Genomic DNA, 57,671 nt, shown 5'->3' on the forward strand with positions numbered 1-57,671 from the left:
ACCTAAAAATATTTTAGTCGATGGAAAAGCATTGCATAGTAACAAAATTTATTATGTAGTGACTTCCGATTATTTGGTAAATGGTGGAGACAATATGCTTTTCTTTAAAAAAGGTGTTGAAAAATATGACTTAGATTATAAGCTTCGAAATATCATTATAGATTATTTCAAGGAAAACAAAGTTATTACAGCCAATAAAGACATCAGAATCAGTAAAGAACCTTAAGATGAAAAGAAGAGATTTTATACAAAAAACAGCGGTAAGTTCGGCTTTTTTAGGACTTGGCGGACTTTCATTGAGTAGTTTCAATACTTTAAACACAAAACATCTTACGGTTTTACATACGAATGATGTTCACAGCTATATCGATCCCTTTCCGGCGAATCATCCGAGAAATCCTAATATGGGCGGCGTTGCCCGAAGAGCAGCATTAATCGAAAGTATTCGCAAAGAAAACCCCAATGTCTTGTTGCTTGATGCCGGTGATATTTTTCAAGGAACGCCTTATTTTAATTACTACGGAGGTGAATTGGAATTCAAACTGATGAGCATGATGCAATACGATTTAGCCACCATTGGAAACCATGATTTCGACAACGGTATTGATGGATTATTTACGCAATTGCCTAATGCAGGCTTTGAATTTGTTTCTGCCAATTATGATTTTAAAAATACTATAATGAATGGTCATGTAAAACCTTATAAAATTATTGACAAAAACGGAATTAAAGTGGGTGTCTTCGGTCTTGGGATTGGATTGGACGGTTTGGTTGATAAGAAAAACTATAAAGAAACCGTTTACAATGATCCGTTAACCGTTGCTAAAGACATGTCGCGCATTTTAAAACACGAAAAGAAATGTGATTTGGTGATTTGCCTTTCCCACCTAGGTTATCAATATAAAAATGAACCTGACAAAATCTGTGACACCAAACTCGCTACTTTAACCCAAGACATTGACTTAATCATTGGTGGTCATACACATACTTTCTTAGACAAACCGACTGTTATAAAAAATGCACTAGGCAACGATGTTTTGGTCAATCAAGTGGGTTGTTATGGCATTAATTTGGGCCGAATAGATTTCTACTTTGAAGATACCAAATCGGTTACAAGTAAAGGAAAATCAATTGTTGTTTGATTTTTCAGCCAATAGTACATACTTGTAAAAGGAAAAGAAAGCCAAAGTATTAAAAGTCATGGCCAAAGGACGGAATAGCCTTTGAAACTCATTGACTAAAAAATACTTTTCAATAAAAACTGTAAACTGTAACATTACAAAAAGCAATACTGATATCAATAATACTGAGTTTTGTTTGTTATCATACATTACATAACTAGAGAGCGCAATACCGGCGAAAATTGAAATCAGGATATTTTGTAAAATCAATAAATAAAAACTGTTCTGCGGAATGTCGTTGGTCTCAATAAATAAGTAAAAGAAAATAAGCAGAAAAGGGATTGTTGCAATAATAATCGGAATAAAATCTTTTACCTTTTGCAAGGAAAAAATGAGATAAATTATTACTACTCGGTGTATGGTAAAAATAATCAAAGCATAGTAAAGACAAATTGGTGTATTGGGAATAAACAATATGTTAACGACCATTGAAAGCAATAAAACAATGACAAAAACCGGATTCTTTACAGTTGAATTTACAAGATAAATCACGACCAATAGTAGCGGAATAAGTGGTTTAAGAGAGCAAATAAATGGTGTATAGGCAAGGTATTCTGAAACTATTTCAAAAAAAGCTATAATGAAATAGCCAAAGGTCAATGACTTTAAAATGTTGTCTTTTGTAAACATGAAAATCATTTTTGGATTATTAAAATTAAGACAAAAAATAATACCAAATGATTAAATCGATAAAAAAATACGCTTTTCCTTACTAAGAAATCATTACTAAAAAGTCATCTTCAGTAATAATCGGGACTTTTAGTTGGTTGGCTTTTTCCAATTTGGCCGGACCCATATTGTCTCCCGCAACCACAAAATCAGTCTTGGCTGAAATGGAACTACCGACTTTTCCACCATTATCTTCAATGGCTTTTTTCAAATCGTCGCGCGAGAATTTTTCGAAGACGCCGGAAACAACAAAGGTTTTGCCAACTAATTTATCCGTTGCGTTTGGATTGTGTTTTTCGATAAGTTCTAATTGAACACCAAATTGTTTCAAACGCTCAATAATGTGTACATTCTCTTCATTTTCGAAAAATTCAATAACGCTTTGGGCAATCTTCTCTCCTATTTCATCCACCAAAATCAAATCCATTAAGGAAGCATTTTGAAGCGCATCGATAGTTTTATAATGTTTGGCTAATTTCTTAGCAACCGTTTCTCCAACATACCGAATTCCTATCGCGTACAAAACCCTTTCAAACGGCACTTCTTTCGATTTTTGAACGCCATTGATTAAATTTTCAGCCGATTTCTGCGCCATACGTTCTAAAGGCAAAATTTGCTCAACCGTGAGTTCGTATAAATCAGCGAAATCGTTTACTAAACCATTATTGAAAAGTAAAGCGACAGTTTCTCCTCCAAGCCCTTCAATATCCATCGCTTTGCGCGAAATGAAATGCTGAATTCTACCAATAATTTGTGGCGGACAACCATAAAAATTCGGGCAGTAATGATTGGCTTCACCTTCTGTTCTAACTAGTTCCGAATGGCATTCAGGGCAATGAGAAATGTATTGTGTTCTTTGAGCATCCGGATTTCTTTTCGATAAATCAACGGCAATAATCTTCGGAATGATTTCGCCTCCTTTTTCAACAAAAACGGTATCGCCTATTCTAATGTCGAGCTTTTCAATTTGGTCGGCATTGTGTAAAGAAGCTCTTTTTACAATCGTTCCGGCTAATTGTACCGGTTCCAAATTGGCTACAGGCGTAATCGAACCGGTTCGGCCTACTTGATAAGAAATCGAATTTAATTTAGTAGAAACTTGTTCAGCTTTGAATTTATAAGCCATAGCCCAACGCGGAGATTTAGCGGTATAACCCAATTCATCTTGATGTTGGAAACTATTGACCTTAATTACAACGCCATCAGTTTCATACGGCAATTTGTGCCGATGCTCGTCCCAATAATTAATGTATTCGAAAACTTCTTCTAAACTATTGGCCAATCTGGCTTCTTTCGGGACTTTGAAACCCCAATTTCTCGCGGCTTCTAATCCTTCAAATTGGGTTTTGATATTGAGATTGTTACCTACTATAAAGTATAATAAACACTCTAAAGGTCGTTTGGCGACTTCGCTACTGTCTTGCAACTTCAAACTTCCCGATGCGGTATTTCTTGGATTGGAATAAGGTGTTTCGCCGATTTCAATCAGTTCCTGATTCATTTTCTCGAAACCTTCAAACGGCAGAATAATTTCGCCGCGAATGTCAAATCGTTCCGGATAACTTCCTTTTAATTTAAGTGGAATCGATTTTATGGTTTTTATATTATTGGTGACATCATCTCCTTGAAAACCGTCACCTCGAGTTACGGCACGTTTTAATTTTCCATTTTCATAAGTAATGGAAATCGAAGCGCCATCGTATTTTAATTCGCAAGTGTATTGTAGCGGCACATTGCCTAAGACTTTCTGGATTCGGGTTTCCCAATCGGTTAAATCTTCTGTAGAATAGGAATTGTCCAACGAATACATGCGATAATCGTGAACAAGCGTTTGGAAATTTTTGGTAATCGTTCCGCCAACACGTTGCGTTGGAGAGTTTTCGTCAAACAATTCAGGATGTTGGTTTTCTAACTCTTGAAGTTGTTTTAACTTTTGGTCAAATTCAAAGTCGGAAATGGTTGGTTTGTCCAACACATAATAATTGTGGTTGTGTTGGTTGAGTTCGTCACGTAAATCCTGAATGATTTTGGGAATATCCATAAAAAGAAATTGGCTATACTAGTTGCAAATTGTGCGCACTAAAATAGCCAATATTTTTGAAAAAGGAATAAACTTTACGCCTGAATTATTCCGTTGATTTGCAGGTATAATTGTCCGTCACTTAAAATCGCGCCTTGCGTAATTAAATCGAAGATAGAAGTATTTCTTCCGTCTTCATAGTCTTTTTTGCCTAAATGGATTTCAACGGTATCGGTAAATAAGTTGTCGCTTAGCCATTGCAAGCCTTCTTTCTCCATGAAATTGACTTCCGGGTTTAATGCTTTCAACACTATAGACTGAATAAACTTTTCCTGACAATGAAAAAGAAAGATGTGATTTTTAGAAAAATGCTCTAAGTATTGTGCATTGGTTAAAACGCCTTCCCAAATTAGATCAGAGAAAACGTCTAATTCTTGTTCGGCTACTTCGGGTTTCTCGGATTTAATCTTGTCCCATTCGCCTTTGTCTATAGATTGTGTGGCTAAGAAGTTACTGAATTCTTGGTGTAGGGCTTCGAATTGTTCTTTGGTTAGTCTTTTGTACTTCATTTTAAAGTTACTAAGTAGCTGAGTCGCTGAGTTACTGAGTTTTTGGTTTTGCATTTATAGTCTAGCCCCGATTCCTTCGGCAGTCACTTCGTTCGTGTGCAACGTCATCCTTTTGTCTTGTTCTCAAACAAGGCAAAAGATATAGTGGAAAGCGGGAAAAAGCTTCAAAAAAAAATCCCGACGCTAATCGGGACTTTTACTTTGTATATCGAAATATTATTTCTCTGCTACAATTTCGTATGGTAATTCGATCACTACTTCTCTGTGTAATCTCACAGTTGCAGCATATTTACCTGTACGTTTAACTACACCGCTTGTGATGAATTTTCTATCGATTGGTTGACCAGCAGTTTCTAAAGCCGAAGCGATATCGATGTTGGTGATTGAACCGAATAATTTTTCTCCACCCGCTTTTGCAGTAATTTTAATTTCTAAAGCTTTTAATGCTTCAGCTAATTTTTTAGCGTCATCAACAATTTTAGCTTCTTTGAAAGCTCTTTGTTTTAAGTTTTCCGCTAAAACTTTTTTGGCAGAAGGTGTTGCCAATTGAGCAAACCCTTGCGGGATTAAATAATTACGACCGTAACCGTTTTTTACTGTTACTACGTCATCTTTAAATCCTAAATTTTGAACGTCTTGTTTTAAGATCAATTCCATGTTGTTGTCCTTTATTAGAGAAGTTAGGTTTCTGTTACGAAAACCAACAACTATTGTTTAAATATTATTTTAATAAATCGGCCACGTATGGCATTAAAGCTAAGTGACGCGCTCTTTTAACCGCTACAGACACTTTTCTTTGGTATTTTAATGAAGTTCCGGTTAAACGTCTTGGTAAAATTTTACCTTGCTCGTTTACGAATTTCAATAAGAAGTCAGGATCTTTGTAGTCTACATATTTGATTCCTGATTTTTTGAAACGACAATACTTTTTAGTTTTGTTGGTTTCGATGTTTAAAGGCGTTAAATATCTGATATCTCCGTCTTTTTTTCCTGAAGCTGATTGTTGCAAATTTGCCATAATGATTAAGCTTTAGAGGTTTCTTTTAATTTAGCTCTTCTTCTTTCCGCCCAAGAGATAGCGTGTTTGTCTAAACTTACCGTTAAGAAACGCATCACTCTTTCGTCACGTCTGAACTCAGTTTCAAAAGCGATTAACGCTTCTCCTGACACTTGGAATTCGAATAAATGGTAAAAACCACTTTTCTTGTTTTGGATTTCGTAAGCTAATTTTTTTAAGCCCCAATCCTCTTTGGATACCATCTTTGCTCCTTTTGACGTAAGAAAATCTTCAAATTTGCTTACTGTTTCCTTTACCTGAACTTCAGATAAAACGGGATTTAAGATGAAAACAGTTTCGTAATGATTCATAATAAATTTTGTTAAATTTTAAATTGGGCGCGAAGATATAAAATGTTTTTCGAAATACAATCACAACAGCCCTGAAATCGTCTAAAAGTAAAAAATATCGTTTAAAAGCAAAAATAATCGATAAAATGCTTGGTGGTTCGAAAAAAACTATATACTTTTACATCACCAAATCTATAATAAATAATATTATGAAACTAAATTGTGTTGTTGTTGATGATAGTTCTATCCAAAGGATGATCATTGCAAAGTTAGTAAATAATCACCCGAATCTACATTTAGTAGGTGATTTTTCTAATGCAATTGAAGCAAAAAATTGCATGTCGGTTCATACCGTTGATTTAATCTTTCTCGATATTGAGATGCCGGTTATCAGTGGTTTTGATTTCTTAGACGGATTAAAAGTAAAACCCCAAATTATTTTTATCACGTCGAAAGCAGAATACGCTATGAAAGCGTTTGATTATGATGCTACGGATTACCTACAAAAACCGATAGCTTTAGATCGTTTTAATGCTTCTGTTCGAAGAGCTATGGATTTCCATATGCTTAAGAAAGAAAATCAAGAAGAAGAAGGAGAACATATCTTTATTAAAAGTAACCTTAAGAAACTTAAAGTTTATACCAATAAAATTAAGTGGATTGAAGCTTACGGAGATTATGTAAAAGTAGTAACGGAAGAAGACAGTAATCTGGTGCTTTCTACTATGAAATCGTTCGAACAGGATTTATCGAAAGAAAAATTCATCAGAGTTCACAAATCTTATATCATTAATATTGATAAGGTAGAACGCTTCAACAGTAAATTTGCGGAAATTGGGCTGACTAAAATCCCATTAAGCCGTAACAAAAAAGAAGATTTGATTAAAGCTTTAGCTATTGCTTAAATTTACTCAATAAAAATCGACATTTACAGTAACTTTAATCGTTCTGTATTGCGGTACCACATCAAAACTATTCAGTACTTTCTGGATAGTTTTTTTTGTGCTTTGCAATGGCACTTCGCTCGGAATTTTAATCATAATTGTTCGAATGTATTCATTTCGAATACGACTAATCGCCGGTTCTTCCGGACCAAGCACAGGAATCGATAGGTTTTGTTGCAATACTTGGTATAACCACATCGAGCCTTCTTTTAATTTATCAAAATCCCGATGCTTCAAGGTTAGCTTTATTAAGCGATAAAAAGGCGGATAATAGTAAATCTTCCGTTCGTACAATTGCTCCTTGTACATGCCTTCATAATCGTTGTTAGTGACTTGCTGAATGACATTATGCAAAGGATTATAGGTTTGGATAATCACTTTACCTCTTTTCTCACTTCTTCCGGAACGACCGGAAACTTGGGTCATCATTTGGTAACTTCTCTCAAAAGCGCGAAAATCAGGATGATATAACATATTATCAGCGTTCATGATGCCAACTAAGGACACATTATCAAAATCTAAACCTTTCGCCAGCATTTGGGTTCCGACTAAAACATCAATTTCACGATTTTTAAATCCGTCTATGATTTTTTCGAAGCTGTATTTGCCGCGAGTCGTGTCTTGGTCCATTCGCTTGATATTCTTATTCGGAAATAATTCGGCTAATTCCAATTCGATTTGTTCAGTTCCAAAGCCTTTGGTTTCCAAATCTACACTCGAACAAACATGACAATTTGAGGGTTTCGCCATATTGTAACCACAATAATGACAGCGCAATTGGTTTTTGTATTTATGGTAAGTCAAACTCACATCGCATTGCGGGCATTGCGGCACGTGACCACAGGTCATGCATTCTAAAACCGGTGAAAACCCACGGCGATTTTGGAATAAAATGACTTGCTCGTTGTTAGTGAAAGCTTCAATGATTTGCTCAATTAATGTCAGGCTGAAATGCCCTTTCATTTTTTTACGGAAGTAACTGTCTTTTAAATCGACTAATTCAATTTCGGGCATTTGGACTTTACCGAAGCGTTCTTTCAAACTTACCAAACCAAATTTCCCCGAAGTAGCATTATAATACGTTTCAATACTTGGCGTCGCCGAACCCAATAAAACCTTTGACTGATGCGCATTCGCCAAAACTATAGCCGAATCACGAGCATGATATCTTGGCGCAGGATCTTGTTGTTTGAAGGTTGGCTCGTGTTCTTCATCAACGATGATCAAACCTAGATTGGAAAACGGCAAAAACAAAGCCGACCTTGCTCCGATTACCACTTGCGCTTTTTCGGAAGTATTTAAAACTTGGTTCCAAACTTCTACCCGTTCATTATTACTGTATTTCGAATGAAAAACAGCAACTTTGTTCCCAAAATGTTGTGTCAAACGACCCACTAATTGTGTGGTTAAAGCAATTTCGGGCAGCAAATACAAAACTTGTTTTCCTTCTGCTATGCAATTTTCTATGAGTTTGGTGTAGATTTCGGTTTTACCACTGGAAGTTACGCCGTGCAATAAACAAACGTCTTTTTCTATAAATATATTTTCAATTTCAGTAAAAGCTTTTTGTTGCGCTTCGCTTAAAGACAATTGGTTATCGAGTTTGTTTTTATCGAAATTGACTCTGTCTTCCTGAATATAATATTCTTCAAAAACACCTTTTTCGACCAAAACTTTTACGATGGCAGTTGAAGTTTGAGCAGTTTCCGTTAATTGTTTTACAGAAATTGGCTTTTGTTCTTGCGCCTGCAATTGGAAATACTGAAGTACTAAATTTTTCCTTTTATCAGATTTTAAACTGTCTAAAAGAGTAATTAAGTTTTCTTCTGCTGAATAATTTTCGTGCAAACGTATGTAACGAGTGAGTTTGGGCTTGTATTCTTCCTGAATTTCTTCTTCGAGCGAAATGATATTTTTATTAATTAACCTTTGAATGACAGGTAAAATCGTTTTCTTGTTTAGGATATCAATGATGTTTTGAACTTTCAACGAACTCTGATGCTGCAACGCTTCGTAAACCAAAAACTCATCGTCTGACAATTCGGTTTCGTTGACAAAAGTTTCTTTGCGTTGCGAAATAATGGTTTCGCTTTCGAGCAACAAAGCTGAAGGCAAAGCACCGCGATACACATCGCCAACATTACACATATAATAAGAAGCAATCCAAAACCAAAGGTTGATTTGGAATTCGTTTACGATGGGTTTTTCGTCAAGGATTTGGTGTATTTCTTTCGCTTCGTAAAGCGTTGGTGCGTTTTGATGTAAATCGACAACAAGTGCAGTGTAGATTTTGTTTTTGCCAAAGGGTACAGCAATACGCATTCCTTTTTTAATGAAATTATATTCAGTTTCTGAAACCCTATAAGTAAAGGTTTTAGGTAGTGAAAGCGGAATGATAACTTCAATGAAATAATTCATTATTAGAATAATTATTTTTGTCTAATCCAAACTTGTGATCTTCCAAAAAGAGAGATTCCTAAATAGCCTCGAACAATCAATTTGTCTTTACCATCTAAAGTAATTTTGCAACGATAAGTTTTCCCGTTTTTCGGATCGGTGATTTCACCACCATCATAAGTATCGCCTTTTTTTGTCAATCCTTTGATGATAGTTAATCCTAAAATCGGTTTGTCTTTATTAACTCCTTCACACTTGCTGCATTTTCGTTTTCGGTGTTCTGGCTCAAGAATTTCAATGATTTTACCGTATACTTTTCCGTTCTCTTCGAAAATTTCAACGATTCCTTTTTTATTTCCGGTTTCATCATCAATAGTAATCCATCTCCCAAAAATAGTTTGAGAGAGACTGAATTGACAAATCAGTAATAATCCAAGTAAAACATTTAATTTCATTGCGACTCTAATTCTTTTTGTTTTTCACGTTTGATGTGATTGATAGATGCATTTAAATCGAAGCCCAAGAGCAATACCATACAGTTAATCCAGAGGTAAAACATCACAACGAGCAATGTTCCGATAGAACCGTAAAGTTCGTTGTATTTAGAAAATTTCACTACCCAAATTCCAAAGAAATAGGACGAAATAATAATCAAAATCGTAGTAAAAACGGAACCTATTGAAATAAAAGAACGATTAGCTTCACGTTTAATTCCGAACTTAAACAACAAAGAAGTTGCTGTTAATATCATTAGAATAACAAAAGCGTAACGACCCATTTCTATAAGCGGTATATTGTCGGACAAGACATCTTGTATTTTGGTTTTTTGAATCAACACTTCAAATATTACAATGGCTGCAACCGTAATAATCAGCAGAAATGAGAGTAATAGCGATAAACCGAGAGATACAAAATACTGTCGGAAGAACTTTCTTTTCATTAGGTTGTTGATGTGGTGTGAACTTTCAAAACCACCTAAAATAGCATTCACGCCATTGGTCATCAACAAAATAGCCATGAAAAAACCGGTGGAAATTAGACCCGAGTTACTGTTGTGCAAAATATCATCAATGATTACAGCTATAGCATCATAAGTCGTTGGCGGTACACTTTGCTGCACAAAATCTAAAAAATCTTGTTGAAACCCTTGAATTGGGATATAAGGAATAAGGTTTAAAATAAATAGTGCAAAAGGAAACAAGGCCATGAAAAAACTAAAAGCAATGGCTCCGGCACGATAAGAAATAGCACCTTCGAAAATTCCAATGAAGTAAATTTCAATTAAATCATAGAGTGACAAACCGTGTAGCCAAGGTAATTTAATTTTTTGCAACAGTAAAACCAATTGCTTAACAACCGGGATTTTCTTTAGTTTGGCTTCTATTTCAATACTCATTTTAAATGGCTTTTAAACTTAAATCCATATTGTAAACCGAATGGGTCAAAGCGCCCGACGAAATATAATCCACACCACATTCCGCATATTGACGAATAGTGGTTTCATTAATGTTTCCTGAGGATTCGGTAAAGCATTTGTCACCAATAAGCACAATCGCTTTTTTAGTATCTTCAAAATTAAAATTGTCAATCAGTATGCGATAAACGCCTTCGTTCTGGAGGATTTCTTCAATTTCTGCCAAATTTCTGGCTTCGACTATGATTTTTAAATCAAGGTTATGGTGTTTTAAAAATGCTTTAGTTTTTGTAATGGCATGCGTAATGCTACCGGAAAAATCATTATGATTGTCCTTCAGCATTATCATATCATACAACGCAAAGCGATGGTTCTCTCCGCCTCCGATTTTCACGGCCCATTTTTCACATGCGCGAAATCCCGGAGTGGTTTTTCGAGTATCTAAAATTTTAGTTTTGGTGCCTTCTAAAAGTTGGACGTACTTATGGGTCTTGGTGGCAATAGCTGACATTCTTTGCATCGAATTCAGCACCAAACGTTCGGCTTTCAAAATCGACTGCGAGCTTCCGGAGACATGAAAAACAACATCACCCTGTTTTACTGCTGCACCATCTTCAATAAATACTTCGACTTCCAATGTTGGATCGACATTTTCAAAAACCATTTTAGCGAATTCCACTCCGGCGATAATTCCTGTGTCTTTAACTAAAAGTTTGGCTTTTCCTTTGGCCGTATCCGGTATACAAGCCAGCGAACTGTAATCGCCCGGACCAATATCCTCACGAATGCCGTTTTGAATAATTATATCAAGCTCTGCTTGAAACTGTTTTTCTGAAATCATAGAACAAGTATTGTTTGGCTAAAATAATATTTTTTTAGATACGGCTGCGCCTCTTGGATTATTAGATTGTTGGATTGTTAGATTGCCTTAATATTTGATTCTCCTAATTATCTAAAAATAAAGCGTTTCTAAAAGCCGAAGGCTTTCTAACAATCTGAAGCGAAGCGTTTCTAAAAATCTATTATCTTTGCACCACAACAACACAACCCATGTACAAACTACTCCTTCGCCCAATTCTTTTTTGGTTTGACCCGGAAGAAGTGCATTATTTCACTTTCTCTTTGGTTAAATTTATCTCCAAAATTCCTTTTGTTCCCGGTATTTTAAAATCGATTTATGAAGTCGAAGACAAACGATTAGAACGGGAGGTTTTTGGCCTAAAATTTAAAAACCCCGTTGGATTAGCGGCTGGTTTTGACAAAGATGCTAAGCTCTACAATGAATTGTCAAACTTTGGCTTCGGGTTTATAGAAATCGGAACCTTAACGCCAAAACCACAAGACGGCAATCCTAAAAAACGACTATTCCGTTTAAAAGAAGACAGCGCCATCATCAACCGAATGGGTTTTAATAATGGCGGCGTTGAAGCAGCCGTTTTGCGATTAAAAGAAAATAAAGGTGTTTTAATTGGCGGAAACATCGGTAAAAATAAAATTACGCCGAACGAAAATGCAACTTCCGATTATTTAATCTGCTTCGACGCGTTGTTCCAATACGTAGATTATTTTGTAGTCAATGTAAGTTCGCCGAATACGCCGAATTTAAGAGAATTACAAGAGAAAAAACCTTTGACGGAACTTTTGAACACTTTACAATCGCACAATTTATTGCACCAAAAACCAAAACCAATCTTACTAAAAATAGCACCCGATTTAACCAACGAACAGTTAATAGATATTATTGACATCGTAAACGATTCTAAAATCGCCGGTGTGATTGCAACGAATACCACCATTTCTAGAGAAGGTTTACAATCGGAAAACAAAGCAGAAACCGGTGGGTTATCGGGCAAACCATTAACCGAGCGCTCAACAGAAGTGATTCGTTTTCTTTCTGAAAAAAGCAACAATGCCTTTCCTATTATTGGTGTTGGTGGCATTCATTCGGCTGAAGATGCCATGGAAAAACTGGAAGCCGGTGCGAGTTTGGTGCAATTGTACACCGGATTTATTTATGAAGGTCCGAATTTGATCAAAGAAATCAATCAGGCGATTTTGAGAAAATCTTCCTAACTTAGCCTCAACAAACAAAGCCCATTGAAACCAATCAAAATAATAGAATGTCCACGCGATGCCATGCAAGGCATAAAAACTTTTATACCGACTGAGAAGAAAGTAGATTATATTCAGTCCTTACTTCGCGTAGGTTTTGACACGATTGATTTTGGCAGTTTTGTTTCACCCAAAGCAATTCCGCAAATGCAAGACACCGCAGAGGTTTTGGCGCAACTCGATTTATCGCAAACACAAAGCAAACTCTTAGCCATCATTGCCAATACACAAGGCGCTCAATTGGCATCGGTTCATAAAGAAATTCAATATTTAGGCTTTCCATTTTCGATTTCGGAGAACTTTCAAATGCGAAATACGCATAAGACTATAGCTGAAAGTTTAATCACTTTACAAGAAATTTTAGACATTGCCAATGCTTCCAATAAAGAAGTGGTAGCCTATCTTTCCATGGGTTTTGGCAATCCGTATGGCGATCCTTGGAATGTGGAAATTGTGGGCGAATGGACAGAACGATTGGCCAAAATGGGTGTGAAAATTTTATCCCTTTCCGATACGATTGGAAGTTCAACACCAGAGGTGATTGATTATTTATTTTCGAATTTAATTCCGAAATATCCCGATGTAGAATTTGGAGCACACTTGCATACTACTCCCGACAAATGGCATGAAAAAGTTGATGCAGCCTACAAAGCCGGTTGTCGTCGATTTGATGGTGCAATTCAAGGTTTAGGCGGTTGCCCGATGGCGAAAGATGATTTAACCGGAAATATGCCTACAGAGAAACTGCTCTCCTATTTCACTACTCAAAAGGAAAACACCCATACCAGTCCGATGAGTTTTGAAAGTGCTTATAATGAAGCTACGAAATTATTTAGCGCTTTTCATTAAGCCTTTCTTCTTTTGAAAAGTTTATAAATTTCAATCCACATCACCGAGATAAATCCGACCAAAATACTAAAACCTATTTGCACCGATTCAATCCTTTCAAATAAAAAGAATTTAGCAAAAACCGGCACAAACAACAATAGTGATGTCATTACTATAGTAACGCCAATAATTAGTAAAACCAAATTGTTTTTGTAACGAATAGTCGTAAAAATCGAATAATAAAATGAACGATTAGCCAAAGTTAAAAAGACATTAGAAGCAATCAAAGTGATAAATATTCTAGTTCTTGTTGCATTTTCTGTCAACCCATTGTAGAGGCAATATTGGTACACAAAAAGTAATCCCAGTGTAATAACTAATCCTTGAACAATACTTATCATTATTTCTTTAAAATTAAAAAAAGTGGAGGTCAAAGGTCTCGGTTTTTGTAACATTAAATTGCGCTCCATAGGTTCGTTTTCATAAATGATAGAACAAGTTGGCCCCATAATTATTTCCAAAAAGATAATGTGAACCGGTGTAAAAATATTGGGATAAATCCAGCCTAAAGCTAATGGAATAAAGACAATGAGAATAATCGGTATGTGAATCGAAATGATATACTGAATGGCTTTTTTGAGGTTGAGATAAATTTTTCTACCCATTGCAATGGCATCGGTCATTTTGCTAAAATCATCATCAATCAAAATTAAATTGGCGGCTTGTTTAGCAATCTCGGTGCCTTTTTTACCCATCGCAATTCCGATATGCGCCGATTTCAAGGCCGGACCATCGTTTACGCCATCGCCGGTCATCGCTACAATTTGGTTGTTGTCTTTTAGGGCTTGAATGATTTTAAGCTTGGCTTCGGGAAACATTCTGGTAAAAATGGCGGTTTCCATCACTTTTACTTTTAAAGTAGCTTCGTCCATTGCCATTAATTCATCGCCATTTAAAACTTTGTCCGCATCTTTAAAACCCACTTGTTTGGCAATAGTTGTAGTAGTGGCAGCATTATCACCGGTAACGATTTTTACTTGAATTCCGGCATTATTAAAAGTCTCGAAAACCTCTTGAATATTCGCTTTTGGCGGATCATAAAAAGCGACTAAACCTTTAAAACTAAACTTAAATTCTTGTTGGGTTTTAGGATAATCATTTCCGGAATAGTCAGCGACACCAACACCCAAAATGCGATACCCTTCTTTAGCTATAATTTCCATGGCAGTGATGACTTGCTTTTTTTCGGCTTCAGTTAAATTACTGACTTCAATTAAAGCTTCAGGCGCGCCTTTGGCAGCAATTATTCTTTTGCCTTTATGGTCTTCAAAAATATGAGTCATCATTGGTGGTTTTCCGCCCAATGGATATTCGTGAACCAATTTGAAATTGGTCCTTTCGTCAACCGATTCTAATTTGGCGTAAGCCTCATGCACTGCAATTTCCATAGCGTCAAACGGAATCGGTTCGCTTGACCACATGGCGTAACTTAAAAGTTCTTCGGCTTCCGGGTTTAACTTTTCATTCGTATTGATAATGGCATTGGAATGGAAAAGGTATAATTGCGCCAAACTCATTTTGTTTTCCGTAATCGTTCCGGTTTTATCGGTACAAATTACGGTTGCGCTGCCTAAAGTCTCCACTGTTTTAGTTTGTTTGGTAATAATGCCCATCTTCATCAAACGCCAAGCGCCAAGTGCCATAAAAGTGGTAAAAGCCACCGGAATTTCCTCCGGAATTACGCTCATAGCAATCGTCAATGCTTTCAACAAACTGTCTAAAACACTTTGGGAATAATAAAAATTAATGGCCCAAACTATGCCAAAAATGACCAATCCAATAAGGGACATCTTCTTAACAAAATTCGTAATTTGAACTTGCAATGGAGTTTTCTCTTCTACAATTTCTTCAAGACTTTTGCCGATTTTTCCCAGATTGGTCTGATTTCCAATAGCATTGACTACACAAATGGCCAATCCTGTTGCAACTGTTGTGCCTTGAAATACTTGCTTACTCTCCGAAGTTTCACTTTTAAAAACCGATAAGGATTCACCGGTCAAAATAGATTCATTAACCGAAAAATCATTTGATTGAATAATCACCGCATCGGCCGGAATAAAAGTACCTTCTTCCACTTGAATACAATCGCCTAAGACAATTTCTTCACTCAGAATTTCAACTATTTCACCCTTGCGAATGACTTTACTTTTGGGTTGCGACAACTTTTTTAAAGCGTCAATAGCATTCCTGCTCCGAGCTTCTTGAAATAAGGAAATAGCCGCAACAAAGAAAATGGCAACCGACATAAAAATTCCATCGCCATAATCTCCTGAAATAAAATAGATACTGGCTGCGGCCACTAAAAGTATAAACATCGGTTCCTTAACCATTTCTAATAATGAGGAGAGAAAATGATTTTTTTGTTGGTGTTCTAAAGTGTTGAAACCGTTCTTTTTTCTGGAAGCAATAACTTCATCATTGGAAAGACCATTAATTTTTTTATTTTCTGTCATGATGATGTAATAAGTTATATCATCTAAGATAGTTATTTAAGACGAATTTAACCACTTTATTTGTTTTAGATTACTATATTTGCACGCAATTTAACTACAACTACAAATTGCATGAAAGCACACACTTCTAAAATCGTTGGCGAAGGTTTAACCTATGACGATGTACTGCTGATTCCGAATTATTCTGAAATTTTACCGCGCGAAGTCAATATTCAATCCAAAATATCTAAAAATATTGCGCTCAATGTTCCTATCGTTTCTGCTGCCATGGACACCGTTACCGAAAGTTCAATGGCGATTGCCATGGCGCAAGAAGGCGGAATTGGGGTTTTGCATAAAAATATGACGATTGAACAACAAGCGGCCAAAGTTAGAAAGGTAAAACGTGCCGAAGCCGGAATGATTATCGATCCGGTAACTTTACCTTTAAATTCAACAGTTGGTGATGCTAAAATGTTGATGAAAGAACACGGAATCGGTGGCATTCCCGTGGTTGATGAAATCGGAATTTTAAAAGGGATTGTAACCAATCGTGATTTGAGATTCGAAAAAATCAACTCGCGTTCTATTTTAGAAGTAATGACTTCTGAAAATTTAGTTACGGCAGCCGAAGGAACTACACTACAAGAAGCAGAAGGCATTTTGCAACAAAATAAAATTGAAAAATTACCGGTAGTTGATGCCAATTACAAACTGGTTGGGTTGATTACTTTTAGAGACATCACCAAATTGGCTCAAAAACCGGTAGCCAACAAAGATAAGTTCGGACGATTGCGCGTTGCTGCTGCACTTGGCGTGACTGCCGATGCTTTAGAAAGAGCTACAGCCTTAGTAAATGCCGGAGTTGATGCAGTAATCATTGACACCGCTCACGGTCACACTAAAGGCGTGGTTGATGTGTTGAAATTGGTAAAATCAAAATTCCCTAATTTGGATGTCATTGTTGGAAACATTGCTACAGCAGAAGCCGCTTTGTACTTAGTAGAAAATGGTGCCGATGGTGTGAAAGTTGGTATTGGACCTGGTTCAATATGCACAACCAGAGTTGTAGCCGGCGTTGGATTCCCACAATTTTCAGCAGTTTTGGAAGTCGCAGCTGCGTTACGCGGAACGGGAATTCCGGTTATTGCCGATGGTGGAATTCGTTACACGGGAGATATTCCAAAAGCGATTGCCGCCGGTGCTGATTGCGTAATGTTGGGTTCCTTATTAGCCGGAACTAAAGAATCTCCGGGCGAAACTATCATTTTTGAAGGTAGAAAGTTCAAATCCTATCGCGGAATGGGTTCTGTGGAAGCCATGCAAGAAGGTTCTAAAGACCGTTATTTTCAGGATGTTGAAGATGATATAAAAAAGTTGGTTCCGGAAGGTATTGTTGGTCGAGTACCTTACAAAGGCGAATTAAACGAAAGCATGCAACAATTCGTTGGTGGCTTAAGAGCCGGAATGGGTTATTGTGGTGCCAAAGATATTGCCACGCTGAAAGAAACCGGGCGATTTGTTAGAATCACTACAAGCGGAATCGGAGAAAGTCATCCACACAATGTGACAATTACTAAAGAAGCACCTAATTATTCGAGATAATTTTAGACTGAAGAAAATAATCAAAAGGCATAAGTTAATTTCTTATGCCTTTTGATTTATATTTCTTTACACTTTCAAAAACTCTGCTATCTTTTTCTTTTCACCTGCAATCCATAAAATATCACTGTCTTCTAGTATTAGATGTGATTCCGGATTTAAAATACGCTTTCCGTTACGCTCAATACCAACGATAATTCCGTGTGTTTTTTCACGGATTTTTGATTCCCGTATACTTTTTCCGATGCAAACTCGGTTTTTGAGTTCCAATTTTTGGAGAATAATATCTGTTTGTACTACTTCATCAGGAACATCAATTTCATTTTTATCTAAATAACTCTTGAATTCTTTTACCTGTTCATCGGTTCCAATGACACTGATTTCATCTCCCGGAAATAATCTTTCAGTTCTGATGGGAATGTTGATTAAAACATCACCTCTACGAATGGAAGCAATATTGATCCCGAATTGTTCTCTGATTTTTAATTCTACCAATGTTTTTCCGGCTAAGTTTGACTCTCTTGCAATATTAAAATCTGCCATATGTCCGTCCCAAGGCGATAAAGTATTTTGTCTTTTATTTTCCCTTCGGGTTTCTCTGTCATTAAAATTGCTGATAAAATGACTTTCGATTTTATTGTACACAGCATGAAGTCTTTTTGGAAATAAAATGTAAGCTCCAATGGCAATCAAAAAAGCAAGCAAAGCTATTCCAGTAGAGAAAAAAGTATTTAAAACAAAACCTATGTAGAATAATGTCAATACAATTCTAAATAATACTAACATAATGATTGGACCATGATGTTTTCTTTCTTGCATTAAAATAGATACTTGACTTACTGCTACTCTTCGCAACGACAATGCCCATAAAAACGGGGAAAGAATAACCAAAGTAATAGAAGCGGCAATTACGTGACCAAATTTTGACCCTTGAACCAAAGGCAAAATAAAATTAGAGGAAAGTAAAATGATGGCTACAATAATTATGGAATGGATTACGACTTGGGTCAAATAACTTCGTAACACTATCTGCCAATTGCTGATTGACTTAATTTCTTCGGTATTGGCACTGTACAACTGGATTCTTTTCACCCATTTTCTAGGTAATTTTTTTTCTAAATAACCCGAAAATGGAACCGCAAATTTCACCATAAAAGGCGTGGTAAATGTGGTTATTGCAGAAACGGCAACCACAATTGGATATAAGAAATCGCTGGTTACTTTTAAGGTCATACCTAAGGTTGCAATGATAAAAGAAAATTCTCCAATTTGCGACAAACTCATTCCGGTTTGGATGGATTGTTTCAAAGGTTGACCCGATAACAAAGCACCAATTGTTGAACTGATTGACTGCCCAAAAATAACCACAAAAGTCAAAATGGCCACCGGTAATGCATACTCTATTAAAGTATCCGGATTGATAAGCATTCCTACGGAAACGAAGAAAACAGCGCCAAACAAATCTTTAACCGGTTTTACCAGGTGTTCTATATGTTCCGCTTGCGTAGTTTCGGCAATGATTGAACCCATAATAAATGCCCCTAAGGCTGGAGAAAATCCAACATTAGCGGCAAAAATCACCATTAACAAACAAAGCGCCAAAGAAATAATCAACATCATTTCATCCGTTAATAAATGTTTCGCTTTTTTGAGTAGTGTTGGAATGAAAAAGATACCAACCACAAACCAAATGGTTAAAAAGAAAATCAATTTTAATACTGAAAAAACCAACTCCATTCCCGAAAACTGCTGACTTACCGCAATGGTAGACAACAAAACCATCATCAAAATGGCAATGATGTCCTGAACGATTAGAGAACCAATAACATTTCCAGCAAACTTTTGCGACTTTACGCCAAGCTCATCAAAGGTTTTTAAAATGATGGTGGTGGAAGAAATGGATAGAATTACCCCCAAAAAAATACTGTTCATTTTATCCCAGCCCATCAATTGCCCTACAAAATAACCGATAGTGACCATAACGATAATTTGCGTTATGGCAGTTATAGAAGCCGTTCCGCCTACTTTCATGAGTTTTTTAAAACTGAATTCCAATCCTAAACTGAATAGTAAAAAGATTACACCAATTTCAGCCCAGACTTTTACACTATTCACATCTTTTACTGTGGGAAAAAAGTCGAATTCACTTCCTGCTAAGAAACCGGCCACTAAATACCCTAACACTAAGGGTTGCTTTAAAATTCTGAAAATTAAAACCGCAATAGCAGCCGTAATAAGGATTAATCCCAAGTCACTGATTAAATCAGGTAAATGAACAATTGTGGATTTGGAAGTTAAAAGCATAGAAGATTTTATTTTTTACAAATTAGTAAAAAAACTGCTTTTAAAAAATAAATTAAACAGATTTAAAGAAATTATAACAACTTTTACCCTGAAAATACTGCCTCAGAAATAAAAATTAAATCCCTAAATAATTGCTAGGCGTAATCTGCATCAATTCAGCCCTAACCGAATCTGAGACATTTAACGTACCTATAAAATTATGAATGGATTCTTTACTCATCACTTCATTGGTTCGCGTCAAGCCTTTCAAGGCTTCGTAGGGATTTGGATAACCTTCGCGGCGTAAAATAGTTTGAATGGCTTCGGCTACAACCGCCCAGTTTTTTTCCAGATCTTCTGCGAATTTTGGCTCATTGAGCAATAATTTATTTAAACCTTTTAAAGTCGCTTCGAAAGCAATAATAGTATGTCCGAAAGGCACACCAACATTTCTTAAAACTGTACTATCAGTCAAATCGCGTTGCAATCTTGAGATTGGTAATTTGGCAGAAAGATGTTCAAAAATAGCGTTTGCGATGCCTAAATTCCCTTCAGAATTTTCAAAATCAATTGGGTTTACTTTGTGTGGCATTGCTGAAGAACCTATTTCTCCCGCTTTGATTTTTTGTTTGAAATAATCCATCGAAACATACGTCCAAATATCTTTATCCAAATCGATGATTATGGTATTGATTCTTTTCAAAGCATCAAAAAAGGCTGCAAAATGGTCGTAATGTTCGATTTGTGTTGTTGGGAACGAATGCTGTAATCCCAAAGTTTCTTCTACGAAAGTGGTTCCGAATTGTTTCCAATCCACAGTAGGATAAGCCACATGGTGTGCGTTGTAATTTCCTGTCGCGCCTCCAAATTTAGCCGCAAACGGAATATTGAACAACAAACGCATTTGCTCTTCTAAACGTTCTACAAATACCAAAATCTCTTTTCCCAAACGCGTTGGTGAAGCGGGTTGTCCGTGCGTTCTCGCCAACATTGGAATATCCTTCCACTCCATTGCCAATTCTTTTAACTTGGCTATTAACCCAATTAAACTTGGCATATACACTTTTTCAAAAGCTTCTTTAGTCGAAAGCGGAATCGCAGTGTTATTGATATCTTGTGAAGTCAATCCGAAATGGATAAACTCTTTGTAATCACTCAACCCTAAAGTTTCGAATTTATCTTTGATAAAATACTCCACCGCTTTCACATCGTGATTGGTAGTTTTCTCGGTTTCTTTGATAACTAATGCGTCATCGATAGTGAAGTTTTTATAGATATTTCTGAGCGCTTCAAAACTGTTTCTGTTAACACCTTTTAATTGAGGTAAATCGCTTTCGCATAACGCAATAAAATATTCAACTTCAACCAGAACTCTATATTTTATTAAAGCTTCTTCGGAGAAAAAAGCCGCTAAAGGTTTGGTTGCTTTTCTATATCTTCCATCAATGGGTGAAATGGCATTTAAAGTAGTTAGTGACATGTGCTGTATGTTGTTTTGTTGTGGTGCAAAAGTAAGGAATAGTGTTCAGTGTTCAGTCTTTAGTGTTCAGTTTTTTATCTAAAACCGAGTAATTTTTGTTTTAAAAACGGAACGCCATCTGTAGCATTCATTGGAATAACTTCTAACGGATTTTGTAAATCATAAATCCTTGCCGGTTTGGGGTCAATATAAAACATCGGTACATTTCGATTGGCATAATGCATCAAACCTGCTGCCGGATAAACTTGAAGCGAAGTGCCAATAACCGCTAAATAATCGGCAGTTTCCACAATTTCAACAGCTTCATCCAACGCCGGAACCGCTTCGCCAAACCAAACGATATGTGGACGCAATTGATTTCCATCCGAATCAAAATCGCCCAAATTCAAATCGGAACTCCAATCCAGAATTTGCAATGGCGGATTTCTGTCACTTCTCACTTTTAATAATTCACCATGCAAGTGCAAAACCTTAGTGCTTACGGCTTGTTCGTGGAGATTGTCTACGTTTTGGGTGATGATATGAACGTCGAAATCATTCTCCAATTCGGCCAAAGTATAATGACCAAGATTCGGTTTTACTTCGTGCAATTGCCTTCTTCTTTGGTTGTAAAAATCTAAAACCAATGTTTTATTTCTGAGCCAACCATCATAGGAAGCAACTTCCATCACATCATGTCCTTCCCATAAACCATCGGCATCACGAAAGGTTTTGATACCACTTTCGGCTGAAATTCCGGCACCCGTTAAAACGACTAATTTTTTCATTATCATTATTTGGATTTAAAACTACGCATTTTAGTTATTTTTGGCAAAACGAATTTTATGATTGACCTTGATTACCTAAATTATCTCGAAGATTTTTTAACCGAAAACCGCAAAGAGCGATTCCAAAAAGTATTGGAAAACAGGACCAATCATTTTACCATTGCCGTAGAAGATGTATTTCAGTTTCACAATACGAGTGCGGTGATGCGCAGTTGCGAGGTTTTTGGGATACAGGAAATCAATATTGTAGAACATCGGTTTGGCAAAAAAATCGACAAAGAAATTGCCATGGGTGCACAAAAATGGGTTGATATCAATAAGTTTGACAATATCTCTAATTGCATAAAAACTTTAAAAAACAAAGGGTATCAAATAATTGCCACGACACCGCATAACGATTCTTGTTTGTTACACGAATTTGATGTCACTAAAAAAAGTGCTTTGTTCTTTGGTACTGAAAAAGAAGGACTTTCCGAGGAAGTAATGAACCAAGCCGATGGTTATTTGAAAATTCCGATGGTGGGTTTTACAGAGAGTTTGAACATCTCGGTTTCGGCTGCGATTATCATTCAAGACATCACTACTCGCCTACGCCAATCTGAAGTCAATTGGAAACTTACTGAAGAAGAATTGTTGGAAAAACGTTTGCTTTGGGCCAAAAATACCATCAAAGATATTAAACGTATTGAAGAACGTTATTATGCTGAGAAGTAATTATTCTTTGATGTACTTTTCGTGTTTTTTGGTCAACACCTTGTATTGCTCATAACATTCACTTATGGCATCTAAAATCTGTAAATCATTAGCCGTTTGAATAAACGATTCTGAATAATTACAACGTTGCAGAATTTCAGCTATTTCTTTTTTGTCCACTCCTAACAATACTGAAATCATTTCCCTGTCAAACTTGGACTCTAAAAGCGTTCGTACCGTATCATCTTTTTTCATTGATTTCAACTTCTTGAGTTCTTTGGGTTTTTTTCCGAAGAAATTATACAACATGTCGGCTGGATTGAAAATAGAACCTAACACTCTTGTAAATGCATTAGGAGAACTGTCTCCGGCTTCATAAGCTGTTGGCAATCCGGAAATACTGTAACGGTAGTTCTCTTTTTCCGGAATCAATTTAGAATCGACTTCGAGGTAACCTGTTAAATCATATTTTTTTACGACAACTTCCTCCAATGCAATCGCTTTTTCAGTCATTAAAATTTTTGCCGTGCCATTTTTCAACCAGTCATTGGTCACCCTTACTCGTAATGATTGGTATCCTAAAATAGAAATATGCAAAGTATCGCTTACACTAACTTCCAATTCAAAATAACCACTGCCATTGGTGACTACCCCTTTAACTTTGTTTACATTGATGATATTTGCATTGGTAATTGGCAACAGAGTATTATCATTGATGATGGTTCCTGAAACTTTTTGAATCACAGGTTCCTCTTGTGCAACCGCAGTAAAGGAAAGAAAAAACAATAGAAAAAGAGTTAAATATCTCATAGCTAATTTTGATGGTTTAAAAGTATGAAACTCTTTTAAGATATTTTACTGTTTGTTTAGAGAATTAGAACAAAATTAACAAAAGCGCAAAATAAGAATTACGAATTAGTAATTACGAATTACGAATTAGAGGTATGTAGAAAAAAAAACTCCGTTCCTACCTAAGTAAAAACGGAGTTTCATTATTTTTAATGTAATTACTAATTCGTAATTAAAAAGCCTTAGCTTTTTCTCGGTCTTCTTGCTTTTGCATCGTCAAAAGAACGACCGGCCGGTCTGTCGGTATTTCCTTCGGAACGTCTTGGCGCTCTTTCTTCTCTTTGAAAAGAACCCGGTTCTCTTCTTGGAGCAGCATTTCTGTCACTACGGAAACCACCTTCTCTTGGAGCCGAACTTCTGTCACTTCTGAAACCGCCTTCTTTTCTTGGGCCAAAACTTCCGCCGCCGCTTCTTGGAGCCGAACTTCTGCCACCAAATCCGCCTGAGCTTCTTCTTTCTCCGCCACCACTTCTTCCGTTATGGTCACGTCTTTCTCGGCTTCCACCGTCATTTTTAGAAATCTCAACATTGATTCTTCTTCCGTTCATGTCAAATCCGTTAAGGATAGACATTACTTTATCTGTGTGTTCTCCGTCAGTATTAAAGAAAGAGAAACCTTCTTTTACATCTACTTTGAATACGTCATCACGACCTAAATCTAAAGTTTCTTTCAAGAAGTCTTTCAATTGCATCCAATCGAAATCGTCTCTTGAACCAATGTTTACGAAATAACGAACAGGATCTCCGGCTCTGATTTCTCTTGGCTCTGAACTTCTTTCGCTTCTTTCACCACCTTTTTCACCTGATAAATCACGTTTCTTTTTGTAGTAGTTGATGAATCGGTTGAATTCAACCGAAACCATTTTCTTGATTAATTCTTCTTTAGTCAATCCATCAAGTACTTCATTAATAGCCGGAAGATAATTATCTATCTCGTGATCTACTTCAGTATCTTTAATTTTATTGGCCAAATGCAATAGTTGGATTTCGCAGATTTCAATGCCACTAGGGATCGTTTTCTCCACAAATTTTTGTTGGATGATTCTTTCGATAGACGAAATTTTACGCAACTCACTTTTAGTGATAATTACGATAGAAGTTCCCAATTTTCCGGCACGACCTGTACGGCCTGAACGGTGATTGTAAGTTTCAATTTCGTCCGGTAATTGATAGTTTACTACGTGCGTAATGTTATCAACGTCAATTCCACGAGCCGCAACGTCTGTTGCCACCAACATTTGGATTTGACGACCACGGAAAGATTTCATAACGCCATCACGTTGCGCTTGAGATAAATCTCCGTGCAAAGCTGCGGCATTGTATCCGTCTTCGATTAGTTTTTCAGCCACCGCTTGGGTATCTCTTTTGGTTCTACAAAAAACTACCGAGAAGATATCCGGATTAGCATCGGCCAATCTTTTCAACGCTTCGTAACGGTCACGAGCATTCACACAATAAAATTCGTGTGATACTGTAGCCGAACCAGAGTTTTTAGTTCCAACAGTCACCTCAGCAGGATCGTGCATGAATTTTTTAGCAATTCTAGCTACCTCAGCAGGCATCGTAGCTGAAAACAACCACGTATTTTTTTCATCCGGTGTATCTGATAATATCGAAACGATATCGTCATAAAATCCCATGTTTAACATCTCATCTGCTTCATCAAGAATACAGAAGTTAATGTTTTTAATGTTCACAAGTCCACGATTAATCATGTCTTGCATTCTCCCCGGTGTAGCGACAATAATTTGTGCTCCACGTTTTACATCTCTGGCTTGTTCCGTAATGCTTGCACCACCATAAACTGCCACTGTATGTAAACCTTTTACATATTTTGAGTATTGTTTAATCTCGTTGGTGATTTGTAAGCATAGCTCACGCGTTGGTGATAAAATTAACGCCTGGGTATTTCTGTCCTCGGCATCAATTTTTTGAATAAGCGGAAAACCAAAAGCGGCCGTTTTCCCTGTTCCTGTTTGCGCTAACGCAACCAAGTCTGTGTTTTGTTCCAATAGTACCGGAATCGCTTTTTCTTGTACTTCTGACGGATTCTCAAATCCTAGATCTTTGATCGCCAGCAGTAACGATTCATTCAGACCTAATTGTTCAAATTTATTCATATAAAGTTTTAAAATTTGGTGCAAAGGTAAGTTTTAAAAACCATATACACTAATTTGTTTTGCTTTGATAATCAGAAAGTTAACTTTTACCTAACAAAGCAACTGAGTAGCTGAGTGTCTGAGTAGCTGAGTCTCAGACATTTTTTGCGTAAATTAAAGTTGAAATTAGGAGCAGTACTTTTTGTCTTTCTCTCACTTATGCTCCCGCCATCCGCACTACACGGTAGTTTGCTCCTGTCGGGGCTAACTAGAACGACTATCTATTCTCAGCCACTCAGTTACTCAGGCACTCAGCGACTCAAAAAAGCAACCAACTGCTTTACCGCCAAACCCCGATGACTAATCACCGCCTTTTCTTCTAAAGTCAATTCAGCAAAGGTTTTAGCATAACCATCGGCTACAAAAATCGGATCGTAACCAAAACCATTGGTGCCTATTTTTTCTTCAATGATTTTGCCATTGATAATGCCGGTAAAAAGATGTTGTTCACCATTTAAGTTCAAACAAATGACTGTTTTGAAATTGGCATTTCGGTTCGATTTATCTTTGAGATTGGCTAATAATTTTTCCATATTATCGTTTGCATCTTTCTGTTCACCTGCATAACGTGCGGAATAAACACCCGGTTCTCCGTTTAAGACGGCAACCTCCAAACCGGTATCATCGGCAAAACAATTGTATCCGAATTTTTCAGTAACATAATTGGCTTTGAGAATCGCATTGCCTTCAATCGTGTCTGCTGTTTCCGGAATATCTTCGAAACAACCGATGTCTTCCAGACTCAATATTTGAATAGTTGAAGGAAGTAATAACTGAATTTCTTTGATTTTGTTTTTGTTATTGGAAGCGAAAACAAGTTGCATAGCGTAAATAATTTTGGTCACAAATATAATAGATGAAAAAGTCAAAAAACATATTTTCATAATCTTTAATTTCAACAATATAATTACTATTTTTGCCTCGTTTTTAAATACACTTTACAATGGTAAAAGATTTATTCGAAAGAATACAAAACAATAAAGGTCCATTAGGAAAATGGGCATCTCAAGCGGAAGGTTATTATGTGTTCCCAAAATTGGAAGGCGAATTAGGACCAAGAATGCAATTCCACGGAAAAGATATTTTGAACTGGAGTTTGAATGACTATTTAGGCTTAGCCAATCATCCAGAAGTACGTCAAGCAGATACTGATGCAGCAATCAAATATGGTGCAGCTTATCCAATGGGAGCTCGTATGATGAGTGGTCATACTGATGCTCACGAGCAATTAGAAAAAGAATTAGCAGCATTTGTTCAAAAAGAAGCAGCTTATTTATTGAACTTCGGGTACCAAGGAATCATGTCTTGTATTGATGCATTGGTGACAAAAAACGATATTATTGTTTACGACGTTGATGCACACGCTTGTATCATTGACGGTGTGCGTTTGCACATGGGTAAACGTTTCACCTACAAACACAACGACTTGGAAAGCATGGAGAAAAATCTTCAACGTGCGACTAAAATGGCAACTGAAACCGGCGGTGGAATTTTATTCATCACCGAAGGCGTTTTCGGAATGCGTGGCCAACAAGGAAAGTTGAAAGAGATTGTAGAAATGAAAAAGAAATACAATTTCCGTTTGTTAGTCGATGATGCCCATGGATTTGGAACTCTTGGTAAAACAGGAGCCGGAGCCGGAGAAGAGCAAGGTTGTCAAGACGGAATTGATGTATATTTCTCAACATTTGCCAAATCTATGGCGAGTATCGGAGCATTCTTAGCCGCAGATAAAGACATTATCGATTATTTAAAATACAATTTGCGTTCGCAAATGTTTGCCAAAGCTTTACCAATGATTCAAACCGTTGGTGCTTTGAAAAGATTACAATTGTTAAGAGACAATCCGGGATTGAAAGACAAACTTTGGGAAAACGTAAACGCCTTACAAAACGGATTAAAAGCCCACGGATTTAATATTGGCGACACTAATACTTGTGTAACACCAGTTTATCTTGAAGGTTCTATTCCAGAAGCGATGGTTATGGTGAATGATTTAAGAGAGAACTACGGTATCTTCTTGTCCATTGTGGTTTATCCTGTTATTCCAAAAGGAATAATCTTATTGAGAATGATTCCAACGGCTTCTCATACTTTAGCAGATATCGAAGAAACGCTTACGGCTTTTGATGCTATTTATGAAAAATTAACCAATGGCACCTATAAGAAAATTGCAGAAGCAACTACGGTTGATGTTTCTTAAATAAAAGATTCTATATATAAAAAAACCATCCTTTTAGGGATGGTTTTTTTTATCTAATTTTCAGTGATTACATTTTGATAATTTTAGATTCATCTATATTAAATGCACTAACTACTGCGTTGTAATCATTCAGATTAACGGTACTGTTTTTTCCAAAACTGGCAGGAATAACCACAACTCTTAATATTTGGTTTAATCTATAGGAAGAACTTACTCCGGCTAAATCAAAACCTTCCATATACACTTGAGCATCAAATCTTGTAAAATCAAAATCATATCTCAAATCTAAAGTACCATCGCCAAAATAATAGGTTTCAGGCAGTGGTTTCCAAATATCTTCTCCTTGGAAGGAACCCGACAAACGATATACCAAAACCATATCCGAGGTGAATATTGAATGTGGATATTCAAGTACTACTGTATAATCATTGGGTAAAAAATTCACATTAGTATATTCAAACACTTCAGCAATAGTATCATTGTCAATGCCGTCTCTATCATCATTATTTACGGTACAACTTTGTAGCGTTATCATCCCGATAAGAGCTAAAATAAGGGTAAACTTTTTCATAATATATAGTTTTAAATGATTAATGATAATTTTCACAATCCAATATTGATGCCAAACTTTTAATTTAACAAAAAAATGTACTTTTGACGAATGGGAAGAAACAATCCAAAAAACATCAAAGCGCACAATGACAAACTTCACAAGGCGCAAGATAAGGAGAAAGCTAAGAAAGCTGCTCGTGCCGAACAGCTAAAAGCTATAGTAAAAAAGTTTAATGAAAATAAAAACGAAAAATAAAAACCTCACATTGCTGTGAGGTTTTTTTATATATAAAAAGTTTTTGTTTACATATTTCTTCTATACTGTCCGCCTACTTCAAACAAGGAAGATGTAATTTGACCTAACGAACAATATTTCGTTGCTTCCATCAATCTTTCAAACAAGTTTTTATTAGAAATAGCTGCTTCTTGCAACATATTCAATTGCTCTTCTTCAATACCTGTGTTGGCTTTATGAAGCGTTTCCAATGTTTTGATTTGGAATTGTTTTTCTTCTTCTGTTGCACGAATGACTTCCATTGGTACAACTGTTGGAGAACCTTTTGAGCTCAAGAAAGTATTTACACCGATGATTGGGAATTCTCCGGTATGCTTCAACGTTTCGTAGTACAAACTTTCTTCCTGAATTTTACTTCTTTGGTACATCGTTTCCATTGCACCCAAAACACCGCCGCGTTCTGTGATTCTGTCGAATTCTTGCAACACAGCATCTTCCACTAAATCAGTCAATTCTTCAATGATAAATGAACCTTGGATTGGGTTTTCGTTTTTGGCTAATCCTAATTCTTTATTAATAATTAATTGGATTGCCATCGCTCTGCGAACCGATTCTTCTGTTGGCGTAGTAATCGCTTCGTCATAAGCATTCGTATGTAAGGAATTACAGTTGTCATAAATTGCATACAATGCTTGTAACGTCGTACGAATATCATTAAAATCAATTTCTTGGGCATGTAACGAACGTCCCGAAGTTTGGATGTGATATTTCAACATCTGTGCTCTTTCGTTAGCACCGTATTTTTGTTTCATGGCTTTCGCCCAAATTTTACGCGCTACTCTACCAATAACGGCATATTCCGGGTCGATTCCGTTGGAGAAGAAGAACGATAAGTTGGGTCCGAAATCATTAATGTTCATCCCACGACTCAAATAATATTCTACGTAAGTGAAACCATTTGCTAAAGTAAACGCCAATTGGGTAATTGGGTTCGCTCCTGCTTCGGCTATGTGGTAACCTGAAATCGAAACCGAATAGAAGTTACGGACATTCTTTTGGATAAAATATTCCTGAACATCACCCATCAATCGCAAAGCAAATTCAGTCGAGAAAATACAAGTATTCTGTGCTTGGTCTTCTTTTAAAATATCGGCTTGAACCGTTCCGCGCACTTGCGTTAATGTTTTGATTTTGATATCGTCATAGATTTCTTTAGGCAAAACTTGATCTCCGGCAACACCTAAAAGTAGTAAACCTAAACCGTTATTTCCTTTCGGCAAATCACCGTTGTATCTTGGACGAGCTACTTTTTTGGCTTTATAGATTTCGTTGATTTTTTCTTCAATTTCGACTTGAAGATTGTTTTCAATGATGTATTTTTCACAGTTTTGGTCGATAGCGGCATTCATAAAGAACCCCAACAACATTGGCGCCGGACCATTAATCGTCATCGAAACCGAAGTCATCGGATGACTCAAATCGAAACCGGAATACAATTTCTTAGCGTCATCCAAACAACAAATAGAAACTCCGGCATTCCCGATTTTACCGTAAATATCCGGACGCAAATCTGGGTCATTTCCGTATAAAGTTACAGAGTCAAAAGCGGTTGATAAACGTTTTGCCGGCATTCCCAATGAAACATAATGGAAACGACGGTTGGTTCTTTCCGGTCCGCCTTCTCCGGCAAACATACGCGTTGGATCTTCACCTTCTCTTTTAAATGGATATAATCCTGAAGCAAAAGGGAATTCTCCCGGTACATTTTCTTGTAAATTCCATTTTAAAATATCACCCCAAGCTTGGTATTTGGGTAACGCCACTTTTGGTATTTGACTGTGAGACAAACTTTCGGTATGGGTTTCAATCTTGATTTCCTTATCGCGGACTTTAAAGCTGTAAACCGGATTTTTATATTTAGTAACCTTGTCATTCCATGTCAGGATAATTTCCCAATTGAATGGATCAAGGTTCATTTTTACTCGGTCAAATTCTTTAACCAATAAGTTTAAGAAATCTTTGTTATACTCATTGAAATTCAAACTATTAACTTCAATTCCGGCTTTATCAATAGTCGCTTGTTTTTTACTAACCGATTCTATTGTTTTATAAATGCCGTACAACTTTTGAGCGACTTCCACTTGGGTTAAAACCGTTTCATCATATTTGCGATTGTTCTCCGCAATTTCAGATAAATAACGCGTTCTGTGTGGCGGAATGACGAATATCTTCTCGCTCATTTCACGAGTGATTTCGAAAGTCGATTTTAAATCGGCACCCGTTTTCTCTACAATCTTATCCATGATTTTTTTGTAGAGTGTGTTCATGCCAGGATCATTGAATTGTGATGCAATAGTTCCGATAACCGGCATTTCATCCGGATTGATATCCCAAAGATTGTGATTGCGTTGGTATTGCTTTTTCACATCGCGAATCGCATCCAAAGCACCGCGTTTGTCAAACTTATTAATCGCTACCAAATCAGCAAAATCAAGCATGTCAATTTTCTCTAATTGGGTTGCGGCACCAAATTCAGGCGTCATTACATATAAAGAAACATCGGAATGTTCTAAAATTTCAGTATCGCTTTGCCCAATACCTGAAGTTTCCAAAATAATAATATCGTATTTCGCGGCTTTCAAAACTTGAATCGCTTCGTTTACATATTTTGACAAAGCTAAATTCGATTGACGAGTAGCCAACGAACGCATATAAACTCTAGGATTATTGATAGCGTTCATACGAATTCTATCGCCTAATAAGGCACCACCGGTTTTACGTTTAGATGGATCAACCGAAATTAATCCGATAGTTTTTTCAGGGAAATCGATTAAGAATCTACGAACTAACTCATCGACTAAAGATGATTTACCTGCACCGCCGGTTCCGGTAATTCCAAGAACTGGTATGTGTGTGGTTTCGTTTTTCTTGTGAATGGCGTCCAAAGTTTCCTTGGCTACATCCGGAAAATTCTCTGCCGAAGAAATCACACGAGCAATCGCCGTTGGATTTTTTTCTTCCAAATGGTTGATTTCACCATTTAATTTGTCCCCAACAGGATAATCGGATTGTTTTACCAAATCATTAATCATGCCTTGTAATCCCATAGAACGGCCATCATCCGGAGAATATATTCGGGTAATGCCGTATTCGTGAAGTTCTTTAATTTCTGTCGGCAAAATTACACCGCCGCCGCCGCCAAATATTTTGATATGACCCGCACCTTTTTCCTTTAATAAATCGTGCATGTATTTGAAATACTCATTGTGTCCACCTTGATAAGACGTCATAGCAATAGCATTGGCATCTTCTTGAATGGCAGTATTAACCACTTCTTCTACACTTCGATCGTGACCTAAGTGAATTACTTCTACTCCGGTCGCTTGAATGATACGTCGCATGATGTTTATAGCGGCATCATGACCATCGAAAAGTGAAGCAGCAGTTACAATTCTGACTTTATTTTTTGGAATATACGGGATTTGTGGTTCCATTTTGAGAATATGATAATTTAAGTGCCGCAATTTACGCAATTAATAAAAATTATACCGTAAATAGGTGGCATAATTTTTGCCAAGTTTAGACAAATATTAACAGTTGCCTAATAATCTATTTTTAACTTTGACATTCAAATCTTTATCCTTCAGCACCATGAAAACTGAGAGCCGTGAATACCAAAAAAACAATTTACTAAACATGACAAAAACATTTCTTGCCCTTTTTATCTCGTATAGCTTATTAAGTTGTGCAGAGCTGCAACAAGTAGCCAATCAATTCCCTGAGTTAAATCAGAATGCTCAACTTGACATTGCCGGTGGATTAAAAGAAGCACTTAACAATGGTATTTCGAAACAAGTATCAAAACTAACCGCTATGGATGGTTTTTATAAAAATGAGGCCGTAAAAATTTTGATGCCTGAAGAATTACAAAAAGTGGATAAAGCTTTGAGAAAAATCGGTTTAAGTTCACTAGCCGATGATGGGATTAAAATGCTGAATCGTGCCGCTGAAGATGCTGTGAAAGAATCAACACCTATTTTCGTAGATGCTGTAAAGCAAATGAGTTTTACAGATGCTAAAAACATTTTGATGGGGAATGAAAGTTCGGCGACAACTTATTTACAAACTACAACCAAGACGCCATTGTATGCTAAATTCAATCCGGTGATTAAAAATTCATTTAATAAAGTAGGAGCTGATAAAGTTTGGAGCAATATCATCACAAAATACAACGCCATTCCTTTAGTAAAAAAGGTGAATCCTGACTTGACTGATTACACCACCAACAAAGCTCTAGAAGGTGTATACAAAATGATAGCTGTGGAAGAAAAAAACATCAGAACCGATTTGAGTTCGAGAACTTCACCTTTGCTACAAAAAGTTTTTGCCCTTCAAGACAAGAAACTATAACCATTCTAAAATTTTAGAAATCAATAACATAAGAATAACATAACGTTAACATTAGAACATGAAAACGAGCCTTATCTTTGCAATGTAATAAATTTGGTTTTTTATTATATTGGTTAGGTTAGTTAAAAAAATGGCCGGTGCTTGGGAAAGCATCGGCATTTTTTTTAAGCTATTTTTTCCTGTAGTTTTTTGAAATAGGCAAAGGCTTTAACCAATCGGGTACCATGCCATGAGAACATTTCTCCATCAACAAAAACAGTCTTGGCATGATGTGTAAATCTTCCTAATTCAAATGCATGTTCATCAGTAAAAGGAAACGGTTCAGAAGAAAGCAATACGATATCAGGATCACCTTGAATTCGCATTTTTTGGACAATCACTTCAGGATATCTCCCTTCGTATTTGGGATTGTTATCGTAAATATTTTCAAACTTATTCAGCTTTAATAACTCATTGATAAAAGTACCTCCTGCAGCTACCATATAGGGGTTGGCCCAAATAAAATAAGCAACTTTAATAACCGGTTTGTCTTTGATAAAATTTTGGAAATCGGTGTGAGCAAAATTGATTTTGTCCATCCATTTTTGCGCTTCAGTTCTTTTATTAAAAAGAGAACCAAAGTCTTCTATCATCTTTAAATTATCATCCAATGTGATGATGTTTGTTACCCAAACCGTACAGATTTTAGACAATTCTTGGACTATTTCTGAAGTATTCTCTTCTTTATTGGCTATGATAATATCAGGTTGCAACAAACGAATTTTTTCGAAATGCACTTTTTTAGTACCGCCAATGATTTTTTTGGTCGATTTAAAATGAAACGGATGTACACAAAACTTGGTAATACCAACAATACTTTCTTCTAATCCCAAATCATAAAGCAATTCTGTTTGCGATGGCACTAAAGAAACGATTCGTTTAGGTGTGGTGGTAAAAGTATGGGGTATTCCGAATTGGTCTGTGAGTGTTTTCAAATTGAATTAAAATTTCATAATAGCTTCCATTTCCTGCTGCAATTTAATTGCTTCTTCCCTTGCTTTTTGAGCAAAATCAGTTTCATTTGAAGCGTAAATGATGCCTCGTGAAGAATTAATTAACAAACCAACATCCTCATTCATTCCGTATTGACAAACTTCAGTAAGACTTCCGCCTTGCGCGCCAACTCCCGGAACAAGAAAGAAACTATTCGGAACCATTTTACGGATTTCAGCAAAGTATTCTGCTTTAGTAGCGCCAACAACATACATAAGGTTTTGACTGTTTTTCCAGGTTTTAGAAGTTTTGATTACTGTTTTGTATAGTTCTTCACCCTCAACATTTTTAGTTTGAAAATCAAAAGCGCCTTCATTAGAGGTTAAAGCCAACATTATAGTGTGTTTGTTTTCAAAGGCCAGAAAGGGTTCTACTGAATCTTTTCCCATATAAGGCGCAACTGTAACGGAATCAAAATTTAAATCCTCTAAAAAAGCTTTAGCATACATGGTGGAAGTATTCCCAATATCACCGCGTTTAGCATCGGCAATCGTGAAAATTTGAGGATAGTTATCGTTGAGATAATTAATGGTTTTTTGCAAAGATGTCCAGCCTTTCAAACCATAAGCTTCATAGAAAGCGGTATTGGGCTTGTACGAAACACATAAATCATGTGTAGCCTCAATAATGGCTTTGTTGAATTCAAATATCGGATCTTCAAGGGCCAATAAATGTGGTGGAATCTTAGTTAAATCGACATCCAAACCTATGCATAAAAAGGATTTTTTTTGGCGGATTTGCTGAACGAGTTGTTGTGTTGTCATTTTTGTTAGTTGTCTGTCTGCCAAAAAGCAGATGGTGCAAAGTTACAAATTGGAAAACGAAATGTGAAAATATTATAACATTACCTTAAAATTATATAACTACCTTTTTTTACACTTGAAATATCTTTGTAATGCTGATAATAAGTAATGCCTTAATTATTGTCACGGTTACTAAAAAGTTGGGGTTAGAGAGAAAAAAAAGCCGTATTTGTTTACGGCTTTTTTGATGAAAATAATTTGTTATATTTATAAGCAATAATAATTCGAATCTTTATGAAAATCTTTATCAAGTTTGACTTTAATGCCGTTTGTCGAAAAGTCTTGGAAGACAAATTGATTAAGTACGATATTAAACACCGCGTGCTGGGTTTTGGTGAAGTAGAAATTTTGGAAAAAACTAACCCTCAAAAATTTAACGAATTCACTGAAGAATTAAAGGAGTATGGTATTGATATTATTGAAAATCAAAAAACTATTTTGGTTCAAAAGATGAAAGATACTATCAATGAAATGATTCACAGTCCTGAATTAGTAAATGTCAAAAGCTCTGTCTATCTTGCAGAAAAATTGAGTCACAGCTACGGCTACCTATCCAATTTGTTTTCTGATGTAACCTATACCTCTATAGAGAATTACATCATTATGCAAAAAATAGAATATGCGAAGCAACTAATTGTAAACGGACAACTAAATTTAACTGAAATTGCATTTAAACTCAATTATTCGAGTGTAGCTCATTTGAGTACTCAATTTAAGAATGTAACGGGTATTACGCCTTCTGCCTTTCAAAGAATTATTACCAAGAGAAGAGAAATTGCAAACAAAAAATAATTTATGGTCAAAGAATATATTCACATAATTTTGGCTGACGACGACGAAGACGACAGACTTTTTTTTACCGATGCTTTCGATGAATTAAAAATCAATACAAAAGTCAATACATTTAATGACGGTGTTGAACTAATGAACTATTTGAATCAACCGGAAGCAATTTTACCCAATGTATTATTTCTGGATTTGAATATGCCTAGAAAAAATGGAATCGAATGTTTGGACGAAATAAAAAAGAATGACCGTTTTAATGATATAGCGATTGCTATATTTTCAACTTCCTCATCGGAAGAACATATAGAAGAAACTTTTGTCAGAGGGGCTAATATTTATATTAAAAAACCTAGCGACTTTGCTACTTTGAAAAAAGTTTTGTCGGATGTAGTGACGATCAATTGGCAATACTATACCTCTGGTTTAAATAAAGATAATTTTTTATTGCGACTGTAAAAACTGTACTATGAAACTAAATGCGTTTTATAAATCTCCCATTTTTCTTAAAAGCGTTTTTGTCGTTTCAATTTTTGCTATATTTTTTATTTCTGCAGTGACATTTAAACACATCAACTTGCTGAATAAATCGGCTACATGGGTGAATCATTCTTATGATGTTAATTTAGAGTTAGAGCGATTATTCTCTTATTTAAAAGATTCTGAAACCGGTCAACGTGGTTTTTTAATTACCAAGGATTCTACTTTTCTGGAACCTTATATTCAGGCCAAAGAGAAAATTGATAGGTCTTTCTCAATTGTAAAGAACTACACTAAAAATGACCCGGCTCAGGAAAATAACCTGAGAAAACTGCAGTTATACATCAACAAAAGACAAAACTATCTTTCGCTGACTTTGCATCTTTCTTTAAAAAAAGGCCTGAATGACAAGGAATTAAAAGAGAAACTTTTAGTCGGTAAGTATACTATGGATAGCGTTCGTAGCCAAATAAACACAATGATTCTTTTGGAAAAAGAAACTTTGAAATCAAGAGAACTCAGTTATAATGACACCATCAAGGTAACCCCTATTTTTATTTACATCACTTTACTAATCACTTTAGTACTCATTTCCGTTTCCTATATTAGAATAAATCGAGATTTAGAAAAACTTCAAGTTTCGAATAACCGCTTGACCGTCTTAAACGAATCAAGTAATTTGGCGGAAATTGTGGGTAACTTTGGAAGTTGGCAATTGAATATTGATACTGATCAATATACCTTCTCCGATAATATTTATCGATTACTGGGTTGCGAACCACAAAGTTTTAAAAATGGTCAAGATGATTTCCTTAAATATGTACATGCTGAAGACAGAACTTATTTTGAAGGCATTAATTCCAAAAGATTGGAAAAGGAAAACCTTCCTTCATTTACCTACAGAATCATTAGAAAAGACAAACAACTAAGGTATTTTAGAACCACAGGTCGGATTGTAACCAATAGATCCGGACAAAATATATTAATCGGAACTACCAGTGACGTAACTGATGAAGTACTAGCTTCTTTGTCTTTGGAACAACAAAATATTGAATTAGAAGCCAGTAATAAAGAGCTCGTTGCTTTTAACTATGTGGCCAGTCATGATTTACAAGAACCATTACGTAAAATTCAAACCTTTATTTCCAGGCTTTCTGACAAAGAGTATGATTCACTTTCAGATAGTGGAAAAGAATACATCACCCGAATTCACTCATCAGTAGACCGAATGAGAATTCTTATTGACGATTTGCTGCAATATTCAAGGGCAAATAAAACCGAAAAAGTATTTGAAAAAGTCAGTTTAGATACCTTACTGGAAAACGCCAAGTTTGATTTGGCTCAATCCATTGAAGAAAAAGGTGCTATGATACAAAGTGAAGCCCTTCCCAAAATGACTGTTATACCCTTTCAAATTCAGCAACTTTTTATCAATCTGATTGGAAACTCATTAAAATACAGTAAGGAAAAGGTTACACCTAAAATCAAAATTTCTTGTAAAAAAGTAACTGCATTAGAAGAAGACTTAATTCCGAAAAACACTAAAGACAAATTCTACAAAATAACATTTGAAGACAATGGCATTGGTTTCGAACAAGAATATGCTGAAAAAATATTTATTCTTTTCAACCGGCTTCACAATAAAAATGAATATGCCGGTACCGGAATCGGATTGGCCATTTGCAAAAAAATTGTTGAAAATCACAAAGGCTATATTTTTGCAGAAGGTAAGCCTAATGAAGGCTCAAAATTTACAATCTACCTTTCTGAAGATTGTTAAAACAAACTTACTAATATTAAAATCCTATGATAGTCACATAGGATTTTTTTGTACATGATGGTAATTCTATAACAATTAAAAAAATTGTTGTAACACAAAAAAGGACAAAGGATTGCAATTTTGTAAAAGAATAAATCAATTTTATTTCTGTCAAATCTATAAAACTTTGCCTCATGAAAAATTACATCCTACTATTTACAGCACTATCTCTTTTTGGAGTGAATGCTCAAGAAAAAGAAGAAAAAAAGCTAACCATTGATCCGAAAACCAATTGTGAATTGCGCTATTTCTATTTCCCCAATATGGAAGCCTATTACGACCTAAAAAATGAAATTTTTCATTTCCAAGAAAACAATACTTGGGTAACGAATAAGCATCTTCCAAACAATTATGGAGGGTATTCGCTTTACAAAAGAGAGAGAGTTACACTGACTGATTTCGAAGGGGATAATCCGGAACAACTGATTAAAATACACAGAAAAATGTATCCGTATAATGCTAAAGGAAGAGTACAAAGACCAGATCAACCGCTACTTTTGGGTGTTTCGGCAGTGTTTTTAGAATAAAATAGTGAAAATAAAATAAATGTATGTCATGCGAAATTTATTATACACTTTAGCTTTAGTACTGGTGATACTATGGTTTCTTGGATTCCTTGTTTTTAACATTGGTTCCATAATTCACATACTGTTATTGATTGCAGTGTTGGCGATTTTACTAAAAATTATTAAAGGAGAAGAAATATAATCAAAACATTTGCATTAGTTTGCGTTTCCATTACCCCTGTGAATTCCTTAAAATCGAAAATGATATAGCCGAGAAAGGTATGGTACTGATTACGCTGAGAATTGCATATCAATTGAGGCTATAATTTAATAAACACAAAAAAAGGCTAAATTATACGGTTAGCCTTTTTAAATTTAGAAAACTTCGCTTTCTTTTAACTTCTCCATATTGTTGACCAATTGGAGTTCGTCAACAAATTTTTGAATTTTACCATTCATTACGCCATCCATATCAAAAACGTCTAATCCGATTCTGTGATCGGTTACACGACCTTGCGCATAGTTATAAGTACGGATTTTGGCAGAACGGTCACCCGAACTTACTTGAGAAGTACGTTTGGTAGCATCTTCGGCTTGTTTCTTAGCCAATTCTTGTTCGTATAAACGAGAACGCAATACTTCCAATGCTTTATCTTTATTCTTATGTTGTGATTTTTGATCCTGACATTGGGCCACCAATCCTGAAGGAATGTGAGTTAAACGAACTGCCGATTTGGTAGTATTTACAGATTGTCCGCCTGGTCCTGACGAACAGAAAAAATCTACACGAACATCATTCATATCAATTTGCACATCAAACTCTTCGGCTTCCGGTAAAACCATTACGGTTGCTGCCGACGTGTGAACACGACCTTGAGTTTCCGTTTGTGGTACACGTTGCACACGGTGAACACCGGCTTCAAATTTCAAAGTACCGTAAACATCTTCGCCGGTAACTTCAAAAATTACTTCTTTAAATCCTCCGGATGTTCCTTCATTCATATCTACAACAGATGTTCTCCAACCACGAGATTCACAATATTTGGTATACATTCTGTACAAATCTCCGGCAAAAATAGACGCTTCATCACCACCGGTTCCGGCTCGAATCTCTACCATAACGTTTTTGGCATCTTCAGGATCTTTGGGAATCAACATAAATTTGATTTCCTCTTCCAATTCCGGCAAACGCTCTTTGGCTTCGTCCAATTGCATTTTGGCCATTTCAACCATTTCAGCATCAGAACCATCGGCTATAATTTCGTTGGCTTCTTTGATATTGGCGTCTAGGGTAACATATTCATCGCGTTTTTCCATTAACGCTTTCAATCCTTTGTATTCCTGATTTAACTGTACATAACGTTTTTGATCGGAGATGACATCAGGCTGAATAATCAAATCTGATATTTCGTCGAAACGTTGTTTTACATATTGTAATCTGTCTAACATGAGTTTGTCTTTCTATTTTGGAGTGCAAAAATACAATTTTTTGTTTCAAGTTTAAAGTTAAAGGTTTCAAGTTTTTTTCTTAGTATTGTAAATCAAAAAAAGAGTATGAAAAGCATTATAATTATATCAGTTGCCATTTTGTTTGTTTCTTGTCAAAATAAAGGAGAAAAAAAATTTGATAAGTTAGAAAAAATGAATTGGCTCGTTGGCCAATGGGAAAACAAAGCTCCGGAAGGTCTTTTGACCGAAACTTGGACTAAAGAGAACGACAGTACCTTTTCGGGTCAAACTTATTTTATTAAAAACGAAAAAGACACTGTGCATTCAGAAAGCATCGTTTTAACCCAATTAAAAGAGGAGCTGATTTACAGACCAACCGTAAAAGGGCAAAATAATGATGAGCCGATAGATTTTAAATTAACTTCTGCCGTTGAAAATAGTTTTGTTTTTGAAAATTCCAAACATGATTATCCTCAAAAAATAACTTATAAAAAAATTAATGACAAAGCATTGGTTGCGACCATTTCGGGAAGCCAACAAGGAAAACAAAGCTCAGAAAGTTACCCGATGAAGAAGAAATAACACTTTAATTCTTACTAAAAAACTAGGCTTCTCTTTTTTAGAGGAGCTTTTTTTATTTGTAAATAATGGAAATTCAATAAATTAAAAATATTATTTATATTTAATCTAAATAAACTTTTATATTCCACTTCTCGTATATATATTTGCATCGTTATTTTTAATTATTCTAAATAAATGAACAGATATACAACAATTCTCGCCTTAACACTTACTACTAGTGCTATTGGTTTTTCCCAAGAAGCCAATACTAATTTTCAAGAAGACCTTTATGCAGTGAATGATACTGTAAAAAACAAAAAAGGTGAAGTCCTTCAAGAAGTGGTCATTATTTCCCAACAACAAAAAACAATTGTAAAAGGTGGTAAAACCAATATCAAACCACTTGACTTACCTCAAGCTACATTTGTGATTGGTAAAGAAACCATCAAACAACAACAAATTTTAAGATTGTCTGATGCTTTAAAAAATGCAAATGGTGTTTATGTTTCTGGTGCGAGTAATGCCTCTGGAAATAACCAAGAAGAATTAGGCTCAAGAGGTTTTACCTTTAGCGGCGGAAATACATTTAAAAATGGTATTCGCTTCAACGGTTCTTTAATCCCTGAAACGAGTTCATTGGAAAGCATTGAAATTCTTAAAGGAAGTGCGGCGATTTTGTACGGAAACGTAGCACCAGGAGGAATTTTAAACCTTATCACCAAAAAACCAAGATTTGACCATGGTGGTGAATTGAGTTTCAGAGGAACGGAATACAATTTTTTCAAACCAACCGTTGACGTTTACGGTGCTGTAAACAACAGCAATACTGTAGCTTACCGATTTATCAGCAGTTACGAACAAGGCAATAGTTTTAGAGATAATGTACAAACACAACGCATTTATTTCAATCCGTCTTTCCTGTTTGATATCTCTGCAAAGACCAATATCTTGATTGAGGCCGATTACACCAAAGACAACAGAACACCTGATTTTGGTTTGGCCGCCATTGATTATAAAGTAGTTGAATTGCCTATAAACTCTTTCTTAGGTTTCAACTGGGGAAGATTTGATTCAGAGCAAACAGGTTTTACATCAACCATTAATCATGATTTGAATAAAAACTGGCAAGTAAAAGGTATCTTTTCGTACCAAGGTTACAGCACTAATTTGTTGTCGAGTTTGAGGCCAAATGCCGGAATTAACGACCCTAACAATCCAAACAACAATCTAGTTCGTGCCAATGGAGATTGGATTCGAGGGGTTCAAAAAGCCGATACTGAGCAAGATTACAGTTTGGTTGAATTCGATTTAAACGGAAAATTCAATACTGGAAAAATAAAACATACTTTACTAGTTGGTGCCGATGCCGACCAAAGCAATACCGCTACTTTAGCGTATAAAAACATCAATTATTACGACAAAATAAACATCTATAATCCGTCGGTGATTCTTGAAAAAAATTCAATTTATGCCAATACCGTTGTGCCTACAATGGATAAAAACACAAATGCCGATGCCAATATAAAAAGAGCCGGAGTTTATTTTCAAGACTTAATCGAATTGCATACAAAATTCAAAGTATTGGCCGGTTTGCGTTACAGCTATTTGGAAAGCACTACAAACACTTTGACTTTTTCCACAAACGCTAACGTTGAAACTACAACCAACGATAATATAGTTTCGCCAAAAATTGGTTTTGTATTCCAACCTACCACAAATAACTCCATTTTTGCCAGCTATTCTGATTCATTTGTGTTGAATACCGGAACCGACAGAAACCTAAATACTTTGCCACATTCTACCATTAATCAATACGAAGTTGGGCTTAAAAATGAATTCTTCAAAGGTCATTTGGTAGCTAATTTGACTACTTATTTAATTGACTACAGTAATTTGGCACAAACCGATTTCTCCAACGGAAACACCAACACCAACATCAAAGAATTGGCCGGAGCTTACCAAAGTAAAGGAGTTGAATTAGATGTTACAGGTCACCACAAAGGGTTAAGATTGATTGCAGGATACAGTTTTAACGAAACAAAATATACTAAAAGTAATATTTATAACACCGGAACTTATTTGAGATTTTCACCAAAACATACAGCCAATGCGAGCGCGTTTTATACTTTTGAAAATACCAAATTAAAAGGTTTCGAAATTGGTTTGCAATCAACTTATATCGGAGAACGATTAGGCGGAAGATTAAGACCAAACAACGCTTCTACTGCGGCTGAATTGGCGAGAAAACCAATCCCGGTTGAAGGATTTTTACAATTCGATGCTTCCGTTGGTTATTCAATCAAAAATTTCTCTATCAGAGCCAGATTATCCAATTTAGGAAATATCGTGAATTATTATGTATACGATGACAATACCGTAACCCCGATTGCCCCAAGAATGCTAACCACAACTTTGTCTTATAAATTCTAAAAAATGAAGCAAGCTACCATCAGAAATTTGCACCGCGACTTAGGTTATTTTTACATTGGGTTGATTATTTCATTCGCCTTTTCGGGTATTATGATGAACCACAGAGACCATTGGCATCCCGAAAAATATACGGTTGAAACCAAAGCCATCGAAGTAAAATTACCGGCAGAAGATAAAATCAGCGAACCGTTTGCGGATTCATTAGGCAAGGCTTTAGGCATTGAGGACAAAATTCGTCGCCATAATGTAAAAGAGGGAAAATTTAAAATTTCTTTCGAAAAACACGATGTCGAAATTGATATGGCTACCGGAAAAGGAGAAATAGTTTCCTTTCAAAAAACACCGCTCATCAGTCACATGATGAAACTGCACAAAAACACTTCCAATTGGTGGATTTATTATTCAGACATCTTTGGAATATCATTGATAACTATAGCTGTCACGGGCGCGATTATGATTCCCGCCGGGAAGTTTACCTTTAAACGTAGAGGTTGGAAATTGGCCATCGCCGGATTAATTTTCCCTTTATTGTTTCTATTTTTGTTTGGTTAATTTGCAACGAAAAAGCTCCTAAATTTAGGAGCTTTTTTATTTTACATCGAATAGTTTTTGAACATATAAATCCAAATCATCCTCGAAAGTCGAATGTTAAAACAACTCAATGCAATAATTACTACACCAATAATCGGGATGATTCTTAAATCGAAAGTTTCTTCAAAAAATGGACTTGCAATTAAATAGGTAATGATTCCTTGTCCGACTGTTAGTCCGTAATTGACAAACATGGCGCCAAAAAAATAACCCGGTTCTTTTTCGAACTTGTAATTACAATGACTGCAATGTTCGTTCATCTTGGGAAACCCAAAACTAAAAAAGAAGCTCTTATCGGCAAAGACTTTTCCTTTATGACAATTGGGACATTCGTTACGGAAAATATGGTATAGACTTTTTAACATAGTGGATTTTTATGCAAAGATAGATACTGTGAGACCAAACAAAAAATAAAACCCGCTCATCAATGAACGGGTTTATCTATTTTCTAAATTCTATTCTCTATTTTCTTTCGGGAATACTCGCCAAAATCTCCAAGAAAAACTTCCAGAATTTCTGAGAAGATTTAATCGAAGCTCTTTCATCAGGACTGTGCGCACCATGGATTGTTGGCCCAAAAGAAATCATATCCATTCCCGGATAATTAGTCCCTAAAATACCGCATTCCAATCCGGCGTGACAAGCCACTACATTGGGTTTGGCGCCGTTTTGTTTTTCGTAAATATTGACTAAAACGTCTAAGATTTCTGAATTCACATTCGGTGTCCAACCCGGATAACTTCCGCCAAATTCCACTTCGCATCCAAACAATTCATAAGCCGAGCGCAAGCCATTTGCCAAATCCATTTTAGAAGTTTCAACAGATGAACGAGTCAAATTCTGAATTGAAATCTCGCCATCCTTAACAATTACACGAGCAATATTATTGGAGGTTTCTACCAAGTCTTCCATATCGGCAGACATACGGTAAACGCCATTGTGCGCGGCATAAATCGAACGCAACAAACCTTCCTGAACGCCTAAATCCATTACTTTGGAAGGCAAATCGCTTTTTACAATTTCGATAGTCAAACTCGGCTCCATTGTTTTGTACTCGGTTTTGATATCGGTAATGATTTCCTGCATGTCAAATACAAACGCTTCGTCATACATTCCGGCCACAATCACTTTGGCAACGCTTTCACGCGGAATTGCATTGCGCAAACTTCCACCGCTGATTTCGGCAATTTGCAAACCAAAATTCTCAAAACCGTCGAATAATAAACGGTTCATGATTTTATTGGCATTTCCTAAACCTTTATTAATATCCATTCCTGAGTGTCCACCATTTAAACCTTTTACGGTGATGGTGTAACCTTCGGAACCTTCAGGCGTTTCTTCTTCGTTATATCTTCTGGTCGCCGTTACATCAATACCACCGGCACAACCAATATCAATTTCATCGTCTTCTTCGGTATCCAAATTCAATAGGATTTCACCTTTTAGAATACCGCCTTTTAAGTTCAAAGCGCCGGTCATTCCGGTTTCTTCGTCAATGGTAAAAAGTGCGTCAATCGCAGGGTGTGGAATATCTTTACTTTCCAAAATAGCCATAATGGCCGCAACACCTAAACCGTTGTCAGCACCCAAAGTAGTTCCTTTGGCACGAACCCAGTCTCCGTCCACATACATGTCGATGCCTTGGGTTAAAAAGTCGAAATCGGTGTCGTTATTTTTTTGGTGCACCATATCCAAATGGCCTTGCAGCACAATAGTTTTGCGGTTTTCCATACCCGGAGTAGCCGGTTTGCGAATGATTACATTTCGGATATCGTCTTCAAAAGTTTCCAATCCCAAACTGTTTCCGAAGTTTTTCATGAATTCAATTACGCGTTCCTCTTTTTTGGACGGTCGAGGCACCGCATTTAAATCGGCAAACTTGTTCCAAAGTGCTTTGGGTTCAAGGTTTCTAATTTCTTGGCTCATTTTTAAAAAAAGTTTCTAAGTTACTAAGTGGCTAAGTTCCTGAGTTTTTTTTGCTGCGCTACTCAGTAACTTAGTTACTCAGCTGCTCAGCTACTCAACTTGGCAAAGTTACAAAGTTTAACTACTTTAGAAATTGAATTGTGATTATATTTACATTTTAAAAATTGACCTTGAAACGCAAATACATCCTTCCTTTATTTTTATTAATTCAGATAGTATTTCTGAAAATCCTTGCCTTTTTTCCTGAAACGGTGGAACGCTTTTACAGTAACGGATTGTATGTTTGGATTTCCAGTTTTTCTAGGACAGTGTTGGGTAAAATCCCATTTTCTGTTGGCGATATTATCTACGGAATCACTATTATCTATTGCATTTACTGGTTTTTCAAGAATAGAAAGTTAAATTGGAAAGACAAGATTTGGGCTTCGTTAAGCTTTATCTCTGTAGCTTATTTTTTATTTCATTTCTTATGGGCATTCAATTATTATCGCGTGCCGCTTTTTGAAAAAATGGATATCAAAAGAGAATATTCAGATGCCGATTTAATTGCTTTTACCCAAAAACTGATTGTCAAAACCAACGAAGTTCAATTTGCCATAACCAAAGACAAAACTAAGAAAGTAGTCAATCCCCATTCGCAAGACAGCATTTTCAAACTGACGCAGTATGGCTATGATCATTTGGCCAAACAATATCCGATTTTCAAATATGAAACCCCAAGCCGAAAGAAATCCTTGATGAGTTTACCGTTAACCTATATGGGTTTTGGCGGTTATTTGAATCCGTTTACCAATGAAGCCCAAGTCAACGACAAATTACCAATGTATGGTTTTCCGAATGTCGTTTGCCACGAAATGGCACATCAGATAGGCTTTGGCAGTGAAAGCGAATGTAATTTTATCGGATTTATGGCTGGAGTTAAAAATAAGGATTTATATTTTCAATATTCGGCTTTATCGAACGCCTTACGCTATTGCATGTCAAACATTGGAGCAAAAAACGAAAAAGAATTCAACCGGTTAAAAGTCAAAATCAATCCGGGAATTTTGGAAAATTATAAAGAGAGCGAGAAGTTTTGGGAACAATATGACACTTTTATTGACAAAGCATTTCACGCTTTTTATGACCAATATTTAAAATCCAACCAACAAGAAGACGGCATCGACAGTTATAGTAAGTTTGTGGATTTGTTGATTAATTACTATAAGGATAAGGAGATAAAATAAGTCTGTGACCTCGACTGGATTCAAACTAGTAACCTTCTGAAAAACAAAAAAACACCTAATGAGGTGGTTTGTCTTTTAATCACAAAAGGATTTTGCTTCGATTTAAATTTACAATAAGCATCTAACTACCGGCAAAAACCGAATGTCCACAGGACATTCTCCTCTTAATATCAAATGCTTTGATAATTCATTAAAACAAAAAAAATGATCAAGTAAACTTGTCATTTTTATACTTTCACAAAGGATTTTGCTTCGCAACATCCTTCAAAGCTCCGCTTTGATAATTCATTAAAACAAAAAAAATGATCAAGTAAACTTGTCATTTTTTCTGTTTGAATGAATTCATTCGTGATCCCAGAAGGATTCGAACCTTCGACCTACTGCTTAGAAGGCAGTTGCTCTATCCAGCTGAGCTATGGAACCATGCTAAAAAAAATATCTTTAAAATTGTCGGGGTGGCAGGATTCGAACCTGCGGCCTCCTGCTCCCAAAGCAGGCGCGATAACCGGGCTACGCTACACCCCGAAAAGCGGAGAGACAGGGACTCGAACCCTGGCGACGGTTACCCGTCGACAGATTAGCAATCTGCTCCATTACCGCTCTGGCACCTCTCCTAATTCGTCAATTTGTAAAAGAACATTTTCTTAAAGCGGTTGCAAATGTAATTTATCATTCTATAATTTACAACTATTTCATTTCTTTTTTTAGATTATAAAACAAATAAATGCCAAATAACTTCACTATCAACAAGGTAGAAACACTATATTTTATTTAATCCTTTACAAATAAAGATTTATTGGGCTTACGATTCATTATTTTACAATAAAAGTTTAGATTTGCAGGACAAACAAACAACAGAATATCATGAGTAAAAAAGTAGTTATCGTATCAGCAGTGAGAACGCCTATCGGAAGTTTTATGGGAAGTTTATCTACTGTTACTGCAACACAATTAGGTGCCGTTGCTATCAAAGGCGCTTTAAATAAAATCAATTTAGATCCCAATTTAGTCGACGAAGTTTTAATGGGTAATGTAGTGCAAGCCGGCGTTGGTCAAGCGCCTGCGACTCAATCGGCTATTTTTGCCGGATTGCCGAATACCGTTCCAACCACTACCGTAAATAAAGTTTGTGCTTCAGGAATGAAAGCCGTAATGCAAGGCGCACAAGCCATCATGAGTGGTGATGCTGAAATCGTGGTTGCAGGTGGAATGGAAAACATGAGTTTGATTCCACATTACGTTCATTTGAGAAACGGTGTGAAATTTGGCCCAACCACTATGGTTGATGGCATGCAAAAAGACGGTCTAACCGATGCTTATGACGGAAACGCCATGGGGGTTTGTGCCGATTTATGTGCCTCAGAATATAAAATTACCAGAGAAGAACAAGATGCTTTTGCCATTCAATCTTATGAGCGTTCGGCTAAAGCTTGGTCAGAAGGGAAGTTTGACAACGAAGTAGTTCCGGTTGAAATTCCGCAACGTCGTGGCGAACCGGTTATCTTTGCTAAGGATGAAGAATATACTAACGTAAAATTAGATAAAATCCCTGCGTTGAATGCGGTATTTACCAAAGACGGAACTGTAACTGCAGCCAATGCTTCAACTATTAATGATGGTGCAGCTGCTCTAGTTTTAATGAGCGAAGAAAAAGCACAAGCTTTGGGTTTAAAACCTTTGGCATATATTAAATCCTACGCCGATGCGGCTCAGGAACCAAAATGGTTTACCACTACTCCCGCAAAAGCTTTACCAAAAGCATTAGACAAAGTAGGTTTATCCGTAGCTGATGTAGATTATTTCGAATTCAACGAAGCATTTGCAGTTGTTGGTTTGGCCAATGCCAAAATCTTAGGATTAGACAATGATAAAGTAAACGTAAATGGTGGCGCAGTTTCTTTAGGTCATCCACTAGGATGTTCAGGAGCGAGAATCATTGTAACTTTGATTAATGTTTTAGAACAAAACAATGCCAAAATCGGAGCCGCAGCTATCTGTAATGGTGGCGGTGGTGCTTCAGCTATAGTAATAGAAAGAGCATAAATAAATTTATTATAAATGCTAAATTTTGAATTTTAAATTAATTTAGAATTTAGCATTTAAAATTTAAAATAATTTGAATGTTTGCCATTTGTAACCTTGCCATAATTCCTTTACGTGCCGAACCGAGTGACCGAAGCGAAATCGTTTCGCAAGTCTTGTTTGGAGAGCATTTTGAAGTTTTGGAAAAGCAAAACCAATGGGCAAAAATCAAACTTCAATACGACGATTACGAAGGTTGGGTTGATTCTAAGCAATACCAAGTCATTTCAGAAAAAAACTTCAAGGATTTATCTAAAGATGCTATTATTCTTAATGCTGATTTGGTAGAATATGTAACCAATGCCAAAAACATGTTGTTGCCTATTCCGCTTGGCTCTTCGTTATCATTTTTAAATCACAGCGAAATCAATATTGAAGGCTTTGAATTTGAAGGTTTGAGAACCAGCGGTGTCAAATCAAAATCCGATTTGATTACTACCGCTTATATGTATTTGAATGCGCCTTATCTTTGGGGTGGTAAAACACCTTTCGGAATTGACTGCTCCGGTTTTACCCAAATGGTCTACAAACTAAACGGCTATCATTTGCTGCGCGATGCTTCTCAACAATCCGGTCAAGGTGATGCTCTGAGTTTTATTGAGGAAAGCGAACCGGGTGATTTGGCTTTCTTTGATAACGAAGAAGGTAAAATTATTCACGTGGGCATTATGATGGAAAACAACTATATCATCCACGCCAGCGGAAAAGTCAGAATCGACAGATTAGACCATTTGGGCATTTACAATGCAGAGCAAAACAGACATACTCACCGACTGAGAGTCATCAAGAAAATAATTTAAACCGAGACAAGAGTTTCGGTTTTTTTATTTAAATTAGTTTTTTTAATTCCTTCAAAATGAAATCCATCAGCAAAATTTTGTTAGTCGCTTTGGGCTTCCTTTCGGTAAGCTGTATCAAAGAAAAAAACGGGGAAACCAGCGATTCCCGCTACCAACCCAAAGAATTCGTAGAAGTAAAACATCCCGAATGGAGTAAAAATGCTACTATTTACGAAGCCAACATACGTCAATTCACACCCGAAGGCACATTCAAAGCTTTTGAAGCTCATCTACCGAGAATAAAAGCAATGGGCATTGATATCATTTGGTTAATGCCGATTCATCCTATTGGTGTCGAAAAGCGCAAAGGAACCTTAGGCAGCGAATATTCGGTAAAAGATTATTATGGGGTGAATCCTGAATTTGGAACCAAAGAAGATTTCAAACATTTAGTAGACAAAATCCACAGCATGGGCATGTATATCATCATTGATTGGGTTGGCAATCACTCATCGTGGGACAACCAATTGGTCAAAGACCATCCGGATTGGTATACCAAAACCGAAGAAGGTAATTTCCAGCCAACGCCATGGTATGATTGGGATGACGTAATCGATTTTGATTATGACAAACCCGAACTTCGAAAATACATGACCGAAGCCTTGGTTTATTGGGTGAAAGATTTCAATATCGATGGTTACCGATGCGATACGGCAGGCTTTATTCCAACTGATTTTTGGGACAATGCTCGAGCCGAAATGGATGCCGTAAAACCCGTTTTCATGTTGGGCGAATGGGAATCTCGTGATTTGCATAAAAAGGCATTCGACATGACTTATTCTTGGACATTATTCGATAAAATGGTTGCGGTAACTCGTGATAAAAAAAGCATGGGCGGATTGGTCGAATATATGGCGCACGATGTAAGCACTTTTCCACGCGATGGCTACAGAATGCTTTTCACTGATAACCATGATATGAATTCCTGGAACAACAATATGGAATACAATTTCGGAGACGGATTGGAAGCTTCCATAGTTTTAACCGGAACAATCAACGGAATGCCTTTGGTTTATGGCGGACAAGAAGCCGGTTTAAATCGTTCACTTAAATTTTTTGACAAAGATTTAATCGATTGGAGTAAAATGCCTTACGAAGGATTGTTCAAAAAACTTTTTGACCTGAAACATCGCAATCAAGCTTTGTGGAACGGTAAAGAAGGTGGCGTGATGGTACGTATTTACAGCGATAAAATGGAACAAGTGATTTCATTTTCAAGAACCAAAGACAAAAACAGAGTTATTCCAATCATCAACTACAGTGATAAACCGGTTACTGTAAAACTGAATTCTAAATATTTAAAAGGCGATTATACCGAAGTGTTTTCAGGTAAAAAAACAACGCTCAAAGGCGATGATGTATTCACGCTTAAACCTTGGGAATATTTGATTTTAGAAAAATAAAACTGTTAGTCCAATTATACCAAAAATCCACTTTATCTAATTGAAAGAGTGGATTTTTTGTTGGAAAAAAGTAGTTATTCTCCCCATAATTCCCTAAATTTGATAAGGATTTTTGCTTAATTTCAGTCTATGGACAACAATTCCAAAGTTGCAGAATCATTTAAGAATTTTTTAATTGAAATTGGTGAACTCTCCTATTTCACTTCCCGTTTTTTTAAAGAGCTTTTCAATCCGCCTTTCGAACTCAAAGAATTTTTACGCCAATGTTACAATATGGGTAATCGCTCTTTGTTGCTGGTATGCGTAACCGGATTTATTATCGGTTTGGTTTTTACACTACAATCGCGCCCAACTCTGGAAGAATTCGGAGCTGTTTCCTGGATGCCGTCAATGGTAAGCATTTCCATCATTAGAGAAATTGGACCCATCATCACTGCCTTAATTTGTGCCGGAAGAATCGGTTCGGGTATTGGTGCCGAATTGGGTTCAATGCGAGTTACCGAACAAATTGACGCCATGGAAGTTTCGGGCACCAATCCTTTTAAATATTTAGTGGTTACCCGAATTTTAGCGACAACCATGATGCTGCCGATATTAGTGTTTTTTGGAGATGCTATTGCCATTTTCGGTTCGGCTATGGTGGAAAATATGAAAGGAAATGTCTCCTACCTGCTCTACTTCAATCAAGTATTTGACAGTTTGCAATTCAGCGATTTGATTCCAACCACATTTAAAACTTTCTTCTTTGGATTTGCCATAGGATTGGTAGGTTGTTACAAAGGTTATAATTGTAAAAAAGGAACAGCCGGCGTTGGATTAGCGGCCAATTCTGCCGTAGTTTATACCTCAATGTTGTTGTTTGTTATAGATTTTATTGCCGTATTTGTCACTAATATTTTTTATGGTTAGCCCAATGAATAATAAACCCATCATAGAGATCAAAAATCTGAGGAAAAGCTTTGGGGACAACCATGTTTTGGAAGGTTTCAATATGGCATTATATGAAGGCGAAAACTTGGTCATCATGGGCAAATCAGGTTCAGGAAAATCAGTCATGATTAAATGTCTAATTGGTCTGGAAGAACCGGATAGCGGAACGATTACCGTTATGGGGAAAAACATCAACCAACTCGAACATTGGGAATTGGATGAATTACGCACCGAAATAGGTTTCTTGTTCCAAGGAAGCGCTTTGTATGATTCAATGTCGGTTAGAGAGAATTTAGAATTTCCGCTGCGAAGACACACCAAAAAATTCGGAATCATAGAAGATACAACTCCGTTAGTAATGGAAGCTCTGGAAAATGTCGGATTAGAGCACGCAATCGATTTGATGCCAAGTGAACTTTCTGGTGGTATGAAACGCCGAATAGCTTTGGCACGAACCTTAATTCTGCAACCTAAAATTATTCTTTACGACGAGCCTACAACAGGATTAGACCCGATAACTTCTAAAGAAATCATTTTATTGATGATGTCGATTCAAAAGAAATACAATACTTCTTCCATTATCATTACCCATGATGTGGATTGTGCCAGAGTTATTGCCAACCGTATGATTTTACTAATCGACAATATCAATTATGCCGAAGGAACTTTTGAAAAACTTTCGGCTTCAGAAGACCCAAAAATCAAAGCCTTTTTTAAGTAAATTAGCTTATGGAAAAAACAGCCGCTCAAAAAATTCGCCTCGGAATATTTGTCATTATAGGACTAACCTTTTTTGTCTTAGCCATATATTTTATTGGCAACAAACAACAAATGTTTGGCAAAACCGAACACCTGAAAGCCGTTTTTAATAATGTGGCCGGTTTGCAGTTGGGCAACAATGTTCGCTTTTCCGGCATCAATGTCGGAACCGTGAGAGGCATTGAAATCATCAATGACACCACAATCAGTGTTGATATGCAAATTGATGAAGAAATTTTTTCACACATTAAAAAAGATGCGGTGGCTACCATTGGTTCCGATGGTTTAGTAGGAAGTGTGATCATCAATATCATTCCCGGAAAAGGCAATATGCCGGCAGTAAAACCGGGAGACGCCATTCAATCCCAAAACCGAGTGCGAACCGACGATATGCTAACTACTTTAAATGTTACGAATCAGAATGCGGCCCAACTCACCATAGATTTACTCAAAATCACTAATGAAATTAATCAAGGAAAAGGCACTATTGGCATTTTACTTCGAGACACCGTGATGGCCAAAGATTTAAAAGCCACCATTCACAACCTGAGAGTTACGAGTGAAAAAACAAGTCAAACTATGGACAATTTGAACAAACAAATTGCCGCCTTAGATAACAAAGACAATGTAATAGGCGTTTTGAAAGATACGGTAGTTGGTAATAAAATCAGGAAAGTGGTAACCAATTTGGATGCTTCCAGTCAGGAAATTAATAAAGTTGTCAGCAATCTTAATGCTACGATTTTAAATATCAAAGAAGGAAAAGGCGCCATAAATTATTTGTCAAACGACCCTAAACTGGTTAAAAAAATCGATTCGACTATGACCAATATTAATGAAGCCAGTAAAAAACTCAATGAAAATTTGGAAGCCTTAAAAAGCAACTTCTTGTTCAAAGGCTATTTCAAAAAGCAAGAGAAAGCCAAGAAAAAAGTAGAAGCCAAAAAATAACCTTTTAAAAATGGTCAAAAAAAAATCTGCTTTACAGCAGATTTTTTCTTTTAAATTATTTCAATAAAAAGTTTAAACCAACATTAATACTTGAACGACTGTTGGTTACCGCAGAATAATCGTTTTGTTTGAAAATATCTACTAAACCGCCTTGTCCTTCATACTCGAAAAATAATTTTAACTTGTCATTGAGCGGTATTTTTACGCCAATTCCCAAAGCCAAACCAAAATCAGTTCCATTAAAACTATCAGTAACATCGGTTCCGAATCTGGTTTCTTCTGCATTTAACAAAAACCCAACATAAGGTCCAAATTCCAAAAACCAATTTCTTTTATTACCGAAATGCCAGCTGGCCATCACCGGAACAGTTAAATAATCTAAATTAAAATCGGTTATAGTAGATCCGAATTCATCTTCAATAAAACCGTTGTCCCAACCTTTACGGTCGTAAATTAATTTCGTTTTAACACTCCAGCTATTTGAAAAATAATAATCCATTGAACCCCCAAGATTAAAACCGCTACCGGTATCTGATGAATCATAAGAATCAGAAACAGAGGAATTATTATACCCAATATTTACACCAAATTCAACATCCCCTTTTTTCTGAGCAAAAACTGAGGTTGACAATCCTAATAAAACCATGATGGTAAATACACAATTCTTCATAATTAGATTTTTTATATAGTTAAAAATACAGCATCCGGCATCAATTATAATGCCATCTTAAATTTCTTTTAAAGTAGTAATCAAATAATCAATTTCATTTTTAGTATTGTAATGACTGAACGAAATCCGCAAGCTCGGTCTTTTTAAATCGTCCTCTGAAAGCATTTCTGCCAATACATGCGAAGGTTTAACACTGCCACTTTGACAAGCACTACCACGTGAAACGGCTATCCCTTTCATATCAAGATTGAACAAAATCATCACTGTTTTCTCGGGTGAAAAAGGCAACACTACATTGAGTATGTTGTAAAAAGTATTGGTACCGTTTTGTTTCACCGATGGAAAAGCTTTCTTCAATTCCGCTAAACAATAGTTTTTAAGCGCAATTATATTCTTTCTTTCAGAATTCAAATGATCATAAGCCAACTGCAACGCTTTAGCCATTCCGGCAATTTGATGCACAGCTTCGGTTCCGGCACGCCAACCTTTTTCTTGTTCTCCTCCAAAAAATAGAGGTTGCAAAACTAAATTCTTTCGAACAAAAGCAAAACCTATGCCTTTCGGTCCGTGAAATTTGTGGGCACTGGCTACGATAAAATCAACTGGTAATTGCTGTAAATTCAATTCGGTTTTACCAACAGACTGAACGGTGTCACAATGAAAAAGCGCTTTATTTTGGTGGCACATCACTCCTATTTTTTCCATATCGTGCACTACACCGGTTTCATTATTAACATGCATCAAGGAAACTATAGTCTTTAGTTCCAAAGACAATAAATCATTTAATTCAGCATAATCCAAACTCCCATCAGAAAGCACCTTTACATAAGAAACTTCAATCCCAAATTCTTCTTGCAACGCTTGTACTGTATACAAAGTAGCATGGTGCTCTACTTTGGAAGTGATGATTCTTTTAATGCCAAAATCTCGCACGGCACTTCTCAAAATCCAATTGGTAGCTTCAGTTGCAGTAGAAGTAAAAATGATTTCCTGAGCATTGCAATGCAAATACCTGGCAATGGTTTTTCGGGAAGTTTCAATGATGGCTTTGGCGCTTCTACCAATACTGTGTGTAGAAGACGGATTCCCAAAATCAGATTGCATCACCGTAACCATTTCATCAATAACTTCTTGACGAATAGGTGTTGTAGCGGCATTATCGAGATAAACTTTTTGCATGGTACAAATATAAAACGACTATCCTAATTAAATGATAAAAGATAAATTTAATAGTATAAAAAACTTATTTTTGCTAAAAATTTCTATACCAATGAAACGAATTTTAGGGTTATTAGCCATAATTTTATTAATCAGTGCTTGTGATGATGGTGAGTTAACCGTTGACACTATTGATTTTGAAGATGTACCGGTACAAAAGTGTCCTCAAAAAGAGATTCTATACAAAATAAGCGACTCAAAAATGTTGATTTTAGCCATTCCATTGGACAATTTTGAAGAGGATGAAACTCCGGAAAACAATCCTACCGAAGTCAATATTAGCGGAGACATTCAAGTGATCTACAGACAATACAGCGCTGCACCAACTTCAGCCAATATTTGTGATTTGGTTACTTCTGCAACACCCAATTTAACTGAAGAATGGATTGCCACTTCGGGAACGATTCAAATTACTTCAACTGCGATTAAATCAGTCAACACTACTACCGGAATTACCCAAATTACTGGCTACAGACACTACATTGTATTCCAAGACATCACCTTTTTAAGACCGGATGGTTCAACACAAGCCTATTTAGGCGAAGATACTTTTGTCTTTGGTAATTACAACGCTACGGTAAGTCCGCTCGCTTTCGGATTTGATGAGGAAGCTAACAAAAGCACTTGTGACAATGACAACCGAATTTTTAATTTCAACAGTAGTGAAGCCTTTATTTTAGATTTAGCCGACTATGCCAATTTGTTCCAAAGTGCCGAAACTACTACACCAAGAACAGCCTACATAAGCGCTACCAATAAAGTAAACTACCGCTTGTATTCGGGAACTGTAAACAATACTTATTTTTGTACTACACCGGTTCCGGCTACACCAACGCTTACAGACCAAAACTGGTTTGCCAATGATGGCGTAGAAGCTGATGGAACAGGAATTATTGAGGTGACTACAACCAACTCATCACCGGGATTTTTTCTACATACCATTCGTTTGAAAAAAGTGACGATGACCAAAGGAAACAGCGATTTTTATTTGGGTGACGATTATTTATACGGATCGATTATCACTCCTTAATTGAAAGTTAAAACCACTTTTAGTGCGTTAGATTTTCTTATTTTTATAAAAAAATAAACATGCCAAACGACTGTATCAGCTATCAAGAATCAGGTTATTTTACTAAACTAATGATGGATTATTTAGTAGAAAAGCCAGAGCTGAAAGCTTTATACAATCGATTCCCGAAACTTGAAAATTTTGGGCCTCAAATCGAGGAAAAGGCGAAAAATTATCCCGTTGAATATCGAAAAACTTTAGTGACTGCGCTAAATAATCAATACAATGGTTTTAAAGCTTCTAAAGCAACCCAAACTAATATTGCGCTTCTATCTGACTCTAAAACCTTTACAATAACAACCGGTCATCAGTTAAACTTATTCACCGGTCCGTTGTATTTTTTATATAAAATTGTGTCGGTTATCAATCTTTGCAAGGAATTAAAACAAGCTTATCCGGAACATCATTTTGTGCCGATTTATTGGATGGCCACGGAAGATCACGATTTTGAAGAAATCAATTTCTTTCATTTCAAGAATACCAAAATCAAATGGGACCGAGAAAGTCATGGCCCTGTGGGTCGTTTGTCAACAGCAGGCTTAGAGAAAGTTTTTGAGGTTTTTGCCAAAGAATTAGGCTTAGGCGAAAATGCCCAGTACTTAAAAGACCTATTCGACAACAGTTATTTGAAACATGCAAATTTAGCCGATGCTACCCGATATTTAGCCAACGAATTATTTGGAGATTCCGGGTTGTTGATTCTCGATGGTGATGATGTTTCACTAAAGCAATTATTTATTCCTTTTATCAAAGAAGAATTACTCCATCAAACTTCATTCAACAACGTAACAAAAACGAATGCCCTATTAAAAGAATACACCATTCAAGTAAATCCAAGAGAAATCAATCTTTTTTATCTTGAAGATACTATTCGAGAGCGTATTGTTTTTGAGGACAATCAATTTAAAGTCAACAACACCCATCTGGTTTTCTCGGAA

General features: G+C 36.3%; 53 protein-coding genes and 3 tRNA genes (2 of these 56 only partly in view). 27 read left to right on the plus strand and 29 right to left on the minus strand.

Annotation, left to right across the window (positions count from 1 at the left end; genetic code table 11):
- Together ICG50_RS08710 and ICG50_RS08715 are read left to right on the plus strand one after the other, a co-directional pair.
- Positions 1–226, plus strand: the 3' end of a protein-coding gene (locus ICG50_RS08710; RefSeq protein ID WP_187660522.1) for a 5'-nucleotidase C-terminal domain-containing protein. 554 nt of this gene lie to the left of the window's left edge; only the last 226 of its 780 coding nucleotides appear in the window; the start codon falls outside the window, past its left edge; the stop codon is at positions 224–226.
- A gap of 1 nt (position 227) precedes the next feature.
- On the plus strand, positions 228–1,142 hold the full coding sequence (locus tag ICG50_RS08715; protein ID WP_187660523.1) for a bifunctional metallophosphatase/5'-nucleotidase: 915 nt from the start codon (positions 228–230) through the stop codon (positions 1,140–1,142).
- Here ICG50_RS08715 and ICG50_RS08720 read toward each other — a convergent pair.
- From ICG50_RS08720 to rpsF, 6 genes are all read right to left on the minus strand, one after another.
- Positions 1,128–1,811 (minus strand): hypothetical protein, encoded by a 684-nt coding sequence (locus ICG50_RS08720; protein WP_187660524.1) that lies wholly within the window; start codon positions 1,809–1,811, stop codon positions 1,128–1,130. The genes ICG50_RS08715 and ICG50_RS08720 overlap by 15 nt on opposite strands.
- Positions 1,812–1,893: 82 nt before the next feature.
- A complete protein-coding gene (gene ligA, locus ICG50_RS08725; protein ID WP_187660525.1) occupies positions 1,894–3,891 on the minus strand; it encodes an NAD-dependent DNA ligase LigA in 1,998 nt (665 codons plus the stop codon).
- Between the two features lie 74 nt (positions 3,892–3,965).
- Positions 3,966–4,439: a DUF6495 family protein gene (locus ICG50_RS08730; RefSeq protein WP_187660526.1), complete on the minus strand. Its 474-nt coding sequence runs from the start codon at positions 4,437–4,439 to the stop codon at positions 3,966–3,968.
- 216 nt (positions 4,440–4,655) lie between these two features.
- Positions 4,656–5,096, minus strand: a complete 441-nt coding sequence (rplI, locus tag ICG50_RS08735; RefSeq protein ID WP_187660527.1) for a 50S ribosomal protein L9 — start codon at positions 5,094–5,096, stop codon at positions 4,656–4,658.
- 64 nt (positions 5,097–5,160) lie between these two features.
- The gene (rpsR, locus tag ICG50_RS08740; RefSeq protein WP_131476582.1) at positions 5,161–5,457 is read right to left on the minus strand and encodes a 30S ribosomal protein S18; all 297 of its coding nucleotides are present in this window, start codon (positions 5,455–5,457) and stop codon (positions 5,161–5,163) included.
- A 5-nt stretch (positions 5,458–5,462) separates the two neighbouring features.
- Positions 5,463–5,807 carry a 30S ribosomal protein S6 gene (gene rpsF, locus ICG50_RS08745; RefSeq protein ID WP_176306019.1) on the minus strand — a complete coding sequence of 115 codons (345 nt, stop codon included), beginning with the start codon at positions 5,805–5,807 and terminating at the stop codon, positions 5,463–5,465.
- Positions 5,808–5,995: 188 nt separating this feature from the next.
- Here rpsF and ICG50_RS08750 point away from each other — a divergent pair, with 188 nt between their 5' ends.
- Positions 5,996–6,691, plus strand: a complete 696-nt coding sequence (locus ICG50_RS08750; RefSeq protein WP_121313595.1) for a LytR/AlgR family response regulator transcription factor — start codon at positions 5,996–5,998, stop codon at positions 6,689–6,691.
- Positions 6,692–6,697: 6 nt separating this feature from the next.
- On the opposite strand, the gene priA is transcribed toward ICG50_RS08750, so the two are convergent.
- From priA to nadC, 4 genes are read right to left on the minus strand one after another with little or no spacing between them, the layout of a single operon-like run.
- Positions 6,698–9,148 (minus strand): replication restart helicase PriA, encoded by a 2,451-nt coding sequence (priA, locus tag ICG50_RS08755; RefSeq protein ID WP_187660528.1) that lies wholly within the window; start codon positions 9,146–9,148, stop codon positions 6,698–6,700.
- An 11-nt stretch (positions 9,149–9,159) separates the two neighbouring features.
- On the minus strand, positions 9,160–9,582 hold the full coding sequence (locus tag ICG50_RS08760; protein ID WP_187660529.1) for a DUF2147 domain-containing protein: 423 nt from the start codon (positions 9,580–9,582) through the stop codon (positions 9,160–9,162).
- On the minus strand, positions 9,579–10,523 hold the full coding sequence (locus tag ICG50_RS08765) for a YihY/virulence factor BrkB family protein (RefSeq protein ID WP_187660530.1): 945 nt from the start codon (positions 10,521–10,523) through the stop codon (positions 9,579–9,581). Before ICG50_RS08765 ends, ICG50_RS08760 begins: the two co-directional genes overlap by 4 nt.
- Before the next feature lies 1 nt (position 10,524).
- A complete protein-coding gene (gene nadC, locus ICG50_RS08770) occupies positions 10,525–11,382 on the minus strand; it encodes a carboxylating nicotinate-nucleotide diphosphorylase (protein WP_187660531.1) in 858 nt (285 codons plus the stop codon).
- 209 nt (positions 11,383–11,591) lie between these two features.
- Here nadC and ICG50_RS08775 point away from each other — a divergent pair, with 209 nt between their 5' ends.
- Both ICG50_RS08775 and ICG50_RS08780 read left to right on the plus strand, forming a co-directional pair.
- Positions 11,592–12,614, plus strand: a complete 1,023-nt coding sequence (locus ICG50_RS08775; RefSeq protein ID WP_187660532.1) for a quinone-dependent dihydroorotate dehydrogenase — start codon at positions 11,592–11,594, stop codon at positions 12,612–12,614.
- A 63-nt stretch (positions 12,615–12,677) separates the two neighbouring features.
- Positions 12,678–13,502 carry a hydroxymethylglutaryl-CoA lyase gene (locus ICG50_RS08780; protein WP_187660589.1) on the plus strand — a complete coding sequence of 275 codons (825 nt, stop codon included), beginning with the start codon at positions 12,678–12,680 and terminating at the stop codon, positions 13,500–13,502.
- Here ICG50_RS08780 and ICG50_RS08785 read toward each other — a convergent pair.
- Positions 13,499–15,994, minus strand: coding sequence for a cation-translocating P-type ATPase (locus ICG50_RS08785; RefSeq protein ID WP_187660533.1), 2,496 nt, complete (start codon positions 15,992–15,994; stop codon positions 13,499–13,501). The two genes, ICG50_RS08780 and ICG50_RS08785, sit on opposite strands and share 4 nt — an antisense overlap.
- A 111-nt stretch (positions 15,995–16,105) precedes the next feature.
- On the opposite strand from ICG50_RS08785, the gene guaB reads away from it, so the two are divergent.
- Positions 16,106–17,578: an IMP dehydrogenase gene (gene guaB / locus ICG50_RS08790; protein WP_187660534.1), complete on the plus strand. Its 1,473-nt coding sequence runs from the start codon at positions 16,106–16,108 to the stop codon at positions 17,576–17,578.
- Between the two features lie 66 nt (positions 17,579–17,644).
- Here guaB and ICG50_RS08795 read toward each other — a convergent pair whose 3' ends face one another.
- The 3 genes from ICG50_RS08795 to ICG50_RS08805 all read right to left on the minus strand — a co-directional run bounded on the left by ICG50_RS08795 (position 17,645) and on the right by ICG50_RS08805 (position 22,108).
- Positions 17,645–19,879 carry a cation:proton antiporter domain-containing protein gene (locus ICG50_RS08795; protein ID WP_187660535.1) on the minus strand — a complete coding sequence of 745 codons (2,235 nt, stop codon included), beginning with the start codon at positions 19,877–19,879 and terminating at the stop codon, positions 17,645–17,647.
- Between the two features lie 115 nt (positions 19,880–19,994).
- The gene (gene purB / locus ICG50_RS08800) at positions 19,995–21,338 is read right to left on the minus strand and encodes an adenylosuccinate lyase (protein WP_187660536.1); all 1,344 of its coding nucleotides are present in this window, start codon (positions 21,336–21,338) and stop codon (positions 19,995–19,997) included.
- A 74-nt stretch (positions 21,339–21,412) separates the two neighbouring features.
- Positions 21,413–22,108, minus strand: coding sequence for a Sir2 family NAD-dependent protein deacetylase (locus ICG50_RS08805; RefSeq protein WP_187660590.1), 696 nt, complete (start codon positions 22,106–22,108; stop codon positions 21,413–21,415).
- Between the two features lie 54 nt (positions 22,109–22,162).
- Here ICG50_RS08805 and ICG50_RS08810 point away from each other — a divergent pair, with 54 nt between their 5' ends.
- Positions 22,163–22,819, plus strand: a complete 657-nt coding sequence (locus ICG50_RS08810; protein ID WP_187660537.1) for a TrmH family RNA methyltransferase — start codon at positions 22,163–22,165, stop codon at positions 22,817–22,819.
- Here the strand turns inward: ICG50_RS08810 and ICG50_RS08815 are convergent, their stop codons facing one another.
- The 3 genes from ICG50_RS08815 to ICG50_RS08825 form a co-directional block, all read right to left on the minus strand.
- Positions 22,820–23,608 (minus strand): carboxypeptidase-like regulatory domain-containing protein, encoded by a 789-nt coding sequence (locus ICG50_RS08815; protein ID WP_187660538.1) that lies wholly within the window; start codon positions 23,606–23,608, stop codon positions 22,820–22,822.
- 221 nt (positions 23,609–23,829) lie between these two features.
- Positions 23,830–25,767 (minus strand): DEAD/DEAH box helicase, encoded by a 1,938-nt coding sequence (locus tag ICG50_RS08820; RefSeq protein WP_187660539.1) that lies wholly within the window; start codon positions 25,765–25,767, stop codon positions 23,830–23,832.
- Positions 25,768–26,057: 290 nt separating this feature from the next.
- Positions 26,058–26,630, minus strand: coding sequence for a non-canonical purine NTP diphosphatase (locus tag ICG50_RS08825; protein WP_187660540.1), 573 nt, complete (start codon positions 26,628–26,630; stop codon positions 26,058–26,060).
- 119 nt (positions 26,631–26,749) lie between these two features.
- Here ICG50_RS08825 and capB point away from each other — a divergent pair, with 119 nt between their 5' ends.
- On the plus strand, positions 26,750–28,009 hold the full coding sequence (gene capB, locus ICG50_RS08830) for a cysteate-C-fatty acyltransferase (RefSeq protein WP_187660541.1): 1,260 nt from the start codon (positions 26,750–26,752) through the stop codon (positions 28,007–28,009).
- Between the two features lie 67 nt (positions 28,010–28,076).
- Here the strand turns inward: capB and ICG50_RS08835 are convergent, their stop codons facing one another.
- Positions 28,077–28,580 (minus strand): hypothetical protein, encoded by a 504-nt coding sequence (locus tag ICG50_RS08835; RefSeq protein ID WP_187660542.1) that lies wholly within the window; start codon positions 28,578–28,580, stop codon positions 28,077–28,079.
- 90 nt (positions 28,581–28,670) lie between these two features.
- Here ICG50_RS08835 and ICG50_RS08840 point away from each other — a divergent pair, with 90 nt between their 5' ends.
- Positions 28,671–28,817 (plus strand): hypothetical protein, encoded by a 147-nt coding sequence (locus ICG50_RS08840; protein ID WP_187660543.1) that lies wholly within the window; start codon positions 28,671–28,673, stop codon positions 28,815–28,817.
- Between the two features lie 47 nt (positions 28,818–28,864).
- On the opposite strand, the gene ICG50_RS08845 is transcribed toward ICG50_RS08840, so the two are convergent.
- Entirely contained in the window at positions 28,865–32,290 is a 3,426-nt protein-coding gene (locus ICG50_RS08845; protein ID WP_187660544.1) for a methylmalonyl-CoA mutase family protein, read from the minus strand.
- A gap of 202 nt (positions 32,291–32,492) precedes the next feature.
- Between ICG50_RS08845 and ICG50_RS08850 the strand changes: the two genes are divergently transcribed.
- Positions 32,493–33,206, plus strand: a complete 714-nt coding sequence (locus ICG50_RS08850) for a DUF4197 domain-containing protein (protein WP_187660545.1) — start codon at positions 32,493–32,495, stop codon at positions 33,204–33,206.
- Between the two features lie 164 nt (positions 33,207–33,370).
- Here ICG50_RS08850 and ICG50_RS08855 read toward each other — a convergent pair whose 3' ends face one another.
- Both ICG50_RS08855 and pyrF read right to left on the minus strand, forming a co-directional pair.
- Positions 33,371–34,180: an ABC transporter substrate-binding protein gene (locus ICG50_RS08855; RefSeq protein WP_187660546.1), complete on the minus strand. Its 810-nt coding sequence runs from the start codon at positions 34,178–34,180 to the stop codon at positions 33,371–33,373.
- A 6-nt stretch (positions 34,181–34,186) separates the two neighbouring features.
- Positions 34,187–35,002, minus strand: coding sequence for an orotidine-5'-phosphate decarboxylase (pyrF, locus tag ICG50_RS08860; RefSeq protein WP_187660547.1), 816 nt, complete (start codon positions 35,000–35,002; stop codon positions 34,187–34,189).
- Positions 35,003–35,275: 273 nt separating this feature from the next.
- Here pyrF and ICG50_RS08865 point away from each other — a divergent pair, with 273 nt between their 5' ends.
- The 5 genes from ICG50_RS08865 (at position 35,276) to ICG50_RS08885 (ending at position 38,831) form a co-directional block, all read left to right on the plus strand.
- The gene (locus ICG50_RS08865) at positions 35,276–35,833 is read left to right on the plus strand and encodes a helix-turn-helix domain-containing protein (protein ID WP_187660548.1); all 558 of its coding nucleotides are present in this window, start codon (positions 35,276–35,278) and stop codon (positions 35,831–35,833) included.
- Between the two features lie 3 nt (positions 35,834–35,836).
- The gene (locus ICG50_RS08870; protein ID WP_187660549.1) at positions 35,837–36,283 is read left to right on the plus strand and encodes a response regulator; all 447 of its coding nucleotides are present in this window, start codon (positions 35,837–35,839) and stop codon (positions 36,281–36,283) included.
- A 10-nt stretch (positions 36,284–36,293) separates the two neighbouring features.
- On the plus strand, positions 36,294–38,084 hold the full coding sequence (locus ICG50_RS08875; RefSeq protein WP_187660550.1) for a sensor histidine kinase: 1,791 nt from the start codon (positions 36,294–36,296) through the stop codon (positions 38,082–38,084).
- 173 nt (positions 38,085–38,257) lie between these two features.
- Positions 38,258–38,650: a hypothetical protein gene (locus ICG50_RS08880; RefSeq protein ID WP_187660551.1), complete on the plus strand. Its 393-nt coding sequence runs from the start codon at positions 38,258–38,260 to the stop codon at positions 38,648–38,650.
- 28 nt (positions 38,651–38,678) lie between these two features.
- Complete coding sequence (locus tag ICG50_RS08885; protein ID WP_187660552.1) at positions 38,679–38,831, plus strand: lmo0937 family membrane protein; 153 nt, start codon at positions 38,679–38,681, stop codon at positions 38,829–38,831.
- A 173-nt stretch (positions 38,832–39,004) separates the two neighbouring features.
- Here ICG50_RS08885 and prfA read toward each other — a convergent pair whose 3' ends face one another.
- The gene (gene prfA, locus ICG50_RS08890; protein WP_187660553.1) at positions 39,005–40,078 is read right to left on the minus strand and encodes a peptide chain release factor 1; all 1,074 of its coding nucleotides are present in this window, start codon (positions 40,076–40,078) and stop codon (positions 39,005–39,007) included.
- Between the two features lie 105 nt (positions 40,079–40,183).
- Here prfA and ICG50_RS08895 point away from each other — a divergent pair, with 105 nt between their 5' ends.
- The 3 genes from ICG50_RS08895 to ICG50_RS08905 all read left to right on the plus strand — a co-directional run bounded on the left by ICG50_RS08895 (position 40,184) and on the right by ICG50_RS08905 (position 43,621).
- Positions 40,184–40,660, plus strand: coding sequence for a DUF6265 family protein (locus ICG50_RS08895; RefSeq protein ID WP_187660554.1), 477 nt, complete (start codon positions 40,184–40,186; stop codon positions 40,658–40,660).
- Between the two features lie 174 nt (positions 40,661–40,834).
- Positions 40,835–43,069 (plus strand): TonB-dependent siderophore receptor, encoded by a 2,235-nt coding sequence (locus ICG50_RS08900; RefSeq protein WP_187660555.1) that lies wholly within the window; start codon positions 40,835–40,837, stop codon positions 43,067–43,069.
- 3 nt (positions 43,070–43,072) lie between these two features.
- Positions 43,073–43,621 (plus strand): PepSY-associated TM helix domain-containing protein, encoded by a 549-nt coding sequence (locus ICG50_RS08905; protein WP_187660556.1) that lies wholly within the window; start codon positions 43,073–43,075, stop codon positions 43,619–43,621.
- Positions 43,622–43,662: 41 nt separating this feature from the next.
- Here ICG50_RS08905 and ICG50_RS08910 read toward each other — a convergent pair whose 3' ends face one another.
- The gene (locus ICG50_RS08910; protein WP_187660557.1) at positions 43,663–44,025 is read right to left on the minus strand and encodes a DUF983 domain-containing protein; all 363 of its coding nucleotides are present in this window, start codon (positions 44,023–44,025) and stop codon (positions 43,663–43,665) included.
- Positions 44,026–44,122: 97 nt separating this feature from the next.
- A complete protein-coding gene (locus ICG50_RS08915) occupies positions 44,123–45,586 on the minus strand; it encodes an aminoacyl-histidine dipeptidase (RefSeq protein ID WP_187660558.1) in 1,464 nt (487 codons plus the stop codon).
- A gap of 170 nt (positions 45,587–45,756) precedes the next feature.
- Between ICG50_RS08915 and ICG50_RS08920 the strand changes: the two genes are divergently transcribed.
- Positions 45,757–46,812, plus strand: coding sequence for a DUF3810 domain-containing protein (locus tag ICG50_RS08920; protein WP_187660559.1), 1,056 nt, complete (start codon positions 45,757–45,759; stop codon positions 46,810–46,812).
- Positions 46,813–47,161: 349 nt separating this feature from the next.
- On the opposite strand, the gene ICG50_RS08925 is transcribed toward ICG50_RS08920, so the two are convergent.
- The 3 genes from ICG50_RS08925 to ICG50_RS08935 form a co-directional block, all read right to left on the minus strand.
- A tRNA-Arg gene (locus ICG50_RS08925) sits at positions 47,162–47,235 on the minus strand.
- A 27-nt stretch (positions 47,236–47,262) separates the two neighbouring features.
- Positions 47,263–47,337 (minus strand) — tRNA-Pro (locus tag ICG50_RS08930).
- Positions 47,338–47,342: 5 nt separating this feature from the next.
- A tRNA-Ser gene (locus ICG50_RS08935) sits at positions 47,343–47,426 on the minus strand.
- Between the two features lie 250 nt (positions 47,427–47,676).
- Between ICG50_RS08935 and ICG50_RS08940 the strand changes: the two genes are divergently transcribed.
- The 6 genes from ICG50_RS08940 to ICG50_RS08965 all read left to right on the plus strand — a co-directional run bounded on the left by ICG50_RS08940 (position 47,677) and on the right by ICG50_RS08965 (position 53,776).
- Positions 47,677–48,855 (plus strand): acetyl-CoA C-acyltransferase, encoded by a 1,179-nt coding sequence (locus ICG50_RS08940; protein ID WP_187660560.1) that lies wholly within the window; start codon positions 47,677–47,679, stop codon positions 48,853–48,855.
- 77 nt (positions 48,856–48,932) lie between these two features.
- Positions 48,933–49,694, plus strand: coding sequence for a C40 family peptidase (locus ICG50_RS08945; RefSeq protein ID WP_187660561.1), 762 nt, complete (start codon positions 48,933–48,935; stop codon positions 49,692–49,694).
- 56 nt (positions 49,695–49,750) lie between these two features.
- On the plus strand, positions 49,751–51,136 hold the full coding sequence (locus ICG50_RS08950; protein ID WP_187660562.1) for an alpha-amylase family glycosyl hydrolase: 1,386 nt from the start codon (positions 49,751–49,753) through the stop codon (positions 51,134–51,136).
- A 129-nt stretch (positions 51,137–51,265) separates the two neighbouring features.
- Positions 51,266–52,045 (plus strand): MlaE family ABC transporter permease, encoded by a 780-nt coding sequence (locus ICG50_RS08955; protein WP_187660563.1) that lies wholly within the window; start codon positions 51,266–51,268, stop codon positions 52,043–52,045.
- A 4-nt stretch (positions 52,046–52,049) separates the two neighbouring features.
- A complete protein-coding gene (locus tag ICG50_RS08960; protein WP_246448729.1) occupies positions 52,050–52,787 on the plus strand; it encodes an ABC transporter ATP-binding protein in 738 nt (245 codons plus the stop codon).
- An 8-nt stretch (positions 52,788–52,795) separates the two neighbouring features.
- On the plus strand, positions 52,796–53,776 hold the full coding sequence (locus ICG50_RS08965) for an MlaD family protein (protein WP_187660565.1): 981 nt from the start codon (positions 52,796–52,798) through the stop codon (positions 53,774–53,776).
- 55 nt (positions 53,777–53,831) lie between these two features.
- Here ICG50_RS08965 and ICG50_RS08970 read toward each other — a convergent pair whose 3' ends face one another.
- Together ICG50_RS08970 and ICG50_RS08975 are read right to left on the minus strand one after the other, a co-directional pair.
- The gene (locus ICG50_RS08970; RefSeq protein ID WP_187660566.1) at positions 53,832–54,446 is read right to left on the minus strand and encodes a porin family protein; all 615 of its coding nucleotides are present in this window, start codon (positions 54,444–54,446) and stop codon (positions 53,832–53,834) included.
- Between the two features lie 57 nt (positions 54,447–54,503).
- Complete coding sequence (locus tag ICG50_RS08975; RefSeq protein WP_187660567.1) at positions 54,504–55,625, minus strand: cysteine desulfurase family protein; 1,122 nt, start codon at positions 55,623–55,625, stop codon at positions 54,504–54,506.
- Between the two features lie 91 nt (positions 55,626–55,716).
- Between ICG50_RS08975 and ICG50_RS08980 the strand changes: the two genes are divergently transcribed.
- Positions 55,717–56,694, plus strand: a complete 978-nt coding sequence (locus tag ICG50_RS08980) for a hypothetical protein (protein ID WP_187660568.1) — start codon at positions 55,717–55,719, stop codon at positions 56,692–56,694.
- A 59-nt stretch (positions 56,695–56,753) separates the two neighbouring features.
- Positions 56,754–57,671: the 5' portion of a bacillithiol biosynthesis cysteine-adding enzyme BshC gene (gene bshC / locus ICG50_RS08985; RefSeq protein ID WP_187660569.1), read on the plus strand. It continues 672 nt past the right edge of the window; the window shows 918 of its 1,590 coding nt (coding positions 1–918); it begins with the start codon at positions 56,754–56,756; its stop codon lies off the right edge, out of view.

The organism is Flavobacterium buctense (assembly GCF_014486695.1).
In the GTDB taxonomy this organism is placed as follows: domain Bacteria; phylum Bacteroidota; class Bacteroidia; order Flavobacteriales; family Flavobacteriaceae; genus Flavobacterium; species Flavobacterium buctense.

Bases quoted from the DNA above. Each gene is read 5' to 3' on its own strand.
- ICG50_RS08965 (WP_187660565.1), top strand. From the start codon at position 52,796: ATGGAAAAAACAGCCGCTCAAAAAATTCGCCTCGGAATATTTGTCATT.
- ICG50_RS08750 (WP_121313595.1), top strand. From the start codon at position 5,996: ATGAAACTAAATTGTGTTGTTGTTGATGATAGTTCTATCCAAAGGATG.
- priA (WP_187660528.1), bottom strand. From the start codon at position 9,148: ATGAATTATTTCATTGAAGTTATCATTCCGCTTTCACTACCTAAAACC.
- ICG50_RS08905 (WP_187660556.1), top strand. From the start codon at position 43,073: ATGAAGCAAGCTACCATCAGAAATTTGCACCGCGACTTAGGTTATTTT.
- purB (WP_187660536.1), bottom strand. From the start codon at position 21,338: ATGTCACTAACTACTTTAAATGCCATTTCACCCATTGATGGAAGATAT.
- ICG50_RS08910 (WP_187660557.1), bottom strand. From the start codon at position 44,025: ATGTTAAAAAGTCTATACCATATTTTCCGTAACGAATGTCCCAATTGT.
- ICG50_RS08945 (WP_187660561.1), top strand. From the start codon at position 48,933: ATGTTTGCCATTTGTAACCTTGCCATAATTCCTTTACGTGCCGAACCG.
- ICG50_RS08980 (WP_187660568.1), top strand. From the start codon at position 55,717: ATGAAACGAATTTTAGGGTTATTAGCCATAATTTTATTAATCAGTGCT.
- capB (WP_187660541.1), top strand. From the start codon at position 26,750: ATGGTAAAAGATTTATTCGAAAGAATACAAAACAATAAAGGTCCATTA.
- ICG50_RS08960 (WP_246448729.1), top strand. From the start codon at position 52,050: ATGAATAATAAACCCATCATAGAGATCAAAAATCTGAGGAAAAGCTTT.
- ICG50_RS08765 (WP_187660530.1), bottom strand. From the start codon at position 10,523: ATGAGTATTGAAATAGAAGCCAAACTAAAGAAAATCCCGGTTGTTAAG.
- ICG50_RS08915 (WP_187660558.1), bottom strand. From the start codon at position 45,586: ATGAGCCAAGAAATTAGAAACCTTGAACCCAAAGCACTTTGGAACAAG.
- ICG50_RS08900 (WP_187660555.1), top strand. From the start codon at position 40,835: ATGAACAGATATACAACAATTCTCGCCTTAACACTTACTACTAGTGCT.
- ICG50_RS08825 (WP_187660540.1), bottom strand. From the start codon at position 26,630: ATGCAACTTGTTTTCGCTTCCAATAACAAAAACAAAATCAAAGAAATT.
- prfA (WP_187660553.1), bottom strand. From the start codon at position 40,078: ATGTTAGACAGATTACAATATGTAAAACAACGTTTCGACGAAATATCA.
- ICG50_RS08865 (WP_187660548.1), top strand. From the start codon at position 35,276: ATGAAAATCTTTATCAAGTTTGACTTTAATGCCGTTTGTCGAAAAGTC.
- pyrF (WP_187660547.1), bottom strand. From the start codon at position 35,002: ATGACAACACAACAACTCGTTCAGCAAATCCGCCAAAAAAAATCCTTT.
- ICG50_RS08820 (WP_187660539.1), bottom strand. From the start codon at position 25,767: ATGAATAAATTTGAACAATTAGGTCTGAATGAATCGTTACTGCTGGCG.
- ICG50_RS08975 (WP_187660567.1), bottom strand. From the start codon at position 55,625: ATGCAAAAAGTTTATCTCGATAATGCCGCTACAACACCTATTCGTCAA.
- rpsR (WP_131476582.1), bottom strand. From the start codon at position 5,457: ATGGCAAATTTGCAACAATCAGCTTCAGGAAAAAAAGACGGAGATATC.
- ICG50_RS08840 (WP_187660543.1), top strand. From the start codon at position 28,671: ATGGGAAGAAACAATCCAAAAAACATCAAAGCGCACAATGACAAACTT.
- ICG50_RS08815 (WP_187660538.1), bottom strand. From the start codon at position 23,608: ATGAGATATTTAACTCTTTTTCTATTGTTTTTTCTTTCCTTTACTGCG.
- nadC (WP_187660531.1), bottom strand. From the start codon at position 11,382: ATGATTTCAGAAAAACAGTTTCAAGCAGAGCTTGATATAATTATTCAA.
- ICG50_RS08950 (WP_187660562.1), top strand. From the start codon at position 49,751: ATGAAATCCATCAGCAAAATTTTGTTAGTCGCTTTGGGCTTCCTTTCG.
- ICG50_RS08880 (WP_187660551.1), top strand. From the start codon at position 38,258: ATGAAAAATTACATCCTACTATTTACAGCACTATCTCTTTTTGGAGTG.
- ICG50_RS08780 (WP_187660589.1), top strand. From the start codon at position 12,678: ATGCAAGGCATAAAAACTTTTATACCGACTGAGAAGAAAGTAGATTAT.
- ICG50_RS08730 (WP_187660526.1), bottom strand. From the start codon at position 4,439: ATGAAGTACAAAAGACTAACCAAAGAACAATTCGAAGCCCTACACCAA.
- ICG50_RS08720 (WP_187660524.1), bottom strand. From the start codon at position 1,811: ATGTTTACAAAAGACAACATTTTAAAGTCATTGACCTTTGGCTATTTC.
- ICG50_RS08940 (WP_187660560.1), top strand. From the start codon at position 47,677: ATGAGTAAAAAAGTAGTTATCGTATCAGCAGTGAGAACGCCTATCGGA.
- ICG50_RS08810 (WP_187660537.1), top strand. From the start codon at position 22,163: ATGATTGACCTTGATTACCTAAATTATCTCGAAGATTTTTTAACCGAA.
- rplI (WP_187660527.1), bottom strand. From the start codon at position 5,096: ATGGAATTGATCTTAAAACAAGACGTTCAAAATTTAGGATTTAAAGAT.
- ICG50_RS08845 (WP_187660544.1), bottom strand. From the start codon at position 32,290: ATGGAACCACAAATCCCGTATATTCCAAAAAATAAAGTCAGAATTGTA.
- ICG50_RS08875 (WP_187660550.1), top strand. From the start codon at position 36,294: ATGAAACTAAATGCGTTTTATAAATCTCCCATTTTTCTTAAAAGCGTT.
- ICG50_RS08835 (WP_187660542.1), bottom strand. From the start codon at position 28,580: ATGAAAAAGTTTACCCTTATTTTAGCTCTTATCGGGATGATAACGCTA.
- ICG50_RS08870 (WP_187660549.1), top strand. From the start codon at position 35,837: ATGGTCAAAGAATATATTCACATAATTTTGGCTGACGACGACGAAGAC.
- ICG50_RS08895 (WP_187660554.1), top strand. From the start codon at position 40,184: ATGAAAAGCATTATAATTATATCAGTTGCCATTTTGTTTGTTTCTTGT.
- ICG50_RS08795 (WP_187660535.1), bottom strand. From the start codon at position 19,879: ATGCTTTTAACTTCCAAATCCACAATTGTTCATTTACCTGATTTAATC.
- guaB (WP_187660534.1), top strand. From the start codon at position 16,106: ATGAAAGCACACACTTCTAAAATCGTTGGCGAAGGTTTAACCTATGAC.
- ICG50_RS08970 (WP_187660566.1), bottom strand. From the start codon at position 54,446: ATGAAGAATTGTGTATTTACCATCATGGTTTTATTAGGATTGTCAACC.
- ligA (WP_187660525.1), bottom strand. From the start codon at position 3,891: ATGGATATTCCCAAAATCATTCAGGATTTACGTGACGAACTCAACCAA.
- rpsF (WP_176306019.1), bottom strand. From the start codon at position 5,807: ATGAATCATTACGAAACTGTTTTCATCTTAAATCCCGTTTTATCTGAA.
- ICG50_RS08775 (WP_187660532.1), top strand. From the start codon at position 11,592: ATGTACAAACTACTCCTTCGCCCAATTCTTTTTTGGTTTGACCCGGAA.
- ICG50_RS08885 (WP_187660552.1), top strand. From the start codon at position 38,679: ATGCGAAATTTATTATACACTTTAGCTTTAGTACTGGTGATACTATGG.
- ICG50_RS08715 (WP_187660523.1), top strand. From the start codon at position 228: ATGAAAAGAAGAGATTTTATACAAAAAACAGCGGTAAGTTCGGCTTTT.
- ICG50_RS08785 (WP_187660533.1), bottom strand. From the start codon at position 15,994: ATGACAGAAAATAAAAAAATTAATGGTCTTTCCAATGATGAAGTTATT.
- ICG50_RS08760 (WP_187660529.1), bottom strand. From the start codon at position 9,582: ATGAAATTAAATGTTTTACTTGGATTATTACTGATTTGTCAATTCAGT.
- ICG50_RS08850 (WP_187660545.1), top strand. From the start codon at position 32,493: ATGACAAAAACATTTCTTGCCCTTTTTATCTCGTATAGCTTATTAAGT.
- ICG50_RS08955 (WP_187660563.1), top strand. From the start codon at position 51,266: ATGGACAACAATTCCAAAGTTGCAGAATCATTTAAGAATTTTTTAATT.